Below are 55,522 nucleotides of genomic sequence, written 5' to 3' on the forward strand. Positions count from 1 at the left end.
ACGCATGGGCATGGGCAGGGGTATGGGCAGGGTCAAGGGTATGGGCAGTGGGCTCCGCAACCCGGTTCGTGGCCGCAACCGATGGTGCCCGGCCATGTTCCTGCTGTGGTTCCCGTCGCGGCTGCTGTCGTTCAGCCGAATCATCGACCGCCGTCGCAGCCGATGTCGGCGGCAGACCTCGGCGATTTGTTGCTCATCAGGTCTGCAACTGTCGCTCCGGTGGCCGGGTGGCGTCGTGCGCTGTATCTGGTGTCCGGTGGTCGGATCGATGTGGGGAACAGTCCGGCGCAACAGCGACGCCTCGAATTGACCGCGCAGGTCGATCGACCATTGGTGGGGTGCTACCGCGTCGCGGTGCTCTCGTTGAAGGGTGGGGTCGGAAAGACGACGACAACGGCCACGTTGGGCTCGACGTTCGCAGACATCCGCGGTGACCGCGTGATTGCGATCGACGCGAACCCCGACCGCGGAACGCTGGGGCAGAAAGTACCGTCGGAAACGACGGCGACGGTCCGAAATCTGTTGCGAGACATGGATTCCTTGGAGCGCTACAGCGACGTTCGGGCCTACACCTCACAGAACGTCCATCGGCTGGAGGTGCTGGCCTCCGATTCGGACCCGGCGGCGTCCGAGGCATTCAGCGGTGACGACTACGACCGAACGGTGACACTGCTCGAGAAGTTCTACAGCATCGTCATCACCGACTGCGGCACCGGATTGATGCATTCGGCGATGGAAAGCATTCTCGAGGGCGCGGACACTCTGGTCGTCGTCAGCTCAGGGTCTGTGGACGGGGCGCGGAGCGCGTCGGCGACATTGGATTGGCTGGATGCTCATGGCTATCGAGAATTGGTGGCCACGTCGGTGGCGGTGGTCAACGCGGTAAGACCGAGGGCGGGAAAAGTCGACTTGCAGAAGGTGGTCGAACATTTCGAGCAGCGATGCGCTCAGGTTCGGACGATTCCGTTCGACCCGCATCTGGAGGAGGGGGCTGAGATCGAACTGGGCAGGCTTCGTGGACGCACGCGAAAGGCACTCCTCGAAGTAGCTGCGGCGGTGGCAGCAGGCTTTCCGGCCTCGCCCACTACTTCTCGCCGCAGCTGACCGGAAACTTTATTCGCCGACTTCAGTGCCGGCGTCGGTCCCGTCCTTGCCTCCGCGACGAGCGTCCCGGTTGATTTTCCAGAGAAATTCCGGATCGTCATCGGGCCCGACAGTCCGCGGGGGTTCAGGTTGCGTGCTGGGTCCGAATGCCTTCCACAGCAGCACAATCACTGCCACCAAACCGATCAACGCCAATAGATAGATCACGACGCACCTCCTACTACGAGGGTAGCCGTCATGCAACGACCTCCGCACCCGTCGAGCGTCGAAGATTCCTGAGAATGTTCGATGAGTTCGTACGGGTGCGGAGGTCGTTGCCGAAACTGCGCCGAATGGCCTGTCTCAGTGCTGTACGCCGGCTTCGGTCGTCAGAGAAGTCAGCAGCTGCATGACCTCGGTTTCGCGGAAGCGACGGTGTCCGCCGGGAGTGCGGAGCGATCCAAGACGTCCGGCGTGCGCCCAGCGAGTCACGGTCTTGGGGTCGACGTGAAAAAGCGCTGCTACCTGACCCGGTGTGAGAAGTGAGTCCTGAGCTTTGTGGAACGTGGGTGCGCTCATCTGTCGTGTCCTCCTACGGTGCGGTTCTGTGCATTTGCGTCGAACCGGAGATATCGGTCTGCGGTGTTGTGAGCCCCATGGTTGCACTCGGACCCCTAGGTACTCGACTGATACAAGGTTGGTAAAGGGGAGGTAATGGACAAATCGGTCACGCCAGGGGTGGGTGGGAAGCCCTGGCGTGACCGGTAACCTTGAGCTCGTGAGCGATGCGACGAATGCCGACCGAAGCGACCCGACCAGCGGAAACCCCACGCCCGGCCGTTCTGCGAAGAAGTCCCTTGCCGTCAATCTCGCCGTGTACACGTTTGCGCGTCTGGCGCTCGTCATCGTCATCGCCGCGATCATCATCGGTGTCGGTTTACTCTTCGGCATCGAGGTTCCGATCCTCGTCGCGGCGATCTTCGGCGTCCTCATCTCGCTGCCGTTGTCCCTGCTTCTGTTCAAGCAGATGCGCATCCGCGTCAACGAGTCCATCGCTGCGGTCGACGAACACCGACGCACCGCTCGCGCGGACCTGCAGTCCAAGCTGCGCGGTGAAGACGGCCGCAAGTGACCGCATCGGTGGACCGCTCCGGATCGCGTGAGTGGGTCGACAACGCAGTCCGGTTGATCGAAGCCGATTCTCAGCGCAGTGCCGACACACACCTGCTGAGCTATCCACTGCCTGCCGCATGGGGAATCTCGCTGTACCTCAAGGACGAATCCACTCACATCACCGGCAGCCTCAAACACCGGCTGGCGCGATCGCTGTTTCTGTACGCGATCTGCAACGGCTGGGTCACCGCGCGAACCACGGTCGTCGAGGCGTCGTCCGGCTCCACGGCGGTCAGTGAGGCATATTTCGCCGGCCTGCTGGGATTGAAGTTCGTCGCAGTCATGCCCAGAAGTACAAGTCCCGCCAAGATCGCCCTCATCGAATCGCACGGTGGGCGCTGCCACTTCGTCGACCACCCGGGTGAGATGTACACCGAGGCGCACCGGCTCGCAGCCGAACCCGACTGCCATTACATGGACCAGTTCACCCACGCCGAACGGGCCACCGATTGGCGGGGGAACAACAACATCGCCGAGTCCATCTACGATCAGCTCCGGCTCGAGAAATGTCCCATCCCCGATTGGGTGGTCGTAGGCGCGGGAACAGGCGGAACGAGCGCCACCATCGGTCGCTACATCCGATACCGCAGACACGCAACGCGTTTGGCCGTGGTGGACCCAGAGAATTCGGCCTTCATCGGAGGCTACGAAACCGGTGACGCGAGTTTCGAGACCGGTAAGTCCTCACGTATCGAAGGCATCGGGCGACCGCGGGTGGAACCGTCCTTCGTCGGCCAAGTGATCGATCGAATGATCGCGGTGCCCGACGCTGCGTCGGTGGCGGCCGCGAGATTCACTTCGGCTGCGATCGGTAAACGAGTGGGAGGATCCACCGGCACCAACATCTGGGGTGCCTTCGGATTGATCTCCGAGATGATTGCCGCGGGGCGCACCGGCAGTGTGGTGACGTTGTTGTGCGACGGCGGAGACCGTTACTCGCAAACCTATTTCGACGACACCTGGGTCGCGGGCCAGGGGATGGATCTCGACGAACCGACCGCCGCGCTCGAGCAGTTCATCCGTACCGGGGTGTTCTGAGCAGATCTACCAGGTCACGACCATCGACGTCACCGCAGTGACAGCGGCGACCGTCCCGACGGCCGGCCACGCACCGATCTTCTTCGCGAGCGGATGCGACGCACCGAACGCCACGAGGTACGTCCCGAGCAGTGCGCCGGCACGAGCCGAGCCCGAGGATTTCTGCCATTGCGTGGTGCAGGCGACGCCGACTGCAGCGAGCACTGCTCCGCCGAGTTGGCGATTGTGCGACCGGCGAGCAACAGCGAAGCCGCCGAGCAAGCCGCCTGCGGCGAGAGCGGACGTGGCGAACGAACGTCGAGCATCATGGTCGGACATGATCGTCACCCTAGCCGAGCCTGCACGCGCAAACTCCGGGCCAGGTGATCTCTCTGCTCGATCACCAAGCGCCGCAACGCAGCCGGTGCCCACTCGTGCTCGGCGAGCCACACGTCTGCACTGTCGGTCGACGATTGCTGAGGAAAGAGGCGAACAACTATCCTCCGTGCGATCTCGATGCTGCGTGAGGTCCACAACGAGGAGATGGACTCGAAATACCGGTCCTCGTACGGTTGAGTGAGGTCCGGTCGGTGACCCGCCCCGAACCCGGTGATGTAGGCGTCGAGAACATCGTTGGACACGTCGTCGCGCTCGGTGATGGAAGTCCACGCGCTCGCTTTGACTGTGGCGTCAGGGATCGCCGTCGCCGCCGCTGTGTGGGCAGTGCGCCCCGAAAGTGTGTCGTCCGAACCGAGTTCGGCATCCAGCTCTGCGATAGTTGCGTGTCCGGTGGCGGCGAGTGCCAGCCAGAATGCCCAGCGCTGATCGGGGTCCAGCCTCAGCCCGGCAATGGTCGCGGTGCCATCGAGCAGGGAGCGTAGATCGTCGGCCAGGAAGTCGTCGAGTTGCGCAGCCGATGCGACCGCCCGCGCCCACACCAACTGCGCGTCGCTTCCGGGTTCGCTCGATTGCAGCTGCCGCCACGACGCTTCGAGCCAATGCCGGGTGGGCTCGTCCCGTCGGTCTTCGGGGAGGTAGTGCGCGAGTGTGTACGTGACGTTGGCCGTGACTGCGGAGAGCAACCCGATCTTGGGTTCGGTCGGCGCGAATCTGGTTGCGATGTCCAGGTATTCGATCGCAGAGAGCTCGGCGTCCCGGGTGGAGTTCCACAGTGCCGACCACACCAGCCCTCGTGCAAGGGGATCGACGATGCGATCGAGGGAGGTCCGCACTGTGGCGGTGGAGCGCTCGTCGAATCGGATCTTGGCGTAGGTCAGATCGTCGTCGTTGAGCAGAACCAGTGCAGAATCGGGGAAGTCGACGGGCGTTCGCGAGTCGGTGATGTCGAGTTCGTAGCGGTGGGTCCTCGTGAGATTTCCGGCCTCGTCCGGATCGTAGAGCCCGACCGCGATGCGGTGCGGACGCGGATCCGACTGCTCGACGGCGTCGCCGGTATAAGTCAGTGTGGACACGCCGGTGGTCTGCAGCCACGCGCCCGCCCAGGTCTCGAGGTCTCGCCCGCTGGCGGTGGACATCTCGCTCAAGAGATCCGTCAGGGTCGTATTACCGAAGGCATGCTTACGAAAGTAGTTGCGGGACGCTGCGAAAAAGGCGTCGGCACCGACGAACGCCCCCAACTGTTTGAGCACGCTTGCGCCCTTGGCGTAGGTGATGCCATCGAAGTTGAGCTTGGCTGCCTCGAGGTCGGTGATGTCGGCGACGATCGGGTGAGTGGTGGGAAGCTGATCCTGCAAATAGGCCCACGCCTTTCGGCGGTTCGCGAAACTGACCCAGGCATCGGTGAACCGGGTGGCTTCGGCCGACGCGTACGCACCCATGTAGTCGGCGAACGACTCCTTGAGCCACAGATCGTCCCACCATTGCATCGTGACGAGGTCGCCGAACCACATGTGCGCCATCTCGTGCAGAATCGTGTTCGCCCGAGCCTCGTACTGGGCTTCGGTTGCTGCCGAACGGAATACGTACGATTCGGTGAACGTGACGAGCCCGGGGTTCTCCATCGCACCGAGGTTGTATTCGGGGACGAAAATCTGGTCGTACTTACCGAACGGGTACGCATAGTCGAACTTGTCGTGGAAGAAGTCGAGGCCACGCTCGGTGATGTCGAAGATGTCCTCGGCGTCGAAATACTCGGCGAGGGATGCGCGGCAGTACGCGCCGAGCGGGACAGTCAGATCGCCTCGGGTCCAGGACGATTCGACGCCGTGGTACGGCCCGGCCGCAACCGCGGTGATGTACGTCGATATGGGCAGCGTCGGGGCGAACGTGGTGACTGTGCCGTCGGTGACTCCCGCGCGGTTGGACAGGACCGTCCATGCCGGGGGTGCTGTGACCCTCAGCGTGAACGAGGCCTTCAGATCGGGTTGCTCGAAATTCGCGAACACCCGTCGAGCATCGGCAGGTTCGTACTGGGTGTACAGGTAGACGTTGTCGTCGACGGGGTCGACGAAGCGGTGGAGTCCTTCACCCGACCTGCTGTACCGCCCGCGTGCACGTATCCGAACAACGTTGTGGTCGGCGAGTCCGACCAGTTGAATGCGAGCTCCGTCGTAATCGACCTGCGCAGCGGTGCCGTTGACGGTGACCTCGTCCACGGACGCACCGATGAAATCGACCCATGTCGCCGCCGTCGTCGCATCGAATTCGATGGTCGTCACCGACTCGAAGGTGTCGACGTCCGTGTCCTCGGCGCGCAGGAGGTTCAGATCGACGAGATACTTCACCCCGTCTATGTGGCGCGATCGCCTGCGAGTTTCGGTTCGGGTCAGATTCGCGGTGCTCACCGAACCAACCCTAGGTGATTGTTTTTCACAGGGCGGGTGGGGTGAAGTAGTGACGTCCGAGTGGATCGACGATATGCAGCACTCCATCCGGAAGCAGTTCGGTGCGCCAAAGTTTGCGCGTTTTGAGGTTGTGGTGGAGCCGACAGCGCGGACCGATGTTCGTGAGGATGGTCCAGCCGCCCTTCTCGGGGCGGTGTCGGTCGAATTCGACGATGTGGTCGAGGTCGCATCGTTCCGAGGGCACGTTGCAGCCAGGATGCAGGCAGTACGGGTTCTCGGCTCGAACCTTCGCCGCGAGAGCTCGACTGGGCGTATAGCTCAGCGCGCCTGGCGGCGGGAGTTTCATGCCCCCATGGCCGTCGGGGTACAAGGCGTGGATCCCGATGGGGTCGTCCCCGACGATGGCACGCCACCGTTCGATCAGCGTTCCTCCACCCGGTCGCGATCGGGTAGCTCTGGTATTCACAGAGCCGGGCGTGGGAAGCCTGGGTGGCGGTGCATCCGGTGGGATCGTGTTCGATGATTGGCTCGTCGGCGGCTCGTCCCCCGGTGCAGCGGACGTGGAACTGCCGCTGCTTGTTCCGTCGGTTGCGGCGCAGTCGGTGTCCGATGGTTCGTTGTCCGCTGTGTCCGGATCATCGTGCTCGGGGGCCCTGTCGCTGTCGCGTGGCGTCAGGCATGTCGCGCACTCGCACAGCAGTGTCTCCCCGCGCATCAAGGCGGTCTGAGCGTCGGCCCGTCGTTGGTCGTCCGACCGCGGATCCTCCGGGTGCAGGCGTATGACCTCGGCGTCGATCCGCGAAAGTTGTTCGTCGGCTTCGCCGTCGGTCATCAGTGTGGTCAGGCTCGACAGTCCTCGTGCCCGGCGACGAAGGCGGATTCGCTTCTCGGTGCGTGCGGCACGCTTGCGTACCGCACGGTCCCAGTCGGCGTCGGCCTCGATGAGCAGTCGATCGATTTCGCGGCCCAGAGCTCCCGGTGCCATCTCCCGGGCGGCCTTGAGAATCTCGGTCTCCAGGGCAACGGCCGTCTCCGGACGGGCATGAAGTAGATGATCGTGGATCGTTCTGACTCGCTCCAGATCGAGGGCACCGTCGATGAAGCCCTGACGCACGAGAGGGCGCAGTTGACGCCACATCTGCACCTTGTTATTGATGGCGGCAAACGTGGACGACAGAGCCGCCGCCAGTTCACAGACTGCCGAGTTGAACAGATCCTTCTCGTTGACCCCGGTGTCCCACGGTGCCGCGCTGGCCGTTCGGCTGCGGACATAATCGTCCAGCAGAGCAAGTTCCGAAGCGACGGCAGCGTTGATCGTCCGTCGCGCGCCCAGAACGTCGGCGAGCGGAGAATGGTCCCCCGTCACCCACACCGCTTTCCGTAGCCCCATGTCACCCCCCAGCGACTGAAGATCGAACACGTATTCGATCCACTGCGGCAAGTGTAGAACAGGGCACCGACACATTCTTCGGCGCTGGCAGGAGGCGTCAGACCGCGCTGACGGCTCGGGTCACATCGAGTTCGAGTAGGTAGTGATTGATGGCGATTGCAGCCTTCGATCCTGCTGCTGCCGAATTGATGAGCTGGGCGGGGGAATCCGAGACGTTCCCCGCAGCCCACAGGCCGTCGACGCTGGTGAGCCCGGTCGGGTCGGTGGCCACCCAGCCGTTGTCGAGGCGAGTGCATCCGATCGATCGCAGGAGCGCGTCGTTCGGAACGAACGTCGGCCCGACGAACACGACTGTTCGAGGAACGACGGTCCCGTTCGTCAGCTCGATGGCTATGACGCGACCGTCCTGCACAACGATTCGAGCAACCGGTACGTCGACGATTCCGACGGACCGCGCGTCGAGTCGAAGGCGTTCGTTTTCACTCAGTTCGATGCCGTTGGTGAAGAAGACGACGTCGTCCGACCATTGGCGAATCAGCGACGTCTGGTGGATCGTGAACGGTCGGTTGGATCCGCCGACCACGGCTATCGGCTGATCCCGAACTTCGTAGCCGTGGCAGTACGGACAATGCAGTACTCCCGAGCCCCACTGGTCGTGAACGCCGGGGATATCGGGCAGTTCGTCTCGAAGCCCGGTGGCCACCAAGACCGACCGCGAGTGCCGGGACTCGCCGCCCTCGAGGCGGACCTCGAATCCCTCGTCGAGTCCAATTACTTTGCCGCGCAGAATTTCTCCACCGTATCGGAGGACTTCCTCGCATCCAGCCCGATGCAACTCCTCGGGTGTGGAACCATCGCGCGAGAGGAAGTTGTGAACATGGTCGGCAGGCGCGTTGCGTGGTTCTTCGGCATCGACAACGATCACCTTTCGGCGGGCGCGAGCCAGAAGTGTCGCGGCACTGAGTCCGGCTGGGCCGCCACCGATTACCACGGTGTCGTACGTCAAGATGCCTCCTCGGTGGTGCGATATGTTGTGAACGTAGCAGAACTGTCAACTAGTTAACAATATTGGTGGTGCCGATGACCGATGCCTCGCTTCGTGAGCTGACCTGTGCACGGTGGGCCGAGTTCAACCCGGAGCTGGACACCTCGCCGATGCAGGTGGTGGCCGAGATCAAGCGCATCGTCGCGCTGCTCGACGTGGCCGTCGAACCGATATACGCCGCGGCCGATGTATCCGTCGCCGAGGTGGAATTGATGGTGCCCCTGCGTTACGCGATCGAACCGGTGACGGCAGCGCGGTTGGCGGAGCTGCTCGGCATGACCCGCGCAGGTGTGAGCAAGACGCTCGGAAAGCTCGAACGTCGCGGCTTTCTGCAGCGCGTGCCCAGCGCCGAAGACCGACGGTCTGCGTCGATCACCCTGACCGATCAGGGGAGGCGCATCGTGGATGATGTATTTCCCCGAGAGCTCGAAGCGCACGGACGATTGTTCGATGCGTTGGGTGCACGTCGAAACCGTGTTCTCGAGGCCCTGACTACGCTCGCCGAGTCGATGGAGTCCGGTCTGCCGTCTCAGTGACGTTCCTGTCGGCCTGTGTCACGGCTACGCTCGCCAACACGTGCGGGGCGATTCGTAAGGCGGACACGATGAACACATTTCAGAAGTCGGCGGCAGGGTTCAACAAGGTCTTCATGGTCGTGATGAAGGCACCGGTGCTCGACAGGGTGCTCGGACGCTCGATGGGCATTTTGACCTACACCGGCCGGAAGTCCGGCAAGAGGATCGCATTGCCGGTTGCGATCAGCCGGAAGGGTGAGCACCTGAAGGTCAGGGTGGCGATGCCGGACAAGAAGAACTGGTGGCGAAATTTCGTGGACGGCGGCGGTCGTGTCGATGTCGACCTCGGCGGTGTCCGGTACTCCGGGCTCGCGACGGCGACCCGTGACGACCGTGGGCGGGTCTCTGTCGATATCGCTGTGGACCACTGACTTGTGTGTCAATAAAGGTTGACAACCCCCTTTCTGTCAACCTAAATTGACATACATGACAGAAGCCACTGCATTGGCCGCCGCGGCCGCCAGTTCCGATCCGGGGGAGGGGTTGCGTGCCGTAGCCGCACTTCGCCGTCTGCTCGAACGTCTGGAAGCCGTCCAGGTTCGCAATGCGCGGAATCAGGGATGGGCGTGGCAGGCGATAGCGGATTCGCTGGGTGTCAGCAGACAGGCGGTCCACAAGAAGCACGGCGGAAAGGGAAGGTAGACAATCATGTTCGAGCGATTCACCACTCAGGCCAGGGCGGTCGTCATCAGTGCCCGGCTGCACGCCCGGGCGTTGCACTCGGAGCGGATCGAACCCATTCATGTCTTCCTCGGTGCGCTCGACAAGGCCGACGAACCGCTTGGGTCTGCGCTGGCCGAGGCGGGGTTCACCCTCGACAACGCGCTCGAGGACGTGCTGTCGAGGGACGCCCGGGCCCTACGGTCCATCGGCATCGACCTTCACGACGTGATCGACACCGTCGAGTGTGCGGTGGGGTTCGGCGACGTCGACCATTCGAACGATTCTCACCTGCCGTTCGCGCCGTCGGCCAAGGAAGCGCTGAAGCTGGCCTTGAAGGAGGCCGTCCGATTGCGGGACAGGGAGATCGGCGTCGAGCACATGCTTCTCGGTGTGATCGCAGGTGCCGATCCATCGTTCACCGAGCTCGTGAGTGTTCGCGGCAGCCTGGACGATCTGCGCGACGCCGTCCTGCTGGTGCGCACGTCATAGCTCCGAGCGGGCCCGAACTCTACGATGGGCGCCATGAACTTTCTGATTCGGCTCGTGATCAATGCCGTCGCCATCTGGGTTGCGAAGGAATTCGTGGACGGCATCACCGTGACCAGCTCGGGCCGCGGTGACGGGTGGGACATCGTGGTCCTGCTCGGTATTGCGGCCGTGTTGACGATCGTCAACGCGTTCATCAGGCCGATGGTGAAGCTGTTGTCACTGCCGCTGCTGATTCTCACCCTCGGGCTGTTCACTCTCGTGATCAACGCGTTGATGCTGATGTTGACGGGGTGGCTGTCGTCGCAGACCGGTTACGGCCTCGAGATCGTCGGTTTCGCGGCCGCGTTCTGGGGCGCGATCATCATCTCGATCGTGAACTTTCTGCTGGGCGCATTCGTCCCCGAGAAGCGTTAGGCGAACGCCAGCGCCACACCGGTAGCGGCACCCCAGACGAGCATTGCCAATCCCGAATCACGCAGCGCAGGAATCAACTCGAAGCCGTGAGCACCGCCGCGAACCGGCGAGTTGGCGCGCGCAGCGAGGGGTAGCGCGAGCAGAGCGACCAGGGCCCATGGGGTTCGGGCGATCAGCGCGACCGTCATGGCGAACGGGACGACCAGCAGTGCCAGGTGTAGATAGCGTGTGCGGGTATCGCCCAATCGCACTGCGAGCGTCCGTTTTCCGGATTCGGTATCGGTGGGGATGTCCCGAAGATTGTTCGCGACGAGTACGGCACTGGAGAAGGACCCGACGGCTACCGCGGCCAGCACGCCCGCCCAGTCGATCTGCTCGGCCTGCACGTATTGGGTGCCGAGCACGGCGACGAGTCCGAAGAACACGAACACGGCAATCTCGCCGAATCCGCTGTAGCCGTAAGGCTTCGAGCCGCCTGTGTAGTACCAGGCACCGGCTATGCAGATCAGGCCGACGATCACCAACCACCAAGCGCTCGTGGCGGCCAGGACAAGACCTGCGACGGCACCGACCGCGAAGCAGCCGATGGCGGCCCGTTTGACGGCTCCTGCCGAGGCGGCCTTGGAACCGACGAGTCGAAGTGGGCCGACTCGGTCGTCGTCCGTGCCACGGATTCCGTCGGAGTAGTCGTTGGCGAAGTTGACGCCCACGATGAGCGCCAACGAGACGATCAGTGCCAGTAGAGCCTTCCACCACACGCCTGCGTCCAGGGACACGGCTGCACCGGTGCCGACGAGGACGGGGGCGATAGCGTTGGGGAGCGTTCGGGGTCGCGCCCCTTCGATCCATTGTGCTGTGGTGGCCATGAGCGACGATCTTTCCGTATCTGCCGGAAGGGTGCGGACGCGGCCGGTCAGAACGGCAGGCGCGGCAGTACCGGCAGCGGGATGACAGGCATCTGGACACCGGGAATCTGTGGTAGCGGCACCGTCGGAGCGGGCGGCGGTGGCGGCGGGTTGTAGTGCGGTTGATACTGCACGTACGGCGCGCTGTCGGCGGCTGGAGGTGGTGCAGCGGACGTCGGCGGCGGGGCCGGGATGTCCGGGGTCGGTGACGGTGTGGCGGTGGTGGTCCGTGCAGCCGAGGGTGTCGTGGTCTGCCGGATGCCCTCGTCCACGCTGGCAGGGGTGCTCAGCGGTTGGTCTTCGCTCTCGGAACTCAGGCCCGAGAACAGTCCGACGGCGGCGATGACGCCCACGATCGGTAGCGCGATCAATCCGAGCCGCGCCAGCGCCGGTCGGTGCGAGACGACCGGTGCAATGCGATCGACGTCGACGCGCGCAGCGTGCACGGCCGCCCCACCTGCAACGACGAGTTCTGGTTGCTCGGGGACGATGATCGGCAGCTGCAGAAACCGTTCGAGTGTCGTGCGGACCAGAGGGACATTGCTCGTACCGCCGATGGCGATGACGGCGTCGGGATAGAACTCGGCTTCGAGCCCCAGTTGGCGGACCGTGGTGGCCGCCTGTTCGGTGGCCCGGGCGATCGACAGCTCGAAGATGTGGCGCTCGAGAAGAATGTGTTCGCCGTCGGGCGTGCTGGTGGTCTCGTGCGTGGACAGTGCCTCTTTGATGCCACGGCAGAATGCCGTCAGAGCAGTGTCCTCGTCGTGTGTGTGCGGCTCCCGCACGATGCCGAGGCCCAGTATGTGTTCCCGAACCACCGCGTCGAACGAGGCTCCGCTGATTGCTGTCGTACGAGTCGAGCCGTAGGAGCGGCCGGATTCGACGTCGACGATGTCTATGTCGACACCGGTCTCGCCTGCGTCGAACAGGGCGATGGTGCGGTGCTGGCTGGCCAGGCCGGGACGGAGGTACTCGAGGGCAGCGTCGGTCTCGTCGATCAGATGTACGTCCGAGACGTATTCCTCGGCCAGAGCCTTCGTGATGCGATCACGCTCGTCGGTGGTCCGGTATGCAATGCCCAGTGATTGCGGCGCGTCCGGGCGGTCGACGATTCCGCGAACGACCCGCGCGACGTCCTCGGGGGAGGGGGAGAGCTGCCAGTCGTCGAAGGGAGCGGCGTCTGTCCACGTGCCGTCTTCGGTCGTCCGAGACGTGCGGATTCCGCACGTTCCCAGGGACACACCTACCGACGAACGCATCTCCAACCGGCCTCTCCTGTACGGCGACGTGGACACTGTACCGTCTCGAGGTTTGATTAGAGGTCCAAAACAATCCGAACGTCAGGTCGAGGGTGTTCGACGGGCGGCCTCCGACCCCAAATGCGACGGACCTCACGACCGGCGACTCGGTGGTGTCAGAGGGGCAGCGATGTCTCTGTCAGTCCGACCCCGCCGGTGCCCCGCAGTTTGCGGAACCATTCGAGACCGAACGCAGTGGTCAGTTGTTCGATCGGCATTGCGAGAAACGGCCCGAAATCGCCGACCTGCGTTTCGTGCGCTTCCATCGCGGCCCGCTTGGCCGCGATGACGCTCGACACGTCCACGACAGTGGTGATTTCGGTTTCCGGCAGTCCGAACGACTCCATGTCCGGTGGTGACGCCTCTTCGCTCCAGTGGGGATTGGCTTCCATCAACCTGCGCATGTGGTCACGGTTGGTGGTCGTCTCGTACACGTACGGCGTCTCGGCGATCTCGGCGGCGCGCTTACCGACAACGTGCACCTGAATGTGGTCGGGGTGGCCGTATCCACCGTTCGGGTCGTAGATGGTGACGACGTCGGCCTGCTCCTCGCGCAACACGTCGGCCAATCGCCCAGCCGCGGTGTCGACGTCGACATTGCAGAACGCCTCCGGGTTGCCGTTCTCCGGCGTGCCGGCCATTCCGGAATCGGCATAGTGCAGGCGAACGACGCGCGCGACGCCCAGGACGGCAGCCGAACGGTCCAATTCGATGTGTCGGCGCGCGGCCAACGTCTCCCCGTCGGCGAGGATGCCGTCGGGATATTCGCCGACGGCACCGTCGGTGGCCGTCACGAGTACGACGCGGTGGCCGGCGTCGGCCGCGAGCCGCATGACGCCGCCCGTGCCGAACACTTCGTCGTCGGGATGCGCGTGGAAGCAGACCAGAACACTCATGGCGTGAATGCTTGCACGTCGAAGTGGGTGCGGCCCAGTCGGCGGGCCAATACGATCTATGGGTGACCACACGGCGGTCGGCCTCGATACGTTCGTATTGGCGGGATTCGCGAGCGGATCGGTACTGTCGCGCACTACATCCGGTGGGGATCGTCTTCGCTCTGGTGTTCTTCGCGCTGTCGATGACTCCGTCTCTGCTACCTCGTGTGTGGTACCTGCAGGCGGTGGCCACGGGGATCAGCGTCGCGATCGGGTACGGCGTGGGGTGCCTCGTTGCCTGGGTGGTCCGGCGCTGCGGAGTGTCACCGGACTGGTCGGAGCAGTGGCGTCGACGTGGGTGGTGGGCGTTGGCCGCGGCTGCGGTGGTGGTGATTCCGCTCTTCCTGATCCTCGGTTCGTGGTGGCAGCAGATCGTGCGCAAGCTGGTCGGCGTGGAGGATCCTGGCCGGCCGCTCTACGTCGCGGTGCTGGTGCTCTCGCTGGTGGTAGCGGTGGCGGTGATTGCTCTCGGCCGCCTGCTGCGCAGAGCGACTCGGGCACTGACGCGATGGGGCAAGCAGTACGTGCCGAGGCCGGTGGCGAGGATCGCCAGCGTGATCGTCGTTGCCCTGCTGGTGGTGTTCGCCGTCAACGGTGCCCTGATCCGGGGGATCGTGGCCGTCGCGGAGAAGTCGGCGTCGACCGCCGACCGCGGCAACCACGAGGGTGTGGAAAAGCCTGATGCAGCAGAACTGTCGGGGTCCGATGCGTCGAACGAGGACTGGGATTCGCTGGGTCAGGAGGGGCGACGCTTCGTGGTCTCCGGGGCATCGCCCGACGAGATCAGTGACTTCACCGGAAGGCCTGCAGTGCAACCGATCCGCGTGTACGCCGGTGTCGAATCGGCCGAAACGGTCGAGGGTGTGGCAGAGCGGGTGGTGGCCGAACTCGAACGTACCGGCGCATTCTCACGGGCCGTGCTCGGTGTCGCGACCACCACCGGACGTGGCTGGGTCAACGAATCCGTCGCCGGCCCTCTCGAGTATCTGTACGACGGAAATTCGGCGATTGCGTCGATGCAGTACTCGTTCCTGCCGAGCCCGATGGCATTTCTCGCCGATCGGCAGACCCCGCAGGATGCCGGACGAGCCCTGTTCGAGGCGATCTACGCGGTGTGGAGCGAACTCCCGGAAGATTCACGACCCAAATTGGTGTTGTTCGGCGAGAGCCTCGGTGCCTACGGCGGGCAGGATGCATTCAGCGGTGCGCAGGACATGATCGCGCGCATCGACGGTGCTCTGTGGGTCGGCAACCCCAATTTCACGCCTCAGTGGGCGCGTATCACGAGCGGACGCGACGCCGGTTCCCGCGAGATCCTGCCTGTCATCGACGGCGGAGAGCACGTGCGATTCGCGAGTTCGTCCGGGGATCTCGACATCGGTGGTCCGTGGGAAGAGCCGCGAATCGTGTACTGGCAGCACGCATCCGACCCGATCGTGTGGTGGTCACCCGATCTGATCCTCGGCAGGCCCGACTGGCTGCGGGAACCCCGCGGCACCGACGTCGATCCGGGAGTGCAGTGGTTCCCGTTCGTGACGTTCTGGCAATTGACCTTCGACCAGGTGTTCTCCACCGACGTCGACGACGGGCACGGCCACAGCTACGGAGCCGACGCAGTGCGCATGTGGGCCGACATCCTCGAACCGGCGGGATGGTCCGACGCCGACGTCGAGCGGCTGTACCTCGAAATGGCGGGTTGACATCGGTGCCGGAGAACGACGAGGTCGGCCAGGTGTTGGAGCTGGAGCGGCAGTTGCAGCGGGCCGAGACCCGGCGTGACAGAAGCAGACTCGTGGCGCTGCTCGCGGACGATTTCGTCGAGATCGGAGCGTCGGGGGTGGTGTGGACCAAGCCGTCGATACTCGAGCTGTTGGGCGGAGAAAGTGCGGACGACGGCATCATCGAGGTCCACGATCTCTCCGGACGGATACTGGGCGTGGGTGTCGTTCTGGTGCAGTGGACGTCACGACGGTCGGGACGTAGAGCCCGCCGATCGTCGATTTGGCGACGCACCTCCGATGGATGGGAACTGGTGCATCACCAAGGCACACCTGTGGTCGACGGTCCGCCGGATCGGACGGGGTAGCCGAACCCGGGGACGCAGAGTGGATTTCTGCGTCCCCGGGTTGCAGGGTCAGGCAGTCACGACGACGAATTCGTTGGGCGTGACATCGAGTTGCTTGCTCTCGGTGACGTTTCCGGTGGTGAGGTCGACGGCGTGGATGCTGTTGCCGGCCGGTTCGGTGACGTAGGCGGTGTCACCCGCGATGGAGATGCCGGGGTGGGCGTCCTGGTATTTCGCGGGACCTTCCCAGGCGTCGATGACGGGGTACGAGGCGGTGAATGTCTTTGTCGTCGGATCGAATACGTGGACTGCGCCGTCCGATCCGATGATGTAGGCCAGGTCGCCGGGGCCTCGGGCGACTCCGCGCCAGGTGTATTCGGCACCGTCGGGGAGCTTCACGACGTCGAGGGTCTTGGCCGCGGGGTCGATGACGGTGACCGCGTGCAGGAGTGAGCCCTCTGCGTCCGGGTCGTCCTTGTAGTCTCCGACGATGAGGGGGCTGGTCTCGCTCACGTACGCGTTGCCCGTCCGCCCGTAGGGCTGGTCCGGAGCGTCGAGCTTGGTTATCTGGCCCTTGTCGTAGATCAGAGCGCCGTTCTCGCAACCGAAGACGACGATCTCGCCTTCCGCTGTTCCCTCTCCGTGGACGCCGGGGCACTGATCGTTTTTGGCGACGACCGCGCCCGATGCGTCACGAACCTCGATGCCGGTGCGGCCGTTCGAGTTCCCGACCGTGGTGAGAAACGTGCCGTCTTCGAGGACGATCGAGACGCCGTGGTGCGCGTCGACACCAGGGATGCTCTCGGTCTCCGGGAGCCCGTCTGCGGATTCGAGCGCTGCGGTGTCGAAGATCGTGGTGTCGCTGGTGCCGTCGGCGTACAGAATGGTCTTGCCGCCGTGTCGTACGACGTGACCGGGCTTCTCGGCTTCGAAGACGGTGTCGGTCAGTTGCGGTTGCTCGGTCGTCCCGGCCGCGGTGTCGAGCACACGGAAGCCCTCGCTCGTGGTGACCATGACGTTGCGGTCGTCGCCGGCGAGGTTGAGGCGCGTGTACTCCTCGGAGTCGAAATCAGCGACGGTCTCGAACGTGTCGGCGTCGAGCACCCGAAGGCCGCCTTCGTAGGACACCGCGACCCGTGGCCCGGCCGCAATCGCTGTGGATTCGGCGGCGGGGGTGGTGCCGGATGAGCACGCCGCCAGGGTCGCTACCGCACCGAGTGCGAGCGCGGTGACGCTCACCCTTCGTAAATGGTTGACACGCATGATTGTTCCTTTTCTGTGTGACGAATCGGTCAGCTGGTGAGTCCATCGGAGATGCGCTCGGTGTTGACGCGCATCATGGTGAGGTAGTCGGGGGCACCGCCGTCGGGTGCGGTGAGGGATTCGGTGAACAGTTCGATCACAGTGACGCGAATGTCGGCCTCACTCGCCAAGGCCTGGACGAGACGATCCGGAGAAGACGATTCCGCGAATATGGCGGGAACACCGGTCTTCTCGATGGCTCCGACGAGTTCGGCCAGATCGGAAGCAGACGGTGCCGCCAGGGTGGTGCCGCCGGGAATGGCTGCCCCGATCACCGTGAAATCGAAACGGTCTGCGAAATAACCGAATACATGGTGATTGGTGACGAGTGCGCGGCGCTGATCCGGGATCGCAGCGAAGGTGGCGCTCATGTCGTCGTCGAGCCCCTTCAACTGCAGCCGGTAACCTGCTGTGCGGTCGGTGATTTCGGCAGAATCGACACCGTCCAGCCCGGCGAGCGCCGGCTCGAGGGCATCGACGACGGCTGTCATGCGCGCGGGATCGGTCCAGAAGTGCGAATCGGGACTGCCTGCGGCGTCCCCTTCCGTGTACTCGAGGACGTCGATGGCGTCGCCCGCGACGAAGGTGGGCACGTTCTCCGCCGCTGCCTCGTCGAGATGTTGCTGTAGACCTTCTTCGAGGCCGAGACCATTGGAGACGATCAGGTCTGCCGTGCGTAGGCGGGCACCTTCCTGCGCCGAGATCTCGAAGGAATGCGGGTCGGCGTTCGGCTTCATCAGCGTCACCACGTCTGCCTCGTCGCCGACGAGCTGCTGCACGACGTCGCCGAGGATGTTCGTGGACACGATCACCACCGGGCGGTCGTCACCGTCGGCGGAGCAGCCGCTCAGGCACAGTCCGATTGCTGCGGCTATCGCCACTGCCGATGAGAAACGGCCGACGCGTCCGCTCGTCATCGTCCGGTCTCCGCGGTGAAGGCCGGTTCGGTCGCGGTGTCGAAGGTCCGCGCTATGCGGGCACCGTCGGCGTAGTCGATCTCGTACAGCCGTCGTTCGGTCGGGGCGCTGAGATAGGCGCGCTGATCGTCGGCGACGAGGGTCGGGGACGCGCCGGCCTCGAGTGATTCGGCCACCAGCGGTTCGGTTTCGGCCAGGATTGCTCCGTTGTTGCCGTCCAATACCAGGACTCGGCCATCCTCGGTGAGGGCCAGCACGTGCTCGTCCGCATCGTCCACGGCGGTGACGTGCACCAGGGGTGCCGGTGCCGGGAGTAGGGACCACGACCGTTCGCGGGTATCCAGCATCCAAATGCCCTCTGCTCCGGCAGAACCTGCGACCGTGGGGCGGCCCTCGCGGTTGTCGAACGACGGCGCTGCCGCGGCGGTAGCGCCGGCCGGGTAGGGGATTCTCTCGACCGCCAACTCGTCACCGGTGGCCGAGGCGAGCAGTGCGCCGTCTGCGCACCCGATCACCGCACCGACCCTGGTGGTGATCGTGCCGCGGGCCTGCGGGCACGGTTCGACCGGCCCGGTGCGTTCGCCGTCGGCGGTGTATCCGACGACCGAGGTCGACGGACCGGAGCCCTCGGTCACGAGCGCGAAAGTGCCGACGGGAACGACCGTTCCGGCACCGGGCGTGGTGACCTTTCGGAATCGTTCCACGACTGTGCCTTTCGACAGGGCCTCGGTGTCGAGCAGCACAGCGTCGCCGGAGTCGGGAAAGAACAGTCCAGTACTTCCCGAGGTCGAAAGGTTGGACGTGGCAACGGTTGCCGTGCCTGAGCCGCCAACCGTGCCGAGTAGTCGAGGCTCGCTGCGGTAGTAGTGAAAATGGTCGACGTGGTCCCAGGTCCAGACCCCGCTGTCGACGATCTCGACGCCCGCGTCGGTCTGCACGAACAGGTAGCGGCCGTCGGTGTGCAGAGCCTGCGGGGCTCCGATGGTCCCGAGATCGGTGACGGCGTCGTCGAGCAGATCGAGATGGGACACCCGCCCGGTCGGGTCCACGGACGTGAGCCCGAGCCGCGGTTCGGCGAGTTCGGCGGCACCGGCTACTGCCCCGTGGCCTCCGCCTGTGGGTTCGTCTGTGCGCGGCACGTTCGTCTCCGAGGAACAGGCCGTCGATGCGAGAACGAGGGCACCGACGGCGATTGTGGTGGTCAGGATGCGGGGGCGCACGTGTTCCTTTCGGGTGAAGTGGGGCGATGACGGGTGGCGGTGACGGCACTGCGTATCGCGTACGACAGGCCGGACACCGCGATCGCGGTCGCCGCCACGGAGGCACCGGCGGCGGTGGCCGCGTGCCAGGAGATCAGTAGGCCGCCGAACACGGACAGCATGCCGAGGACGGCCGCCACCAGCATTCGAGTGGGAATGCGGGTGGTCCACTGCCCGGCGGCGACGGCAGGGGCGAGCAGCAGTCCGACGACCAGCAGCGAGCCGACGGCTTGGTACGACGCGACGACTGCCAGCGTCACGAGTGCGACGAGAACTGCTTGGGCCGAGCGCGGCCCGAGTCCGAGCACCGAAGCAATTCGGGGGTCCAGCGCAACGGCGACCAGCGGTCGATGAAACAGCGCCGCGACGGCGACTCCGAGTGCGGCCGCTCCTGCCAGGAGATAGAGGTCCGTGTGCGTGATGGCAAGAATGTCGCCGAACAGTATGGACGTGGCGTCGGTGGCGAAGCTCCCCGAGTGGGAGATGACGATGACGCCGAGCGCCAACATGGACACGAACAACATCCCGATGCTCGTGTCGTAGGACAGTGTTCCGCGGCGTTGCAGCGCGGTGATCCCGAGGCTCATGGCGACCGCGCTCAGTGCGCCGCCGATCATCACCGGGACTCCGAGAACGGTCGCGAGAGCGACACCGGGCAGCATTCCGTGTGCGAGCGCCTCACCCAGAAATGCCATGCCGCGGATCACCACCCACGTTCCGACCACCCCGCACAGCACGGCGACCAGGGCTCCGCCGAACAGGGCGCGTTGGACGAAACCGAGGTCGAACGGCTCGAACAGCGCGTCGATTGTCTGAAATGGCACATTCCGGAGCTTAATGAGAGTGATAACGATATTCAAAATCGTATAGTGGCAATGTGAACACCTCAGCTGTCAGCGCGTCGTCCGAGTTCGCTCGCCTCCGGGGCGTCCGCGTCGAGTTCTCCGGCCACACGGCACTCGCAGGCGTCGATCTGGACCTGCTACCCGGTCGGCTCACGGCCATCGCAGGGCCGAACGGTGCCGGCAAGTCCACGTTGCTCGAGGTGGTCGCCGGCACCCGGCCACTGACGGGCGGGACCCGAAGCGCAACTCGCGCAATTGCATTCGTTCCGCAGCGCGCTGCTGTGCCGGATCGGTTGCCGTTGACCGTATGGGACGTCGTGGCAGTGGGTGCGTGGGGACGCCTCGGCCGGTGGCGTCCGATGAACACCGAGGCTCGGGCATCGGTGCGCGACGCCCTCGGGCGCCTCGACATCGCGGAACTGACCGGCATGCCGTTCGCCGACCTGTCCGGAGGGCAGCGTCAGCGCACCCTACTGGCTCAGGGTGTGGCCCGCCGGGCCGATCTCCTGTTGCTCGACGAACCCACGACAGGTCTCGACGCCGCTAGTGGACAACGGATTCGAGCCGTCATGCGTGAGGAGACGATGCGCGGAGTTGCCGTTGCGTGTGTGTCTCACGATCCCGAGGTGTTGGCTGCGGCCGACCGAGTCGTGCGACTCGAGGACGGTCGAATCGTGTCCTGACGGATACGCGCGTCGGGTGCTCTCACCGCGCTGCCAACGCGGCTCGCAATCCCGCGCGGTCCAGTTTGCCCGGGCCTCGGGTCGGCAGTGCGTCGACGAGGAACAGCTCCCGCGGTGCAGCGGTGGCATCGAGCGACTGCTCGACGTGAGAGCGCAACTCCGCCAACGTCACCGGCGCAGAGGCAACCACTGCTACCACCACCTTCTGGCCGAGGCGCTCATCCGGCAATCCGACGACAGCGCACTCGCGGACAGCGGGATGCGTTGCCAGCGCGGCTTCGACCACCTGCGGTACGACGGTCAAGCCGCCCGTCGAGATGGCCTCGTCGAGTCGACCAGTGATGCTCAGCACCCCGTCGATCATCGTGCCTGCGTCGTCCGTGCGGAACCATCCCGGCTCGGCGAACGCCGGGTGATCGGGTAATCCGCGATAGCCCGAGGCCAGAGTCCGCCCGCCCAGAACCACTCGTCCGTCGTCGATCCGAACGACGGTGCTGTGCAACGGAACTCCGTCGTACACACAGCCGCCCGCGGTTTCGCTCATGCCGTAGGTGCGTACCAATCGAACGCCCGCGGCAATCGCTTTCTCGCGCAACGGAATCGGCGTGGCAGCGCCGCCGAGCAACACGGCGTCCAGCGATGCCAGTGCAGCAGTGGCCTCGGGGTTCTCGAGTGCTTTGACCAACTGGCCGGGCACCAGGGAGGTGTAGCGTAGCGGACCCGGCATCCGTCCCACGGCCTCGATCAACGCGGCCGGGTCGAAGCCGGCAGATACGTCCATGATCACCGGCGACGTGCCGGCGAGCACGCTGCGCAGCAACACCTGCATCCCGGCGATGTGGTGTGCGGGCAGAGCCAGCAGCCACGAGCCGGGGCCGCCGAGGCGCTCCTCTGTTGCCGTCGCCGACGCGACCAGTGCGGACGCAGACAGCATGGCACCCTTGGGAATTCCCGTCGTCCCCGATGTCGCGACGACCAATGCGACGTCGTCGTCGATGGGGGTTCCGGGGGCCAACGCGTCGTGCAGGCGTCGGATCTCGCGTGGATCGTCGGCGGGGACGGGGAGGACGGCCGGGCCGTCGCCGGCCAGCAGACGGCTCAGCCGCGGCAGGATGTCTGCCGCGGCCGAGCCTGCTGGAATGGGAACGCTCTCGAGCACACTGGCGAGATTAGTCCTTGCGCCGGATCGTGAACGGGTCGGCCAGAGGCCAACCCCCGGCGGCGAGGTTCGCGCGCACCCGATTGACGTCCTCTTCTCGGGGCAGCTCGTTGGTGACCTTGGTGATGGTGACGGAAATTCCTGCCTTGTCGGCAGGTAGCTGGCCGTCGGCGATGAGGGCATCCATCACCGACTGCACTTCGTCGTCGGACAGTCGCCGATTCAGAAGGGCAAGGAGGGGAACGTAATCCGCTTCGGGTACCCCGTCGGGATACCCGCCGCGGAGCCACTCGACGATCGAGTGGAGGAACGACGGGACCGCCATGGTCTTACAGGGCAGCCGGATCCGCGAGCGGCCAGCCACCGGCGGCCAGTCGTGCCGAGACACGGGAGATGTCCTCGGCCGTCGGCTCGGCGTCGATCTGGTCGCGGATGTACGTTGCGATCTCCTCGGTCGAAATGGCACCGTCGTCGAGTGCGCCGGTGGCGGGAGAGACGAGTTCGAGAACGATCTCCTGCACCTGAGCGTCGGTGAGTGCGGCGCGGCGCAGAAGGGCGACGAGCGGGAATCGGTCCTTGGGCGGAACGCCCTCGGGGTATCCGGCTCGGAGCCATTCGAGCACCGAGGCCGGGAATGCGGTCTTGGTGGAGTCGGTCATGAGAGCTGTACCCCTTCTCGGGTGTGTCAGAAGACGGAGATGCCGAATGTGCTGTCGAGGAAGTTCTTCATGATGAAGAGAATTCCGGCCACGATGGCGACGACGACCACTGCGAAACAGAGGACGGCCGCGGCGGTGGCGACTGCGGGTCGGGCCACGCGTGTGGTGCCCGAGGCCGTGGCCTCGTCCGAGGGCTCACCGACCGAGAGTGCCTTGAGTCCGAAAGCGAAGATCGCGGGCAGTCCGGCACCGAGCAGCAGGCCGACGAGAACGACCTGCCAGAGCGAATCGAGTGTGTGCTTGAGGGTTTCCATGATGTTCAGACCTTCGCGGGGGAGTCGGTTTCGGCGGCGGCAGGAACGAGTCCGCCGTCCCATACGGCGTTCACGTTGTCCGGATCGACGGGTTCGCGGCGCGAGCGGATGTACATGACGGTGGCCAGGCCGACGAGGATGGCGAAGACCACGAGGATGCCGGGCAGACCGCCGATCGTGTGGGCGAGCAGCCAGCATGCGGCGCCGACCACGCCGGCGAGCGGCAAGGTGATGACCCAGGCGACGGCCATGCGTCCTGCGACGTTCCAGCGCACGGCGGCACCGGGCTTTCCGAGTCCCGATCCGAGGATCGAGCCGGTCGCGACCTGCGTGGTCGAGAGCGGGAGGCCGAGGTGGCTCGACGTCAGAATGATTGCGGCAGACGAGGACTCGGCTGCCATGCCCTGCGGGGATGCGATCTCGACGAGGCCCTTACCGAGGGTGCGGATGACGCGCCAGCCGCCGAGGTAGGTGCCCAACGCGATGGCGAGGGCGCACGTGACCTTGACCCACAGGGGCATCTCGGCGTCCGGCGAGACGGTCCCGTAGGCGACGAGAGCCAGGAAGATCACGCCCATCGTCTTCTGGGCGTCGTTGGTGCCGTGGGCGAGCGAGACGAGTGAGGCCGAACCGATCTGGCCCCAACGGAATCCGCGCTCCTTGGACTTCTCGGGAACTGCGTTGGTGATGCGGTAGATGATCCAGGTGCCGACGGTGGCGACGAGGCCGGCGACGATGGGGGCCAGCACGGCGGGCAACACGATCTTGCTCCACACCCCGTCCCACACGACGCCGCTGGTTCCCAGGCCCGCCATGGTGGCACCGATGAGGCCGCCGAACAGTGCGTGCGAGCTGCTCGACGGGATGCCGAGCAGCCAGGTGGCGAGGTTCCACAGGATGCCGCCGACGAGGCCGGCGAAGATGATGGTCAGCAGGGCCTGGCCGCCGGTGTCGCCGAGATTGACGATCCCCTTCGCGACGGTGGCTGCGACCTCTACGGACAGGAAGGCGCCGACCAGGTTGAGGACGGCAGACAGGGTGACCGCGACCTTGGGCTTCAATGCCCCCGTTGCGATCGACGTCGCCATGGCGTTGGCGGTGTCGTGGAAACCGTTGGTGAAGTCGAAGGCCAGGGCCGTCACGACCACCACGAGAAGTACGAGAAATTCAGCGCTCACGGTGGAAAGTGTGGGACACGAACGGCCATTCGCGGAAATTTCTTGCGAAGTGTTCTTCTCGGGTGCCGCGAAGTCGTCTCCAGTTCACCTTCAGTTCACCTTTTTGCCTTATATGTCCACTTCGTCTGTGGCGTAGCGCACGGCGGTGGTCTCCTCCGGTCGAAGCATTGTGGAACAGTGGACGACGTGAAGGGATCCGGTATGGATGATGCGGTGTCGGCCGCCCTGTCGTACTTCGATTCCGTCGATCCGGCTCTTGCTGCCGACGCCCGGCTCGGGTGGGACGGACTGGCCGCGGTGTCGCCGCCTGCGGGGCCGACACAGCATTCCGTACAGACATTTCTGTGGATCTATCTGCGCCACGCGGCCGAGGGCCCCGATCGGGCCGTCGACATCGCCCGAGCGCTCGGGGATCTGCTCGAGCGGCTGGGACGCGTCGCGTATGCGGAGATCGCGCGCAGCGGCGTGACGGACGAGCTCGTACGTGCCACCGACGATGCGATCTGGCTGCAGCAGTATCGCGCCGCCACCGAGCAATCCGGTATCGGAGCAGTCGACACCGAGTTGGTGACGTGGCAGGACGCTCCGACCGGGGTCGAGCGGGCCATCGTCGAAAAGATCGGTGAGACACTCGAAGTGGCGACCATCGCCGGTGAGTTCGAGCCGTCGAAGCCCGGTGGCCGACCACTGGGAGTCACCGCACGGGCGACGCGTCGTCGCGGCGTGACCGACGCGGTGCTGACCTCGGATCAGGGCAAGAACGGCACCGACGACGTTCTGCTCGAACAACTTCTCGACCACCGCATCGAACTGTGGAGCAGTTACAGCGCTCCACGAGCCGAGCTCTACCTGGGGTTGCGCGAGGCGCTGCACGAGGCGGTCGAGCCGGTGTACGGGTGCGTGCGCAGACTCGAGAGCTTCATCGGCTGCATCGGCGACGGCGTGGCGCTGACCGATGCCGGGTATCTGCCGGACGATCTGGTGGCGCGTATCGCTCGCACTGTCTTTCCGGTAGCCGAGCGTCCGCAGTTCGTCGGACGCGAACTCGATACCGACAAGGTCCTCGCCCTCCGGCGTCTGGTGATGCGACTTCGGTTGATGCGTCGATCCGCAGGCAGGCTGGTTCCGACGACGCGCACCCGGCAGCTGAGCTCGGACGGATTGTGGCGCGTGCTCACCGGGGGAATCGTCGGCAGTGACTACCACCCCGACTCGATCGCTGCTGAGGTTCTCCTGGCCCGGATGATCCTGGGCAACGACATCGCCGACGCGCAGGCGACGGCCGACGATTCGGCGCGACTGTTGCGTGCGGAGGGATGGACCCACGCGGGGGAGGAGCCGGAGTCGGAGCACGCCGAGACTCTGGCTGACACGTTGATCGCAGAACTCGACGCTCTCGGAGCGTTCCGCTCGGCCGACAACCGCGTCGCAACCGACGAAGGCGCACGGGTGGCTGCGGCTGTGTTGCGTCATCGGCTCCTGCACACGCGCTTCCCGGCATTGTGACGAGCTCGAGATGGGGTTTGCCTGCGGTCTGCTGTTCGTGCACGGTTAAACTCGGTTCCACCCGGGTCGAGAGCGTGCCCGGATGTCGGCTGCGAGGAGATGCTGGTGGACGGTGAGGTGCACGACACCGCACGCTCCCAGTCCCGGCGGCAGAGCGACTCGGCTCGCCGCTACCTCGATCTGGAAGCAACCACACCCGCGTTGCGCTCCACCGTCGAATTCGCGGCACGCAGTGTCGGATTCGCCATCGCCCAGCTGAACGTGTTGGACGAGGACACCCAGTACACATTGGTCAACATCGGTGGTCCACCGATGTCCACCGTGGTGCGGGCCGACACCCTGTGCGACGACGTGGTGCGCACGGGAGTGCCTGCGGTCGTCGCCCACGGCCGGGTCGATGCGACCACCCGGCAACGCGCGCTGCTCGACGAGAACGGCATCGAGTCCTATGCCTCGGTTCCGCTTCGCGGACGAGAAGGTCTGGTGATCGGCACTCTGTGTCTGCTCGACCGCACTTCGAGGCCCCTCTCCAACGACCAGATGCAGGAGCTCGAACAGTTCGCGTCCGTCCTCGAAGAGCAGCTCGATCTGCATCGGCGGGTCGGCTCGGGATCCACCCGACTCGGCAGCGACAACGACATCGCCGACTCCCTCGCCGACGGTCACATCGTCCCGTGGTTCCAGTCGATCGTGGACCTACGGACAGAGGAGATAGTCGGCTTCGAGGCATTGGCGCGCTGGCACCATCCCACTCGGGGTCTGGTGGTGCCCGCGGACTTCGTGCCGTTCGCCGAGGCGAGTGAACTGATCATCGACGTGGATCTGAGCGTGCTCGCGCAGGCAGCCGCGGAGATGAAGAAGTGGCACGTACACCGACCGGACCTGCGGCTGACCGTCAACATTTCCGGACGTCATCTGGCGCATCCGGACGGCGTCGGCCAACTCGAACGCGCGATCGCGTCGACCGAGGTGTCGCCGAAATCCATTTCGCTCGAACTCACCGAGACCTCGTCGGTGACGCCAGGGCCGTTGTTGCGCAAGCACATCGACGACGTGCACCGGTTGGGTTTCCGCGTCCTGCTCGACGACTTCGGCTCCGGCTGGTCGTCTCTCGAACGCTTGGTGACGTTGCAACCGGACGGCATCAAGATCGACGGACATCTGACGCGGTTCATCGACACCGTGGCCGGTCGGGCGATGATCAAGTCGTTGGCCTCGGTCGCCAAGGATCTGGAGTTGACGATGATCGTCGAGGGGATCGAGAGTCGAGCTCAGGCCGACGCCGCTCTCGATCTCGGATGCACTCTGGCGCAGGGATATCTGTGGTCGAGGCCGCAATCGGCGTCGGCGGTACTGCGAACCGTCTCGGGTGGCTAGCGAGTATCCCGGCGGAGTGGGTGGTCCTGCGGAATCTGCACCAGCACGATGGGAATTCCATCGGGATCCTCGATCCACATCTCGATGAGTCCCCAGGGTTCGGTGGTCGCAGCCCGCACGATCGCAATGCCGGCCTGTTCCAATTCTGCTGTGGCAGAATCGATGTCGCGAACCTGCAGCCACAGTGCCCCGGAGAACGATCCCGGCTCCTCGGTGCCGCCGTGCGCTGCGATCTCGATCAACCCTTGGCCTGCGAACAACACCGTGCCGCCGGGATATTCACGGCACACCGCAAGAGACAGGCCGTCTCGATAGAACTCGAGGGTCTTCCGGTAGTCGACCGGGCGCAGGATGGTACGTGCAGCGAGGATGTCCACCACGCATGGATATCACGCAACCGACCATCACTGCCGCAGGATGGTCACAGCGAGAGTGGAGCCTGCGGAACGACCCGGATCAGTGGCGTCACAGCACCGTCGTGACGATCCGGTTTCCGCCGGCTGCCTTGGCCTCGTACATCATCGAGTCCGCCACCCGCATCGCCCGCGTCACGAGGTCGAGGTTCTGCTCCCACAGGGGTGAACTCGCGTGCAGGATGGCTGCCCCCACACTGACCGTCACGGCGACGCCGTCGTCGGGATCGCGCATGGCTCGTCGAACACCGTGGATCAACGCATCGATGTGCAGGCGCGACGTCGAGACCACGGCGAGGTATTCCTCGCCGCCGGTGCGCGCGATCACGCCGTATCTACCCATGTGTACGCCCAGACGCTCGGCGACGCGAACGATGACGGCGTCTCCCTCCTCGTGCCCGTAGTCGTCGTTGACGGCTTTGAAGCGATCGATGTCCACCACCACGACGGCCGAGCAGCGATCCTCCTCGCGGCCGAGCAACCAGACATCGTGGATCACCGATTCGAGTCCGCGCCGATTCAGCAACCCGGTGAGCGGGTCGAGCAACGAACTACGGGCGTCGTCGGTCAACACGGTGACCAACAGATGCGAGGTGAGCGGCACCCCGGCGATCGCGAGCAACACCACGTCGGTCCGGAAGATCAGTGACGCGACGTCCACGTCGCCGGTGCGGTATGTCGCCGCCGCGGCAGCGACGGTGCACGCCACCGAGAAGATCAGGTGAGCCACCAGCCACCGTGGGCTGACGAAGAACGTGCAGAAGGTGCCGATGACGGCGAACAGCGCGCACGTCAGGATCGCGTCGGCGATCGGGTTGACGAGGATCGACGACGCGGTGCCCAGATCGGCGAACACCGCGAATGCCACCACCCCGAGACGACCCGGGAACGGCTTGACGATCCACGCGGCCGCGACCGCCACCGCCATGACGACCAGGAATGCCTTCCAGCCGATCGCCGCGGCGTTCCGCGTGGCACCGTCGGAGAAGAGGGCCACCACCGCCAGAGCGCCGTAGTTCAGCGTCAGGATCGCCATCACCCATCGGATGAGCTTTCCGGTGGGCCGCGAGTTCTGGAAGTCCGCCATCCAGCGGTAGTCGTACGGCTGCGTGAACCAGGCCCACAGAGCACCCACGGCAGTACCGCGATCGCGGTGATGCGAGTTCGGGGTCACGAAGCGTCAGAAATATCGGGGGAACGGCGACCAGTCGGGCTCGCGCTTCTCCAGGAACGCATCGCGTCCCTCGACGGCCTCGTCGGTCATGTACGCCAGCCGGGTGGCTTCACCGGCGAACAACTGCTGGCCGACGAGACCGTCGTCCTGCAGGTTGAACGCGTACTTGAGCATCCGCTGCGCCTGCGGCGACTTGGCGTTGATCTTTGCGGCCCACTCGATGGCGGTGTTCTCGAGTTCGGCGTGATCGACCACCTTGTTCACCGCGCCCATGCGGTGCATTTCCTCGGCCGAGTACGTCTCGCCGAGGAAGAAGATCTCACGGGCGAATTTCTGCCCGACCATCTTGGCCAGGTACGCACTGCCGTAACCACCGTCGAAGCTGCCCACGTCGGCGTCGGTCTGCTTGAAGCGAGCGTGTTCGCGGCTCGCGAGCGTCAGATCGCACACCACGTGTAAGCTGTGCCCGCCACCCGCTGCCCACCCGTTGACGAGGCAGATGACGACCTTGGGCATGAAGCGGATCAGCCGCTGCACCTCGAGAATGTGCAGGCGGCCCGCGCGAGCCTTGTCGACCGTCTCGGCCGTTTCACCGTCCGCATACTGGTAGCCACTTCGTCCGCGAATGCGCTGATCGCCGCCGGAACAGAACGCCCAGCCGCCGTCCTTGCTGCTCGGCCCGTTTCCGGTGAGCAGCACCGTTCCCACGTCCGAACTCACGCGTGCGTGTTCGAGCGCGCGGTAGAGCTCGTCGACGGTGTGCGGCCGAAAAGCGTTGCGAATCTCGGGACGATCGAACGCCACCCGCACGGTCGCGTCGGACACGTGGCGGTGATAGGTGATGTCGGTCAGATCTTCGAAGCCGGGAACGGGACGCCACAGTGCTGGAGTGAAGGTCACGTGGGCCAGCTTAACGGTGGCGAGGGCTGAATCCGCTGCGGCCGGGCGATGCAGCTAGCGTGCAGGTCATGACCGATCCGATGCAGCTCGACCGCAGTTCCGACCCCGATTACGACCACCACGGCGGCTTCCCTCGTTTCGTTCCGGCGAAGGTGGGGCCGGAATACGGACAGTTGCTCGAGGCACTGCGCACGGTCCAGGATCTCGCGGTGTCCACGTCGTTGCCCGCAGACGTCACCGAAGCAGCCGCGAGCAAGACTCGGGAACTGATCGAGTTGTTGGAGCCGCACGTGGTCGCCGAAGGCAAGCAGACCGCGGGGCGGGTACCTGCTCTGCCGGGCCGTGGTTCGCTGCTGCTGCCGCCGTGGATCATCGAGAAATTCGCAGCCGACGGCGTCCGCAGCCGTGGCATGTTCCGTCGCTTCCACCTCGGTGGCAACGCCGCCGCGCACGGCGGCACTCTTCCGCTGCTGTTCGACGACCTCTTCGGCCTGATCCAGCATGCCTACGGTCGGCCGATCAGCCGGACCGCATATCTGCACATCAACTACCGCAAGGTGACCCCCCTGAACACCGAGTTGGTCGTCGAGGGTGCCGTGGACAAGGTGGAGGGTCGTAAGACGTTCATCAGCGCGAGGCTGACGGATCTGGACGGCAACCTGCTCGCCGACTGCGAGGCACTGATGGTGCAGTTGCTCCCGGGGCAGCAATGATTCCCCCGATCGACGATCTGCTCGACGGTGCGCACGTGCTCTCGATGCCGATGCGGACGAAGTTCCGTGGGATCACCACCCGTGAGGTGATGTTGATTCGTGGTCCCGGTGGGTGGGGTGAATTCTCGCCGTTCCCCGAGTACGACGACGTCGAGTCCGCCCCGTGGTTGGCGTCGGCGATCGAGGCCGCGTGGGAGGGCCCGCCGAATGCAGTGCGTCGACGCATCGCGGTCAACGCGACCGTGCCCGCGGTCGACGCCTCCGATGTGGCGGGCGTGCTGAGCCGCTCACCCGGGGCCGAAACGGCGAAGGTGAAAGTGGCCGAGAAGGGGCAGAGCCTGGCCGACGACGTGGCTCGCGTTCGTGCGGTGCGCGAGCTGGTGCCGCGGGTGCGGATCGACGCCAACGGGGGCTGGACCGTCGACGAGGCAGTCACTGCGTTGGCTGCTCTCACTGCGGACGGGCCACTCGAATACGCGGAGCAGCCGTGCGCCACGGTTGCCGAGCTCGTCGAGCTGCGCCGCCGGGCTCCGGGAGTTCGGGTGGCCGCGGACGAGAGCATCCGTCGGGCCGAGGACCCGATGAAGGTCGTGCGGGCCGGCGGCGCGGACATCGCGGTACTCAAGGTCGCTCCGCTCGGTGGCATGCGCGCACTGCTCGAACTGGCCGGCGAACTGGGGGAGTACGGCGTGCCGGTGGTCGTGTCGAGTGCACTCGATTCGGCTGTGGGCATCGCCTCGGGGCTCGCCGCTGCCGCCGCGCTGCCGCATCTCGAATTCGCCTGCGGACTGGGGACGGGCAGCCTGTTCGTTCGCGACGTTGCACCGGCACCCGAGGTGGTTGACGGAACGTATCCGGTCCAGAGCGTCGAACCGGATCCGCACGCGTTGATCGAACTCGGTGCCGACGCCGAGCGCACCCAGTGGTGGATCGAGCGAGTGCGGCGCTGCCACGCACTGCTGCGGTAGTGTTGCGCCCGGTCCGCGTGGGGCCGCCGACACATCTGGGAGGAAGTTCGAAGTGGTTGCTGCACTGAAGGATTCGCTGCTCGACGAGTCGAAGGCCGACGCTCTGCGCGTCGACGTGCTGGCATTGATCGACGCCGAGGTAGCCGACAAGAAGGGCGCCAGTGGCCTCGCGGTCAAGGGGGGCTACGGCGCAGTGAAGAAGGTCGGTCCGTCCTACATCGACAATGCGGTCTCGGCTCTGTGGCCCGATTTCGTCGACAAGCTCGATCCGTTCTGGCAGTCGTACAACGCCGCCCCGCAGGGCACGTTCGGTGAGTATCTCGCCGCCAACGGAGATGCCGCGTCCGACGCTCTGCTCTCGGTCACCGATGCGCGCATCGAGGAGACGGACAAGTCCGTCGTCAAGAAGTTCTACGGCAGCCTGCGTGGCTCGGCGAAGAAGAACGTCACCGAGGCACTGCCGCGCGTCGGCGATCTGGTCGCCAAGCACGCCTGAGCGGCTTCGCCGCATGTGAGTGGAAATTCGTAGCAGGGTACGAGTTTCCACTCACATGCGCGTAGCGCTCAATCGCTCCCAATCGGCCTCGGTTTGGTCGGCGTAGAGCCGCGCGAATCGGCACAGTGCGACGTCGAGTTCATCGGAATCGCCCGTGTATCCCGAGATCATCGACGCGCCGCTGGTGCGAGCGTGTCCCTTCGCGAGTAGTCGACCCACCACCCGCGCGTAGTCCACCAGCGCGGGTGCATCGATCGACGAGAGATCGATCGTCCCCTTCATGTTGCGGAACTGCCGCACGTAGTACTGCCGTCCGGCGATCGTGCACCACCCCAGCAGTGGATCGCTGACCGTCTGCAGATCCTGCTGGTACTCCACCACGCGTTGTCCCTGATGGTCGTGCCAGGCCGATTCGCCGTGCACGTACGGGGCAAGCACCGACCGTCTGGCCTGCTTGAGCTGCAGGAACACGACGTCGTCCGCGCTGGTGCCTTCGAGCAGTGCCACGTACGCCCGGAGCCCGACACTGCCGACTCCGACGACGCGATGCGCGACGTCGATCAACGTGTATCCCCCCAGCACCCGACGCCAATGCGGGGTGAGGGTGAGCAGGTATTCGTCCAGTCCGACGGCCAGCAATTCCTCGTCCTCGGCCGAGATTCGGGTGGTGATCGGCGGCTCCTCGACGATCCTGCGAGTGCCCTCGTGTTCCTCGGTGAATCGCGGCAGGACGCGGTCACTGGTGCGTCGACGCGCTTTCTTGGTGGCGCGTTTGATCTCCTTGCGCAACGATCCCGCAGTGGCATCCCGTTGCAGTTTCTCGGCCGTCAACCGTTGGAACGACCGCGACATCAGCGGTTCGTCGGCGAGGCGCGCGACCTCGATTCGATACGCGGACACGCAGGCGGCGACGGCATCGCGGCACCGATCCTCGCTGCGTCCGTTCTGTCGGCCGGCCACCCAGATGCTCGCGGCGAGGCGTCGTAGATCCCATTCCCAGGCACCCGGGTGCGCTTCGTCGAAGTCGTTGAGGTCGATGACGAGGTCGCGTTCGGGGGAGGCGTAGAACCCGAAGTTTCCGAGGTGGGCGTCGCCGCTGATCACCGGATTGATACCGGTCGACGGCAGCATCGCTACATCCCGAGCCATGACGATGGCCGTGCCGCGCAGGAAGCCGTACGGGGATTCGACCATGCGCTCGAGGCGCGTGGGTATGAGCCATTCGATCCGGCCCTGGTGCGAGTACTCGATCTGCTGCACCGGGTCCGGGCGATCCGGCGGCGGTGTCCAGTCGCCCAGCGATGCGATCGGGACCTTGTCGCGCAGGCGTCGACCCAGCTCGTATCGTTCCGCTCGGGGGAGTGGCCGCGCACGCAACGACGCGTACGGCGCGCTGTCGACTGCTGCCGAGTCGGTGACGACGGTATGACCTTTTCCGGAGCCGGGCATGTGAAGTCACACTAATCGAGGGCTACGGGGCGGCTTTACCGAACTTCCAGTATCCGGTGAAGCAGATCCGAGACTTGGGTACGGAACGCTCGTTCACCAGGTATCTACGCAGGCCCGTCGCCAACCCCTGTTCCCCGGCCACGTAGACGAAAGGATCGCCGTCCGGAAGCTCGGCTTTCTGCACCGCGGCCAACGCGGCCTCGCCCGGCTTGGCCAGCGGGTTGGGGCGCACGATCCATTCGATGTCGACGCCTGCGTGCACGTCCTGCTTCTGGATGTCGGCCTCGGTGGGCACTTCGACGAAGGCCTTGACCCGAACGTCGGCCGGCAACGACCGCAGAATGCCGAGAATCGCCGGGGCAGCACTCTCGTCGCCGACGAGCAACTGCCAGCTCGATTGTCCCTCGAACGTGTAGATGCGGCCTTCGTCGAAGATCGCGACGCGATCGCCTGGGACCGCCCTGGTAGCCCACGATGACGCCGGACCACTGTGACCACCGGTTCCGCCGCCACCATCTACTTCGCCGTGTACCACGAAGTCCACATCCAGCGCCGGGCCGTCGCCGTACGTGCCCTCTCCCGCAGCGCGGTATCGGCTGACCGTGTAGTTGCGGACCGCCGGCTTGGTGTCTTTGGAGAACGTCAGATACTGGGCGTACCAGAGCATCGAGGTGGCGCTGGGGATGCGCGGCTCGTCCTGGCCCGCCTGCGGCAGGAACAGGCGAAACCAGTGGTCGTAGCCCATGTAGCGGAAGTTCGACAACGAATCGCCGCCGAGGGTCACCCGGATGAAGCTGGGGCTGATTCGCTCGCTCCCGAGCACGGTCAGGCGGTAGAACGCGGGGTTCTCCGGTTTGAGGTACTTACCCATGCCGCACAGGTTAGCCGACCCTAAGCTGTGATGGGTTTCCGTCGATCTCTCACTCGGGCCGACCGCGCCGGTAGCGCTGGACCACCTTGGCTCCGACGGGTACTGCGAACAGCATCATGAACACGCGGATCACCTGGGCGGCCACGACGAAGGTGACGTTCGCCCCGGTCGACGCGGCGATGGCCAGCACCGCGTACACTCCGCCGGGAGTGGTTGCGAGGTAGCCCTCGTAGCCGCTCGTCCCCGTCGCGGACGCCAGCCACAGGCCGAGCATCGCGCAGCAGACGGTGACGGCGATGATCAACATCAGCGATGCGGGCAGGACCCGCGAGATCGACTTCAAGCTGGCGACGGTGAACCGCAGTCCGGCCTGCCAGCCGATGACGATGTACGCCGCCCACAGCAACAGCGTCGGGACGGACGCGTCGAACGAGACGCCGAGCACGTCGGCGAGCGTGGCGATCATCAGCGGGCCGAGCAGGGCGGGGGCGGGCAGCCGGATCACCTTGGCCAGCATTACCCCGATGACGCCGCAGATCAGGACGAACGCAAGATCGATCCACAGCGCCTCGTGCACGTCGGCGGTGACCGAAGATTGTCCGGGTTGGGCGTCGAACACCAGGGTTGCGACCAGCGGCAGCGTTGTGGTCACCAGTACCACGCGCAGGTATTGCACCACCGCGACCACGCGTTCGTCGCCGCCCAACTCCTGGGTGATCGCCACCAGTCCCGAGGCTCCGCCTGCGACCAGCGCCAAGGAGCCGGTCAGTGAATCGATGTCTTTACGAAGCCCCAACAGCGCGCCGGCCGCGATCGACAGCAACAGGGTGCCGATGCATGCCAGCAGTACCGGCAGCCAGGTATCGCCCAGCGAGCTCAGAGTGTCGCTCTGCACGAGCGTGCCGATTTCGACGCCGAGGATTGCCTGCGCCGCCATGCCGAGTCTGCGGGGGAGCGGCGCTCGCTCGGTTCCGGTCGTCGGAGCCCATCCGGCGAGCGCGAACACGATCGCCACCAACAGTGCAACGAACAACGCAGCCGACGGCACGCCGAGCGCATCGGCCCCGACGGTCAGTGCGACCGTGACGAGAACCAGCAGCAGCCAGCGAATCAAGAAGGTCGCTCGATCTCGCGAACCTCGGGCGGCAGTCCCCACTCGGTACGGCCGAGTCGACTGAGCGGAGCGATGGTCTCGAACTCGGGCAGGCCGTCCTCGGCGAGAAATTCGGGTCGAACCGACACCGCGACGACGCTGCCCATGACGACGAAGCAGTTTCCCACCTCGACGACGCGGTGCAGGGTGGCTTCGATGGCGATCGGGGCCGCGGCTACCCGCGGCGGCGTGACGATCGCACTGGGTTCGCTCTCGATGCCGACGGCCTCGAACTCGCTGACGCCGTGCTCGAAGCTCGCCGAGCTGCCGTTGACCTGATCGACCAACGGTGCCGTGGCCAGGTTGACGACGAACTCGCCGGTGGCCTCGATGTTGCGCAGACTGTCCTTGCGGGTCACGGACGTGAACTGGACGACCGGCGGTTCCACGGACGAGACGGTGAAGAAGCTGTAGGGCGCGAGGTTCGCCACACCGTCGGCCGAGACCGTGGAGATCCAGGCGATGGGCCTGGGGACCACCGACGCGGTCAGTAGCTGGTAGAAGCGGCGGGAGGAGACCTCGTCGGGCCGGAAGACTGTACGCACGCCTCAATACTGTCAAAGCCCGGTTGCGGCGGCCGACCGGAGCATCTGACACTCTGGAAACTGTGAATCCGTCCACCGCTCAGGCCACTGCAGTCGTCGACGAACTGGCGCGCAGCGGGATCGAAGACGTCGTGCTCTGTCCCGGCTCGCGCAACGCCCCGTTGGCCTTCGCTCTGCAGGAAGCCGACGCGGCCGGCCGGCTACGACTGCACATGCGGATCGACGAGCGGACCGCCGGATTCCTGGCCATCGGACTGAGCCTGGGCAGCGGCCAACCTGTCCCGGTGGTGATGACGTCGGGAACAGCGGTGGCGAACCTCGGGCCCGCAGTGCTCGAAGCGAACTACGCCCGGATCCCGCTGATCGTCATCAGTGCCAACCGGCCGTACGAGATGCTCGGCACCGGTGCCAACCAGACCATCGAGCAGTTGGGCCTGTTCGGTTCGCAGGTCCGCGCAACGATCAGCCTCGGGCTCGCCGAGGAAGGACCCAAGCAGAACAGTCAGTGGCGAAGCGCGGTCTCGCGAGTCATCGCCGCTGCGCGCGGTGCGCGCTCGGGCAACGCCGGACCGGTGCACTTCGACATTCCACTGCGTGAACCGTTGGTCCCCGCCCTCGGCGATCCGGGGGCCCGGCCCGAAGGACGTCCCGACGGGATGCCGTGGACCTCGACCACCCAGGCGACCCTCGACGTGCCGGTCGAACTCGATCTGTCGGTCGACACCGTCGTCGTGTCCGGGCACGGCGGAGCCGTTCGTCCTGAGCTCGCCGGGCTGCCGACCGTTGCCGAGCCGACAGCGCCACTGCACGGAATTGCGTTGCATCCCTTGGCTCTTGCGCAGTTGAAGCCGCGTCAAGCCGTCATCACCGGTCGTCCGACCCTGCACCGTCAGGTGTCGGCGCTGCTCGCGGATCCGGCGGTGGACGTCATCGCGCTCACCACCGGCCCGCGTTGGCCCGACGTCTCGGGCAACGTGCTGGCCACCGGCACGCGTGCCGTGACCACCGGCGCACCCGATCCCGCGTGGATCGCCCGTTGCGCCGCGCTGTCCGAGAGAGCCGAAAAGGCTGTGCACCAACAACTTCGAGAGCACCCCAAGCCGACGGGTCTGCACGTTGCCGACGCGGTGATGTCGGCATTGCAGCCCGGAGATCAGCTGGTGCTCGGAGCCTCCAACCCCGTGCGCGACGCGGCCCTGGTCTCGACTCCGATCCCGGGCGTGAAGGTTCTGTCCAATCGTGGCGTGGCCGGCATCGACGGCACCGTCTCGACGGCCATCGGTGCGGCGATGGCCGGAAAGCGCCGCACGGTGGCGCTTCTCGGTGATCTGACGTTCCTGCACGACGCGGCCGGTCTGCTCATCGGCACCGGCGAGCCGAGTCCGGACGACCTGACGATCGTCGTCGCCAACGACGACGGCGGCGGCATCTTCGAGCTTCTCGAACAGGGCGACCCGCAGTACGCGGGTGTGTTCGAGCGGGTGTTCGGAACACCGCACGGAATGGACCTGGGAGCGTTGTGCGGGGCCTACCGCGTGGAGCACCACCTGGTCGACTTGGCCGATCTGGCAACCGAACTCACCGGCCATGCCACGGGAATCAGGGTGCTGGAAGTGACCACGGAGCGCTCCGGGCTGCGCGACCTACACGCAGCGATCCGGGCCCGTCTCTAATTCTGTTGCGCAGCAACCCATTCGAGTGTTTCGCCGGTTTCCTGATCGATCATGTCCTTGATCATCTTGTTGATCAGGTCTTCGATCTTGCCGCCGACGAGCGGAATCTTGACGGTCGACTCACCCTTGACGACCAGTTTCGCTCCGGTGCCGTCGGGGCGAAGCGAGAGGGTGCCGTTCACTTTCGCGGGGAGACCCGTGGTGCCGCCGACCAGCGTGCCCTCGGCGTGGTCGCCTTCGAGCGGACCCCAGTGGTCGGTACGCGAGACGATCAGCTTGCCCTTGATGACTTTCGTGACGAACCCGGGCAGTTCGGACGTGCCGACCTCCTCCGTGATGTCCACGGTCAAGCCGCCGTCGTCGTGCTTGGTCATCTCGTACCCGTCCGTCTTCTTCGCCTTGGCGAAGCGAGCGGCCCACTGGTCTTCACTGGTGAGTGCGGCATGCACGTCAGCGGGCGGATTGGACGATTCGACGGTGAACTCGAAGCTGCGCGACATGAGCACAGAGGCTACCGGAGCGGAGGCGAACCGGCCGCGAAGTAACCTGAATGCTGTGACCGACACCGAGAGGGGCAGCCGAACTCTGCACAGAATCCGGCTGGTCGTGCTCGTGGTCGCGGTTGCCATCTCGGTTCTGTCGGTCCTTTTGGTGGTCGGTGCCTGGCGAAACGACGTCACCATCGACTCCGACAAGGGCGTCGCGACGGCCGAGGTGCTGTCGGCGGGCAAATTGCGTTCGGCGGTCAGTTTCATCACCCCCGACGGCGTGACCCACAATCCCAGACTCGGCGTGCTGTACCCCACCAATCTCGTCGTGGGTCAGCGCATCGAGGTCGAGTACTACAAGGCGGACTCCGACGACAACGACAGCGACAGCGACCTGCTGGTGCGGGTAGCCGGCCGTGACGCCACCGTGGCCATCGTCCCCGCTGGATCGGTCATCGTCGTCACCTGGCTGATCGCCCTGCCGGCCCTGTTCTGGTTACGTCGCAAGGAGACCCAGCGTATGGGGGCCAAGCGCATGGAGGTACAGGATGCGTAATGCCAGGCAGTGGGTCATCGCTGCTGTCGCCGCGGTGGCCGGGTTCGCGTTGGTGAACTTCGGCAACGTCGCGTCCTCGATCGTGATCATGGTGCTCGTGGTGGTGTTCCTGCTCGTCCTGACGACTCCGGTGCTGTATCCCCGTTCTCTGTCCGACGACGCGTCTCGAGTGGCTGCGACCGAAAAATCGGTGCCGCTGATCTACTGGCGTCCCGGTTGCATCTTCTGCCTTCGGCTACGGGTTGCGCTGTTGCTCCGCGGAAAGAAGGCCGTGTGGACGAACATCCGCGCAGATGCAGCTGCCGCAGCGCGGGTTCGGTCGGTGAACGACGGGAACGAGACGGTTCCGACGGTGTTCGTGGGTACCGGACACCGCACCAACCCGAGTCCGTCGTGGGTCGCCCAGCAATTCGTGTGACGTTGGCCCACACGTAACGTCGTCCATGCCTGGGCGACTGCGTGGCCACCCACACTGAGGACCGTGCGAGTAGCCATCGTTGCGGAATCGTTCTTACCCAACATGAACGGCGTCACCCACTCGGTGATCCGTGTCCTCGAACATCTCGAGAAGACCGGGCACGACGCCATCGTCGTCGCCCCCGACAACCCGTCGGGACCGCGAGCGGCGACCTGGCACAACGGCGTCCCGGTCCACCGAGTGCCGTCCGTGATGGTGCCGAAGGTCAGCTCCCTACCCGTCGGTGTTCCTGGCCTCGGGATGGTCTCTGCGCTAAGGACCTTCGCGCCCGACGTCGTGCATCTGGCGTCCCCGTTCCTGCTCGGAGCGGGTGGTCTGGCCGCCGCGAACCGCCTCGACGTGCCTGCCGTCGCCGTCTACCAGACCGATGTCGCAGGATTCGCCGCGAGCTACGGCCTCGGCTTGACCTCGAAGGCCGCGTGGCGTTGGACCAGGAGACTGCACCGCGGAGCGGCCCGCACTCTGGCACCGTCCACCTCGGCCGTCGACGCTCTCGAGCAGCACGGCATCCCGCGCGTACACCGGTGGGCCAGGGGAGTGGACGCGGTTCGGTTCGCGCCCTCGGCCGCGTCGGCCACCCTTCGCGGCCGATGGGGAGCAGGTGAAAAGCTGATCGTCGGGTTCGTCGGCAGGCTCGCGCCGGAGAAGCACGTCGAGCGGCTCGCCGTGCTGGCCGCAGATCCGTCGGTTCAGCTGGTGATCGTCGGCGGCGGACCCGATACGGCAACACTGCAGGCGTTGATGCCGAATGCGATCTTCACCGGGCAACTCGGCGGAGACGAACTCGCGCAGGCCTACGCCAGCTTCGACATCTTCGTCCACCCCGGCGAACACGAAACCTTCTGTCAGGCAGTCCAAGAAGCCCTCGCCAGCGGAGTACCCGTCATCGGGCCCGACGCCGGCGGACCCCGCGATCTGGTCTCGCACTGCCGCAACGGCTACCTACTGCCGGTCGACAAGTTCACCGAGCTGCTGCCCAGTGCAGTCGGCGCCCTCGCCGAACCCACCACCCGCGCCCGCTTCGGCAACGCCGCCCGCCGATCGGTTCTGCACCGCACCTGGCCTGCCATCTGCGACGAGCTGATCTCCCACTACTACGACGTGCAAGGCATCACAGCGCCACGGGTGACCGAAGCAGCCTGAGTAAGCTGGAGTTCGTGGCCACGACATCGCGCGCAACCCTGGAAAAAGAGCCCCACGAGGTGGCGTCGATGTTCGACGGCGTCGCCCGCCGCTACGACATCACCAACACCGTTCTGTCGTTCGGCCAGGACCGCAGCTGGCGCAAGCTGACCCGCCGAGCACTCGACCTGAAGCCGGGCGAGCGGGTCCTCGATCTCGCCGCCGGCACCGGCGTCTCCACGGTCGAACTCGGACGCAGCGGGGCCTGGTGCGTCGCCACCGACTTCTCCAAGGGCATGCTCCGAGCCGGACTCTCCCGCGGAGTGCCGATGGTCGCCGGTGACGCGATGGCGCTTCCGTACGCCGACGCCAGTTTCGACGCCGCCACCATCTCGTTCGGTCTTCGCAATGTCTCCGACTTCGATGCCGGTCTGCGCGAAATTGCCCGAGTCACCAAACCCGGTGGGCGTCTTGTGGTGTCGGAATTCTCCACCCCGGTCTTCGGCCCGTTCCGCACGGCATACATGGAGTACCTGATGAAGGCGCTCCCCAAAGTCGCTCGCGCAGTGAGCAGCAACCCCGACGCCTACGTCTATCTCGCCGAGTCCATTCGCGCGTGGCCAACCCAGGAGCAGTTGGCTCAGCGCATCGCCGACGCCGGCTGGACCGACGTGCAGTGGCGCAACCTCACCGGCGGAATCGTGGCTCTGCACAAGGCAATTCGGCCCTGAGTCCGCGCGCGGCTACGAAAACGGCGGCCGCGAATCGATTTTCAATGACGTGGTTCCCGCGGTTCGCCACGTACGAGCGACGAGGTCGCTGTCGGCCTCGGTGACCAGATTGCCCATGCACCGGACGGCAACTTTCATCAGTGCCCGCGAGCGCATGCCCACCGGGCCCGCTGCGGGCAGGAACCTCGGCACGGTCAGCAGTCCGGCGAGGCGTCGAGCAATGGAGAAGGCTTGACCGTAGTGCTCACGCAGCACAGTCGGCCAGGCGTCGGTCAGGTCGGCGTGATCGAGAAGGTCGACGACCATGCGGCCGCCTTCGAGTCCGTAGTCGATGCCCTCACCGTTGAGTGGGTTCACGCACGCTGCGGCGTCGCCGATGATCGCCCAGTTCACCCCCGCGACGCCGGAGACCGCCCCGCCCATCGGCAGCAGCGCCGAAGCGACCGACCGCAGCTCGCCGGTCAATTCCCATTCCGACCGCCGCTGCTGGGTGTAGAGGTCCAGCAGGGGACGCAGGGCTCCCGGTGCGGGCCGGGTGGCGGTGGCCAGCGTGCCGACGCCGATGTTGATGTTGCCGTCGTTCAGGGGGAAGACCCATCCGTAGCCGGGCTGCAGCGTGCCTGCGCCGTCGCGCAGTTCGAGGTGTGAGCTGATCCATTCGTCGTCGCTGCGCGCAGACGTGATGTACGCGCGGGCGGCGACGCCGAACGCGGTGTCGCGGTGCCACTGGCGTCCGAGTTGCTTGCCCAGCGTGGACCGGACTCCGTCGGCGACGATCAGAGTGCGGCACGCGACCTCGTGGCTGCCTTCGCCGGTCTGCAGCGTCACCGTTCGGACCGCATTTCCGTCGCGGGTGACGGACACCGCTTTGGCACCCTCGGCCATCACAGCCCCGGCCTCGACGGCGACGCGGCGAATACGGTCGTCCAATTCGGTTCGCGGGACGGCGCTGCCCACCGCCGGGAAAGATCTGCTCGGCCATTCGAGCTCGAGTTCCTGGCCGAACCCACTCAGGCGCAACCCGCGATTGCGCGCGGTACCGCGAACCCATTCACCCAGGCCCAACCGATCGAGTTCGGCGACCGCGCGCGGAGTCAGCCCGTCGCCGCACGTCTTGTCCCGGGGAAAGACGGCCGCGTCGGCGAGTACGACGTCGCGGCCGGAACGCGCTGCCCACGCTGCCGCGGACGATCCTGCGGGGCCCGCGCCCACGACCAACACATCGGTCGAGGAGGGCAGGGCCGGGTTGGATGAGGTCACAGATCCCAGTATCCCGATTGCCGCGGTGCTGCGCCGTCAGGGCCTTCGGTCGACCGTTGTCGAGGCCCTGCTCATCGGGGGTGTTCACCGTCGGAGCGGTGACGTCGTTCACTCATTGGCCCTGCAGGCCGCGTCGGGAAGCGACTCGGGCTCGGTTCGGTGAGGGAATAGTCACCTGTGGTGGGCGGCACCGTCGTGCGAGTGTGCACACTAGGTTCACTACGGTAGTACCCGAGCAGCAGTTTCCGTCATCCATCGCCGCTCGACGCCGACGACAGGACAGGGATCAACATCGTGAGTACAGACGACGCGACCGCAGTAACGGTCGTTGCCGGAGTCGACCTGGGTGACCCGGAGCTCGCTCGATCCGTCGCCGACGGTCTCGCGCGCGTCGAAGAGCTGATGATCAGTGAACTGTCCGACGGCGAAGAGTTCCTCACCGAGGCTGCTCTGCATCTGGCGAAGGCCGGCGGCAAGCGATTCCGACCCCTGTTCACCGTGCTGACCGGCCAGCTGGGGCCGTCGCCGACAGATCCGGCGATCGTCACCGCCGCCACCGTGGTCGAGCTGGTGCACTTGGCGACGCTCTATCACGACGACGTCATGGACGAGGCGTCGATGCGCCGCGGAGCCGAGAGCGCGAACTCTCGCTGGGGCAACAGTGTGGCGATTCTCGCGGGCGACTACCTCTTCGCACATGCGTCGCGTCTGGTGTCCACCCTCGGACCCGACGCCGTCCGCATCATCGCCGAGACCTTCGCCGAGTTGGTCACCGGGCAGATGCGCGAAACGATCGGGGCCAAGAGCACCGACGATCCCATCGCGCACTACTTGAAGGTCGTGTGGGAGAAGACCGGGTCGCTCATCGCCTCCTGTGGGCGCTTCGGCGGCACGTTCAGTGGCGGCGATGCCGAGCACGTGGGACGCCTCGAGCGCCTCGGTGACGCTGTCGGCACCGCGTTCCAGATCTCCGACGACATCATCGACATCTCCTCGGCCACCGAGCAGTCGGGTAAGACTCCCGGCACCGACCTGCGGGAAGGCGTGCACACCCTGCCGGTGCTGTTCGCGCTCCGCGAGGAAGGTGCCGACGGCGACCGCCTGCGCGAGATCCTGGCCGGCCCGGTCACCGAGGATGCGCTGGTCACCGAGGCCCTGGAGCTGTTGCAGCGATCACCCGGCATGGTCGCGGCCAAGAAGACCCTCGGCGAGTACGCCGACCGCGCCCACGCCGAGCTCGCACTGCTGCCGCAGGGACCGGCCAACGACGCCCTGGGCCGACTGGTGAACTACACCGTCGAACGCGTGGGGTAGTCGCCCACTCGGTGGTCGGGAACTGCACGTCGGGGTGCCGTCGTTGAATCGGGTAGGAACACCCGGTACGAGGAGGCACCCGTCACGATGAACAGTTACGCCAACGGTGCGAAGACATTCGGCCTGCTGGTCGGGATGTCTGCGCTGATCGTCTTCATCGGTTCGTTGTTCGGTAACTCGATGATTCTGATCGGGTCGATCGTGCTGGCCGTCGGCGTCAACGGCTACGCGTACTTCAACAGCGCGAAGATGGCTCTGAAGTCGATGCACGCGGTGCCGGTGAGTGAGCTCGAACAGCCGGCGATGTACCGGATCGTGCGGGAACTGGCGACAACGGCGCATCAGCCGATGCCGGCGCTGTACGTGAGCCCGACCAACAATCCCAACGCGTTCGCCACCGGGCGGAACCCGCGCAACGCAGCCGTGTGCTGCACCGAGGGCATTCTTCGGATCCTCGACGAGCGGGAACTTCGAGCGGTGCTCGGACACGAACTCTCGCACGTCTACAACCGCGACATCCTGATCTCGTCGGTGGCCGGTGCCATGGCGGCGGTCATCTCGGGCCTGGCGAACCTGGCCTTCTTCGCCAACGTCTTCGGTGGCCGCGGCAACGGGGGAGCCAATCCGCTCGCTCTGCTGTTGGTGTCGATGCTGGGGCCCATCGCGGCCACGTTGGTGCGGCTCGCGGTCTCTCGTTCTCGGGAGTATCAGGCCGATCAGTCCGGTGCCGAGCTGACCGGTGATCCGCTGGCGCTGGCGTCGGCACTGCGCAAACTCGAGCAGGGGGTGCAGCTGGCACCGCTGCCGCCCGAGCCGCGGCTGGCCGCGGAGTCGCATCTGATGATCGCCAATCCGTTCCGCATCGGCGACAAGGCGGGCGCGCTCTTCGCCACCCACCCGCCGATGGCCGACCGAATCGAACGGCTCGAGCGGATGGCCGGCCACCGGCCCTACTGAGCGGAGCCTGCGGCATGTGAGTGGAACTTCGTAGTCTGCTACGAGGTTCCACTCACATGCGGCGCTCTACCGGTAGTTGACGAACTGCAGGGCGATGCCGAAGTCCTCGTTCTTGAGCAACTGTTGGATTGCCTGCAGGTCGTCGCGCTTCTTGCTGCTCACGCGCAGCTCGTCGCCCTGGATCTGCGCTTTGACGCCCTTGGGGCCGTCGTCGCGGATCTTCTTGGAGATCTTCTTGGCGTTCTCGGTGCTGATGCCTTGCACGAGTTTGCCGGTGACCTTGTAGACCTTGCCGGACGCGGCCGGGTCGTTGGTCTCGAAAGCCTTGAGCGATACGTCGCGTCGGATCAGTTTCTCCTTGAAGACGTCCAGAGCTGCCTTGACCTTCTCCTCGGATTCGGACGTGATGACGATGGTCTCGGACTCGCCACTGCCGGACCACTCGATGCTGGTGTCCGATCCTCGGAAGTCGAAGCGGGTCGCCAGCTCCTTCGCGGCCTGTCCGAGAGCGTTGTCCACTTCCTGCCGGTCGACTTTGCTCACTACGTCGAAGGACGAATCAGCCACTTCTCACACTCTCCAGTCGAATCGAAAATTTGTTTCTGCGGTGGTGTCGGTCCACATCCCGCTGGGACTTTATCGGCCCGCTACCGACCGTATCCACCCGGTTTGCGTTCCGGGGGGACGTTCGTTGTATTCTTCTCACCGCGCCGAAGACCAGCACGGACTTCGATCGCAGCACGGCAGATTGCCCGAGCGGCCAATGGGAGCGGACTGTAAATCCGTCGGCTTATGCCTACGTAGGTTCGAATCCTACATCTGCCACACCTGGAACCCCGGCGAGAAATTTTCTCGCTGGGGTTTCCATGTGAAGAGGACATATCAGGGCCGCTGACCTCGCAATTTGGCAGTCGGTGCTCGGAATGTGTAACCTCTTGAAGGCTTCAGCGCACGGCTTGTTCGTGTTCTGAGGTGGAGCCTGCGGAACGAGAGTTCCCGTAGTCACCCGCCCCCTTAGCTCAGTCGGTAGAGCGTTTCCATGGTAAGGAAAAGGTCAACGGTTCGATTCCGTTAGGGGGCTCGCTGGATTGGATGGCTCGACGTCGCGCTCCCGTTCGTGGGATGGTGGACGATGAGCACCTGAGGCGGTGTAGCTCAGTTGGTAGAGCAAACGACTCATAATCGTTGCGTCGCCGGTTCAAGTCCGGTCACCGCTACACAGTAGGCAAGCACGGCAAGTAGCACGCATGAACAGTCCTGATTGACCCAGATCAGATTTACCCGAAAGTAGGCGTCCAGTGGCCTCCTCCACCGATGTGCGGCCCAAGATCACCTTGGCCTGCGAGGTTTGCAAGCACCGCAACTACATCACCAAGAAGAACCGTCGGAACGATCCCGACCGCATCGAGCTGAAGAAGTTCTGCTCCAACTGCGGAACGCACCGGGCTCACCGCGAATCTCGCTAGATTGCACGGCTCGCTGGTTCGCAGTTCCGATCTCTAGTCGGCGCCCGGCGTTAGGTCACTTTTTCTCCCCCTAACGGCTCTTGCGTCCAGGGTAGAAAAGGTTTTCCGTGTCACAAGCTCCACACGATGTCCCGACCATGGATGCATCCGCACACGCGGCGTCCATGGTCGGTTCTCATTTCCGCGTCGACGACTTCTACGAGGTCGGCCGCGAGAAGGTTCGTGAATACGCGCGTGCCGTCCAGGATTTTCATCCCGCGCATCACGACGAGGACGCAGCGAAGGGCCTCGGTTACGACGGTCTCCTCGCGCCCTTGACCTTCGTTTCCCTGCTCGGGATCATGTCGCAGACCCGGATGCTGCAAGAGGTCATCACCGGTTACGACCCGAGCCAGATTCTGCAGACCGACCAACGACTGGAATTCCATCGCCCGATTCAGGTCGGCGATCGAATCTTCTGCGACGTGTACCTCGAGTCCTTCCGGCAGATGAGCGGCAGCGACATCATGACCACGAAGAACATCATCACCGACCAGAACGGTGATCTCGTACAGACCACGTGGACGACCATCGTGGCGCGGACCGGCGGGGAGATCGACGAGAACATCGCCCATGCGGTCAAGGAAGTGATCAGGCATGGCGCTTCGTAGTTTCGACGACGTGTCCGTCGGCGAGGAGCTGCCCGAGCGAGTCGTGTCCTTGACCCGCGGCGACCTGGTGAACTACGCCGGTGTGTCCGGCGATCCCAACCCGATCCACTGGAGTGACGAAGTTGTCGCGCTGGCCGGATTGGACAACGTGATCGCGCACGGAATGCTGACGATGGGCCTCGGTGCCGGCTTCGTCACGTCATGGCTCGGCGATCCGGGTGCGGTCACCGAGTACAACGTGCGCTTCACCAGCTCGGTGTTCGTCCCGGCGGATTCGGCGGCGCAGGTCGAGTTCACCGGCAAGATCAAGACGATGGACGTCGAGGAGCGAACTGCCGTGATTGCCATCGTGGCGAAGTTCGAGGGCAAGAAGATTTTCGGGCGAGCTACCGCAACGGTACGTTTGGCCTGAGCATGTCGATCCGGCAGAAGTAGTTCGTGGCCGGGACGACGGGATTTATCTGTTCCGAAGAGTGTGCAGTACACTGAGATTTCTGGGGTAATCCGGCGCTCTGCGCTGCCCGCGTCCTCTTTCCGAGGTGACGTGGGCTCGAGCGTGTGAGTCGGATCGACACCAGAGCGGCCGAGAAGTTTCGGCCGAAGGGGCGTAGCTCAATTGGTAGAGCAACGGTCTCCAAAACCGTAGGTTGCAGGTTCAAGTCCTGTCGCCCCTGCCCAAGGTGTCAGCAACTGAGAGGAACGACGTGAGCGAGGAGCGCGGTAAGCGCGACGGTCGATCGGGGGAGTTCGAGGACTCTTCGGCCCCAGACGACGTCGTACCTGGCTCCGAGGGCCGTCTCTCCGATGCTGATACGTCTGCCGGTGGATCTTCTGCGGAGGCTGTCGTACCCACCGGTAAGCGATCGTCGAGCAGGGCACGCAGCACCGGTGCTGCCTCGGTGTCGATGACGAAGACTGCGACCGCGTCCACGAAAGCCACGTCCGGCAAGGGACGTTCGGGCAAGGCCAAAGCAGACAAGCGGCCCAACGTTTTTCTGCGGCTGCTGCAGTTCTTCCGCGAGGTTGTTGCCGAACTGCGCAAGGTCATCTGGCCGAACAAGAAGCAGATGGTCACCTACACCACCGTCGTGCTCGTCTTCCTGACGTTCATGGTCGCGTACATCAGCGGTCTCGACGTGTTGTTCATCAAAGGCGTCGGCTGGCTGTTCGGCTGACCGAGACGGCCGACTTTTCGACGATCGAACCGAGCAGGAAACTAGAGAAAGGGTGCTGACGTGAGCACGCCGCACAACGACGCCACCGAAGTGGCCGCATTCGACGCCGATGTCGAGGCGACCAAGCAGGGCCTCGAAGCGGAGCAGGCCGCTCAGGACCGCGAGACCGACGAAGCAATCAAGGCCGACGTGGCCGCTGCCGCCGGGGACGACGTTGCCGCCGAAGGCGACGAGGCCGCTGACGCCGACGTCACGGCAGAGCCCGAGGATCCCGTCGCCGAGATGAAGGCGGCTCTGCGTCGCGCTCCCGGCGACTGGTACGTCATCCACTCGTACGCCGGATACGAGAACAAGGTCAAGGCCAACCTCGAGACCCGTGTGCAGAACCTCGACGTCGGCGACTACATCTTCCAGGTGGAAGTTCCCACCGAAGAGGTCACCGAGATCAAGAACGGCCAGCGCAAGCAGGTCAACCGCAAGGTTCTGCCCGGCTACATCCTGGTCCGCATGGAACTCAACGACGAGTCCTGGGGCGCAGTGCGCAACACCCCCGGCGTCACCGGATTCGTCGGTGCGACGTCGCGTCCGTCACCGTTGACCATCAACGAGGTCGTCAAGTTCCTCATGCCGCAGGAAGGCGCCAAGAAGGACGCGAAAGCGACCGCAGGCGCAAGCGACCAGAGCGGCGACACCACGTCGAAGCCGACCATCGAGGTCGACTTCGAGGTCGGCGAGTCGGTCACCGTCATGGACGGCCCGTTCGCGACTCTCCCCGCCAGCATCAGCGAGGTCAACGCAGAGCAGCAGAAGCTCAAGGTGTTGGTATCGATCTTCGGCCGTGAAACCCCGGTCGAGCTCGGCTTCACCCAGGTCTCCAAGATCTAGAAGCCGCGCGCACAGACTTGCAGTAGCAACCGCAAGAAACCCGAGCGAATACAAGGAAAAAGAAATGCCCCCGAAGAAGAAGAAGCTAGCCGGGATCATCAAGCTTCAGATCCAGGCCGGTGCCGCCAACCCGGCACCGCCCGTCGGCCCCGCATTGGGCCAGCACGGCGTCAACATCATGGAGTTCTGCAAGGCGTACAACGCCGCGACCGAGTCGCAGCGCGGCAACGTCGTGCCGGTCGAGATCTCGGTCTACGAAGACCGCACGTTCGACTTCAAGCTCAAGACTCCTCCCGCTGCCAAGCTGCTGCTCAAGGCTGCAGGCGTGGCAAAGGGCTCCGGCGAGCCGCACAAGACCAAGGTCGCCAAGGTGACCATGGATCAGGTGCGCGAGATCGCCAAGACCAAGCAGGAAGACCTCAACGCCAACGACATCGATCAGGCCGCGAAGATCATCGCCGGCACTGCTCGCTCGATGGGCATCACGGTCGAAGGCTGATTACCAGCTCTCTGCAGTAACCGAAGTACACGTGGGAGAGCCGGCCAGGCTCGTCAACCACACTGAACTCGAACGAAGGACAGCAAGACATGGCAAAGCGCAGCAAGGCCTACCTCGAGCAGGCCGCAAAGATCGACCAGGACAACCTCTACTCGCCTCTCGAAGCCGCCAAGTTGGCCAAGGAGACCGCGTCGAGCAAGTTCGACCCCACCGTCGAGGTTGCAGTGCGACTCGGCGTCGATCCCCGCAAGGCGGATCAGATGGTGCGCGGCACCGTCAACCTTCCCCACGGCACCGGCAAGACCGCTCGGGTTATTGTTTTCGCCGCTGGTGAGAAGGCTGCAGAGGCCGAGGCAGCAGGAGCCGACGTCGTCGGAGCAGAAGATCTGATCGAGCGCATCCAGGGCGGATTCCTGGACTTCGACGCCGCGATCGCCACCCCCGATCAGATGGCCAAGGTCGGCCGCATCGCCCGTGTCCTCGGACCGCGTGGCCTGATGCCGAACCCGAAGACGGGCACGGTCACCAACGATGTGACCAAGGCCGTCAACGACATCAAGGGCGGCAAGATCAACTTCCGCGTCGACAAGCAGGCCAACCTGCACTTCGTCATCGGTAAGGCCTCGTTCGACGAGACCAAGCTGGTGGAGAACTACGGCGCTGCGCTGGACGAGATCCTGCGTGCGAAGCCGTCGTCGGCCAAGGGTCGTTACGTCAAGAAGGTCACCGTCTCGACCACCACCGGACCCGGCGTCCAGGTCGATCCGAACCGCACGCGCAACCTCCTCGAGGACGACGCGAACGCGTAATTTCGTAACTGCGAACGAAGGCCGGTCTCCCCAGGGAGGCCGGCCTTCGTCGTAGGGTCTTGCCGAGGATCTAGGCCGCGTTCGCGCGAGCGAAGTTGGCCAGGACGATGCCGCTGATGCGGTCGAGCAACGCGGCGGGTAGGTCGTGGGCCATGCCGTCGATCAGCGTCAGCTCGGCACCGGGAACGGCGCGGGCGATGGCCTTGCCGCACGAGGGTCGGACCAGTCTGTCGGCGGTCCCGTGAATGACGGTGGTCGGCGCGGTGATCTTCTTCGCGTACGGCCGCAGGCTGCCGGTGCCGGTGATCGCAGCCATCTGCCGCACGACGCCCGAGGGGTTGTAGTTCCGCTCGTACATCACCTGCGCAATCTCCAGTTGTTCCTCGAGCGGAGTGCGGAAGCCGGGAGAGTCGATGGTGGACAACGTCTTTGCCGAATGCGCGATGATTTCCTCTTTCGTGGCGTCCTTCCCGACGCCACCGAGCAGGGGCAGCAGGGCGCGTGGGTCCGGCGGAGGTAGGAACGGCTCGTTGGTGCTCGAGAAGAGAATGCCCACCGATTCGGTTCGTTCGGGGTAACTACCGGCGAAGACTTGAGTGATCATGCCGCCCATCGATGCACCGACGACGTGCACGGTGTCGACCCCGAGGTGATCGAGTACTCCTACGGCGTCGGCGGCCATGTCGACGATCGTGTAGGGCACGTCGGAAGACATCCCGAGCTCGTGTCGGATCATCCGGAGGATCTGGGATCCCCGCACCTTCTGCCCGGTCATCTTCGTGGACAATCCGATGTCGCGGTTGTCGATGCGGATCACTCGGTATCCCGCATCGACGAGGCGGGTACAGAAATCCATGGGCCACAACGTCAATTGCGCGGACAGGCCCATGATCAGCAGGACCGCAGGGTCATCGACCGAACCCATGTCCTCGTACGCGATCTCGACGGAGTTCGCCGGCGCGATGCCTTGTTCGATTCTCATGGTGTCGTTCCTACCAGCCCGGCTCACCGAGTATGGGCACCACCAGGTAGCTCGGGCTTTCCGGGTCGATGCTGATGTCCTGTTTGCGTAGTCGAGTGCGCAGTAGGTCCGGCAAGATCGGGATGAACCGTGGTGTGTCGGTGGCGAATACGTCGACCCGGAGTCGGTGGCCAGTGGCGATGACGGCCTCGGTGGTGAGAATGTCGATATCGAGAACGATGGGTTCGCCGATGGGTACCGGAAGCAGCGCCGCTTCGGTGAGCGGGTGGTAGGGCCGGGTGTAGTCGCCGTTCGGCGCGAACAAGGAACGTTCGTCGTCCACGGCTCGACGCGAGGCCAGAAGAGCGCCGTTGCTGAGCACCGTCGAGGTTCCGTCGGGAGCGACGTCGCAGATCATGATGGCCCACAACGCTTCCCGTGCGTGGCAGATCACCCGAAGATGCAGATTCATCGGACCGGACAGGACGGCGTCCGACTCGGCAGCATCGGTGGTGAAGGTGACTGCGGCGCCCTCGGCGAATCGGTTGTCGTAGGTGAATCCACCACCGAACACGGCCGTCACCCCGGCCAGCACCTGCGTGGTGTCACGCGAGACGACGGCCCGCAACGAGGGCCGCACCGTCAGGACGTCGCGGGCTGTGGCAGGTTCGGTGGTGAGGCTGCCGTCGGCGACGGCATGGGCCGCGGTGCCCGAGGACGCTGCCGACAGGTACAGCCTTCGTGGCTGGGCCCGAGGTGCCGGAAAGCGGCCGTGCGCAGTCCAATTCCCGCCCTGTTGCCGCAGTGTGACGGGACCGTAGTTCTCTATTCCGTTGTCGACGTCGCGCAGCCACTTGTCGAACCAGGCCCGCTCGAGTACGTCGAGGCGCGGTGGAAATCCTGGTTCGCCGAATCCGATACCGGGGTTGCCGTGGTAGCCGTCGCCGACGAGCAACTGCTTCGATCCACGTTCGAGGGGGAGCCGGTTGTAGATGTCGGGAGCGGATCCGCCGAAGATGTCGTGCCAGCACCCGTACAGAAAGGTCGGTACCGCGATGTCCTCGATGACGGCGTCGATGGTGTCGTAGTACTCGTTGTCGTAGATTCGCGGATCTCGGCCTGTGACAAAGCCTTTGGCCAGATCGAGCAAATTGGTGGCGGGGGATCGCACGCGATCGCGGAGCCAGGTGAACGTATCGACTCCGCCGACGGCCGGTGCCCACTTCAACCCGTTGACGGCGGCGAGCCACAGCGGGATGAACGCCGATGTCGCGCCTCCGGTCGCGAAGATTTCGCGGACGATGTCCACCGAGCCCTCGACGGCGAAGATGGCGTCGAGCCCGGCGGGTTGCTTGGCCGCGGCCTGCAGCGAATTGATCGCGGAATACGAAATTCCGGCCATTCCCACCCTGCCGTTGCACCAGTACTGGCGTCGGGCCCACTCGATCACCTCGAGCGAATCGAGTTGTTCCCTGGGTCCCAGCACATCCCAGGTGCCCGAGGAACTACCGGTGCCGCGGACGTCGACGATCATCTGTACGTACCCACTGCGCACGAGGTGACGGTTCACCGAGAAAAGGTCCGCCGCCCCGCCTGCCACCACACGGGTGATTTCGGTGATGCCGTCGAATGCCGTTCCGGTGAGATCGAAGGCGGCCGAGAAGGCTCTGACAGCACGGCCGAGAACCGGCGTTTCGAGGATCGTGTCGATCCCCTTGATGAGCAGTTTGTTGTAGGGCGTGAGATTGAGGACGGTGGGAAAACTGCCCTCCACCGCGTGACCCGCTGCGTCCGCGGGGCGGATGACGTACGCGCGCAGCGCCGTGCCGTCGCTCATCGGGATACGAACGTTCGCCGAGACGGAGACCCTCGGAAAGCGCGGTTGTTCGCGCACGATTTCCGCCCACGCCGCTGCTGCGTCGCCGCCGCTGGGATCGCGTACGGGTTGCAGGAGGGGGTGGGGCTGCACGGCAGTCATGAACGTCGACTAGACCGTCGAACGACCCTGTTTGTCCCGAGGTGTCAACTTCAGAAGACGGCTGCACTCTTTGCAGGCGTTTCGAGGGTGAGTGCACGTGTCTTCTGACATTCTGATGTCAGAAGTGCGGTGCACGGTCGCACGTTCGGCTCTCGGTGACAGGGAGGCTTGTGGTGGACCCCGACAAGCTCGACGTCGTGGAGACCGGTGTGCTGACAGCGTCGGGGGAGCGGTGGTCCCAGGCCGAGGCCCGTTTCGCTGTCCTGGCTCCCTTGCTGGAGATGCATTCGGTGCGTTCGGAAGCGGTCGACGATGCCGCGCAACGGTTGGGATTGTCCAGGCGGCAGGTCTACACGTTGGTCGGCAGGCTCAGGAACGGGACGGGGACAGTCACCGATCTTCTGACGAAGGTCTCGTCGGGAGGGCGTGGCCGCAGCCGAGTAGCGGCTGAGGTCGAGGAAGTGATCGGCGATCATCTCACCCGCTATTTTCTTCACCGCCAGAAGCTGAGTGTCGCTGCGCTGCACCGACGTATAGCACTGGCGTGTCATCGCGCGGGTTTGCCGGTGCCGGCCAGAAATACCGTCACTGCGCGTATCGCCGCGCTCCCTCCGGCATCGGTGGCCAGGTCAGGCGGGGGACCCGATGCCGCCCGCCCACGTCAGTCCGCCGGCGACGTTCCACCGACGGTTTCGGGGATTCTCGATCAGGTCCAGATCGACCACACCGTCGTCGATCTGATGGTCGTTGATGAGTAAGAGCGGTAACCGATCGGCCGCCCCTACCTGACGATCGCCGTTGATGTCTTCAGCCGTTCCGTACTCGGGTTCGTCGTCACTCTGGAGCCGCCGTCGTCGATATCGGTCGGGTTGTGCCTGGGCCGCGTGTGCTGCGGGAAGCAGACGTGGCTGGAGGCATGCGAGCTGGCGGAGCAGGTGCAGTGGCCGATGGCGGGGAAGCCGAAGCAGTTGTATCTCGACAACGCCTCCGAGTTCAAAAGCGAAGCGCTGCGCCGCGGATGCGCCCAGCACGCCATCACCCTCGAGTACCGTCCTCCGGGCCGACCGCACTACGGCGGGATCGTCGAACGCATCATCGGAACGGCGATGACGGCTGTGCACGAGCTGCCTGGGACCACCTTCTCGAACCCAGCGGACCGAGGAAGTTACGACTCGGACAAGCACGCGGCGTTGACATTGCGTGAGTTGGAGCGTTGGCTGGTCCTGGCTATAGCCTCGTATCACGCGAGCGTTCACGCAGGGATTGGGAACACTCCGGCTGCCGTGTGGGCCGGTGGGGTCGCCGCAGTTGGTCATGCCCCTCGTGTGGTGCTCGGCGAAACCGCGTTCTTGGTGGACTTTCTTCCCGTCATCCGGCGACGTCTGACGCGCACGGGCTTCGTTCTCGATCACGTGCACTACTTCTCGAACGCGCTCAAGCCGTGGGTTGCGCGGCGAGAGGATTTGGGGCGGTTCGTGATACGACGTGACCCACGCGATTTGAGCAGAATCTGGGTCCTCGAACCAGACGGTGCCGGCTATGTCGAGGTGCCGTACCGGACGATGTCACATCCCGCGGTGACACTGTGGGAGCACAGAGCTGCTATCTCCCGTCTCCGCGAACAAGGTCGGTCGAACGTCGATGAGAGCGCACTGTTTTCGATGATCGAGCAGATGCGCGAGGTCACCGACCGCTCGCAGAAAGCCACCCGCAAAGCCCGGCGCAACCGTGCCCGCCGCACGCATCTCACCGGCGACGCCGCGTGTGCACCGATCCCGGCGATCCACCCGCCGGTGGAGCCTCGAGCGGACGGCGGCACCGCAACGCCTGTCTTCAGCGACATCGAGGAATGGTGAGGCGATGACCTCATCGACAGGAAGCAGCGACGAACCCACCGAGTCGTCCAGCGAGGATTTGGGGCACCTTCGGGAGTCGGTTCGACCGCTCACCGCACTCGACGACGCGGAGCGGATCCGGTCGATCCGGTCGGAGAGGTGGATCGGGTATCCGCAGGCCCGTACGGTCATCGACCATCTGGAGTCGTTGCTGTCGTGGCCGGACCGGCAGCGTATGCCGAACTTACTGTTGCTCGGTCCGACGAACAACGGCAAGTCGATGATCATCGAAAAGTTCCGGCGCACTCATCCGCCGATCAGCTTGTCCGACCGCGAGCAGATACCGGTGTTGTGCATGCAGATGCCCCCGGACCCGTCACCCGGCCGGTTCTACCTCGCACTGCTCACAGCGTTGGGAACACCGACCAGGCCCCGCAATCGGGTCCACGAACTCGAACAGCAAGCATTGATGCTGCTCCGCGCCACCGGCGTACGGATGTTGATCATCGACGAGCTCCACAATGTTCTCGCCGGCCGCGACAACGTCCGCCGCGAATTCTTGAACGTGCTGCGGTTTTTGGGCAACGAACTACGCATTCCTCTTGTCGCTGTCGGAACCCGCGACGCCTACCTCGCCATCCGAACCGATCCCCAGCTGGAGAACCGATTCCACCCCATGACTTTGCCTGTCTGGACCAACACTGCCGACACCAGATCACTGCTGGCCAGCTTCACCACGAGCTTCCCCCTCCGCAAACCCTCGCACCTGACATCACCGGAGATGACCGACTACCTCCTCACTCGCTCCGAGGGCACCATCGGTGAACTGACAACGCTGCTCACTGCCGCCGCAGTGACCGCCGTCGACAGCGGAGAGGAAGCGATCACCTCATCGGTGCTCACACGCACTCCGTACCTCGGCCCCACGGAGCGACGCCGCCAGTTCGA

The 55,522-nt window shown here is 65.0% G+C and carries 63 protein-coding genes and 4 tRNA genes (1 of these 67 only partly in view); 37 read left to right on the forward strand and 30 right to left on the reverse strand.

All coding sequences use genetic code 11. The features are described from left to right. Positions 1 to 1,104 carry the 3' portion of a MinD/ParA family ATP-binding protein gene (locus VF34_RS01155; protein ID WP_082079113.1) on the forward strand. 159 nt of this gene lie to the left of the window's left edge, so only the last 1,104 of its 1,263 coding nucleotides appear in the window; the start codon falls outside the window, past its left edge; its stop codon occupies positions 1,102 to 1,104. Positions 1,105 to 1,113: 9 nt separating this feature from the next. Here the strand turns inward: VF34_RS01155 and VF34_RS25400 are convergent, their stop codons facing one another. Together VF34_RS25400 and VF34_RS01165 are read right to left on the reverse strand one after the other, a co-directional pair. Beyond that, entirely contained in the window at positions 1,114 to 1,311 is a 198-nt protein-coding gene (locus VF34_RS25400) for a membrane protein (protein WP_027498326.1), read from the reverse strand. A gap of 135 nt (positions 1,312 to 1,446) precedes the next feature. Beyond that, on the reverse strand, positions 1,447 to 1,662 hold the full coding sequence (locus VF34_RS01165) for a BldC family transcriptional regulator (RefSeq protein ID WP_027498325.1): 216 nt from the start codon (positions 1,660 to 1,662) through the stop codon (positions 1,447 to 1,449). Positions 1,663 to 1,861: 199 nt separating this feature from the next. Between VF34_RS01165 and VF34_RS01170 the strand changes: the two genes are divergently transcribed. After that, on the forward strand, positions 1,862 to 2,215 hold the full coding sequence (locus tag VF34_RS01170) for a DUF4229 domain-containing protein (protein ID WP_027498324.1): 354 nt from the start codon (positions 1,862 to 1,864) through the stop codon (positions 2,213 to 2,215). Further along, positions 2,212 to 3,294: an L-cysteine desulfhydrase Cds1 gene (locus VF34_RS01175; protein ID WP_032390602.1), complete on the forward strand. Its 1,083-nt coding sequence runs from the start codon at positions 2,212 to 2,214 to the stop codon at positions 3,292 to 3,294. The genes VF34_RS01170 and VF34_RS01175 overlap by 4 nt, the downstream gene beginning before the upstream one ends. Before the next feature lie 6 nt (positions 3,295 to 3,300). Here the strand turns inward: VF34_RS01175 and VF34_RS01180 are convergent, their stop codons facing one another. The 4 genes from VF34_RS01180 to VF34_RS01195 all read right to left on the reverse strand — a co-directional run bounded on the left by VF34_RS01180 (position 3,301) and on the right by VF34_RS01195 (position 8,473). After that, positions 3,301 to 3,612, reverse strand: a complete 312-nt coding sequence (locus tag VF34_RS01180) for a hypothetical protein (RefSeq protein WP_032369908.1) — start codon at positions 3,610 to 3,612, stop codon at positions 3,301 to 3,303. A 5-nt stretch (positions 3,613 to 3,617) separates the two neighbouring features. Then, positions 3,618 to 6,077 (reverse strand): aminopeptidase N, encoded by a 2,460-nt coding sequence (pepN, locus tag VF34_RS01185; protein ID WP_045840655.1) that lies wholly within the window; start codon positions 6,075 to 6,077, stop codon positions 3,618 to 3,620. A 25-nt stretch (positions 6,078 to 6,102) separates the two neighbouring features. Further along, positions 6,103 to 7,497 (reverse strand): HNH endonuclease signature motif containing protein, encoded by a 1,395-nt coding sequence (locus tag VF34_RS01190; protein WP_045840656.1) that lies wholly within the window; start codon positions 7,495 to 7,497, stop codon positions 6,103 to 6,105. Between the two features lie 67 nt (positions 7,498 to 7,564). Next, positions 7,565 to 8,473, reverse strand: coding sequence for an NAD(P)/FAD-dependent oxidoreductase (locus tag VF34_RS01195; protein ID WP_045840657.1), 909 nt, complete (start codon positions 8,471 to 8,473; stop codon positions 7,565 to 7,567). A 74-nt stretch (positions 8,474 to 8,547) separates the two neighbouring features. Between VF34_RS01195 and VF34_RS01200 the strand changes: the two genes are divergently transcribed. From VF34_RS01200 to VF34_RS01220, 5 genes are all read left to right on the forward strand, one after another. Continuing rightward, a complete protein-coding gene (locus tag VF34_RS01200) occupies positions 8,548 to 9,048 on the forward strand; it encodes a MarR family winged helix-turn-helix transcriptional regulator (protein ID WP_045840678.1) in 501 nt (166 codons plus the stop codon). A 68-nt stretch (positions 9,049 to 9,116) separates the two neighbouring features. After that, positions 9,117 to 9,458, forward strand: a complete 342-nt coding sequence (locus VF34_RS01205; protein ID WP_032375598.1) for a PNPOx family protein — start codon at positions 9,117 to 9,119, stop codon at positions 9,456 to 9,458. A 55-nt stretch (positions 9,459 to 9,513) separates the two neighbouring features. Then, positions 9,514 to 9,729 (forward strand): hypothetical protein, encoded by a 216-nt coding sequence (locus VF34_RS01210; protein ID WP_032365231.1) that lies wholly within the window; start codon positions 9,514 to 9,516, stop codon positions 9,727 to 9,729. Positions 9,730 to 9,735: 6 nt separating this feature from the next. Then, a complete protein-coding gene (locus tag VF34_RS01215) occupies positions 9,736 to 10,239 on the forward strand; it encodes a Clp protease N-terminal domain-containing protein (RefSeq protein WP_045840658.1) in 504 nt (167 codons plus the stop codon). A 33-nt stretch (positions 10,240 to 10,272) separates the two neighbouring features. Continuing rightward, the gene (locus tag VF34_RS01220; protein WP_032365232.1) at positions 10,273 to 10,653 is read left to right on the forward strand and encodes a phage holin family protein; all 381 of its coding nucleotides are present in this window, start codon (positions 10,273 to 10,275) and stop codon (positions 10,651 to 10,653) included. Here VF34_RS01220 and VF34_RS01225 read toward each other — a convergent pair. The 3 genes from VF34_RS01225 to VF34_RS01235 form a co-directional block, all read right to left on the reverse strand. Beyond that, complete coding sequence (locus VF34_RS01225) at positions 10,650 to 11,519, reverse strand: 1,4-dihydroxy-2-naphthoate polyprenyltransferase (RefSeq protein ID WP_032375571.1); 870 nt, start codon at positions 11,517 to 11,519, stop codon at positions 10,650 to 10,652. The two genes, VF34_RS01220 and VF34_RS01225, sit on opposite strands and share 4 nt — an antisense overlap. 47 nt (positions 11,520 to 11,566) lie before the next feature. Next, positions 11,567 to 12,817 (reverse strand): DUF7159 family protein, encoded by a 1,251-nt coding sequence (locus VF34_RS01230; RefSeq protein ID WP_032375572.1) that lies wholly within the window; start codon positions 12,815 to 12,817, stop codon positions 11,567 to 11,569. Between the two features lie 155 nt (positions 12,818 to 12,972). Next, a complete protein-coding gene (locus VF34_RS01235) occupies positions 12,973 to 13,752 on the reverse strand; it encodes a PIG-L family deacetylase (RefSeq protein ID WP_027498315.1) in 780 nt (259 codons plus the stop codon). A gap of 182 nt (positions 13,753 to 13,934) precedes the next feature. On the opposite strand from VF34_RS01235, the gene VF34_RS01240 reads away from it, so the two are divergent. Together VF34_RS01240 and VF34_RS01245 are read left to right on the forward strand one after the other, a co-directional pair. Continuing rightward, a complete protein-coding gene (locus tag VF34_RS01240) occupies positions 13,935 to 15,491 on the forward strand; it encodes an alpha/beta hydrolase (RefSeq protein WP_032375600.1) in 1,557 nt (518 codons plus the stop codon). Positions 15,492 to 15,496: 5 nt separating this feature from the next. Next, the gene (locus tag VF34_RS01245) at positions 15,497 to 15,877 is read left to right on the forward strand and encodes a nuclear transport factor 2 family protein (RefSeq protein ID WP_052063185.1); all 381 of its coding nucleotides are present in this window, start codon (positions 15,497 to 15,499) and stop codon (positions 15,875 to 15,877) included. Between the two features lie 48 nt (positions 15,878 to 15,925). Here the strand turns inward: VF34_RS01245 and aztD are convergent, their stop codons facing one another. From aztD to aztB, 4 genes are read right to left on the reverse strand one after another with little or no spacing between them, the layout of a single operon-like run. After that, positions 15,926 to 17,119: a zinc metallochaperone AztD gene (gene aztD / locus VF34_RS01250; protein WP_032375573.1), complete on the reverse strand. Its 1,194-nt coding sequence runs from the start codon at positions 17,117 to 17,119 to the stop codon at positions 15,926 to 15,928. A 29-nt stretch (positions 17,120 to 17,148) separates the two neighbouring features. Further along, positions 17,149 to 18,075 (reverse strand): zinc ABC transporter substrate-binding protein AztC, encoded by a 927-nt coding sequence (gene aztC / locus VF34_RS01255; RefSeq protein ID WP_032375574.1) that lies wholly within the window; start codon positions 18,073 to 18,075, stop codon positions 17,149 to 17,151. Then, on the reverse strand, positions 18,072 to 19,295 hold the full coding sequence (locus tag VF34_RS01260; protein ID WP_032375575.1) for a hypothetical protein: 1,224 nt from the start codon (positions 19,293 to 19,295) through the stop codon (positions 18,072 to 18,074). Before VF34_RS01260 ends, aztC begins: the two co-directional genes overlap by 4 nt. Further along, entirely contained in the window at positions 19,277 to 20,158 is an 882-nt protein-coding gene (gene aztB / locus VF34_RS01265) for a zinc ABC transporter permease AztB (RefSeq protein WP_230595428.1), read from the reverse strand. The genes VF34_RS01260 and aztB overlap by 19 nt, the downstream gene beginning before the upstream one ends. A 53-nt stretch (positions 20,159 to 20,211) precedes the next feature. On the opposite strand from aztB, the gene aztA reads away from it, so the two are divergent. Further along, positions 20,212 to 20,862, forward strand: a complete 651-nt coding sequence (gene aztA, locus VF34_RS01270; protein ID WP_032375576.1) for a zinc ABC transporter ATP-binding protein AztA — start codon at positions 20,212 to 20,214, stop codon at positions 20,860 to 20,862. Positions 20,863 to 20,884: 22 nt separating this feature from the next. Here the strand turns inward: aztA and menE are convergent, their stop codons facing one another. Genes menE through VF34_RS01295 form a run of 5 tightly spaced genes read right to left on the reverse strand, consistent with a single transcriptional unit; the run spans position 20,885 to position 24,172 of the window. Continuing rightward, entirely contained in the window at positions 20,885 to 22,021 is a 1,137-nt protein-coding gene (gene menE / locus VF34_RS01275; RefSeq protein WP_032375577.1) for an o-succinylbenzoate--CoA ligase, read from the reverse strand. Positions 22,022 to 22,031: 10 nt separating this feature from the next. Continuing rightward, positions 22,032 to 22,346 carry a DUF3349 domain-containing protein gene (locus VF34_RS01280; RefSeq protein WP_027498307.1) on the reverse strand — a complete coding sequence of 105 codons (315 nt, stop codon included), beginning with the start codon at positions 22,344 to 22,346 and terminating at the stop codon, positions 22,032 to 22,034. Positions 22,347 to 22,350: 4 nt separating this feature from the next. Beyond that, positions 22,351 to 22,680, reverse strand: a complete 330-nt coding sequence (locus VF34_RS01285) for a DUF3349 domain-containing protein (RefSeq protein ID WP_027498306.1) — start codon at positions 22,678 to 22,680, stop codon at positions 22,351 to 22,353. 26 nt (positions 22,681 to 22,706) lie between these two features. Beyond that, positions 22,707 to 22,994: a hypothetical protein gene (locus VF34_RS01290; RefSeq protein ID WP_027498305.1), complete on the reverse strand. Its 288-nt coding sequence runs from the start codon at positions 22,992 to 22,994 to the stop codon at positions 22,707 to 22,709. 5 nt (positions 22,995 to 22,999) lie between these two features. Next, on the reverse strand, positions 23,000 to 24,172 hold the full coding sequence (locus VF34_RS01295) for an inorganic phosphate transporter (RefSeq protein WP_032375578.1): 1,173 nt from the start codon (positions 24,170 to 24,172) through the stop codon (positions 23,000 to 23,002). 177 nt (positions 24,173 to 24,349) lie between these two features. On the opposite strand from VF34_RS01295, the gene VF34_RS01300 reads away from it, so the two are divergent. Together VF34_RS01300 and VF34_RS01305 are read left to right on the forward strand one after the other, a co-directional pair. Then, on the forward strand, positions 24,350 to 25,678 hold the full coding sequence (locus tag VF34_RS01300; RefSeq protein WP_230591124.1) for a hypothetical protein: 1,329 nt from the start codon (positions 24,350 to 24,352) through the stop codon (positions 25,676 to 25,678). A 105-nt stretch (positions 25,679 to 25,783) separates the two neighbouring features. Beyond that, on the forward strand, positions 25,784 to 27,055 hold the full coding sequence (locus tag VF34_RS01305) for a sensor domain-containing phosphodiesterase (protein ID WP_027498302.1): 1,272 nt from the start codon (positions 25,784 to 25,786) through the stop codon (positions 27,053 to 27,055). Here the strand turns inward: VF34_RS01305 and VF34_RS01310 are convergent. The 3 genes from VF34_RS01310 to VF34_RS01320 form a co-directional block, all read right to left on the reverse strand. Next, positions 27,052 to 27,432 (reverse strand): VOC family protein, encoded by a 381-nt coding sequence (locus VF34_RS01310; RefSeq protein WP_027498301.1) that lies wholly within the window; start codon positions 27,430 to 27,432, stop codon positions 27,052 to 27,054. The genes VF34_RS01305 and VF34_RS01310 overlap by 4 nt on opposite strands. Positions 27,433 to 27,520: 88 nt before the next feature. Further along, the gene (locus VF34_RS01315; RefSeq protein ID WP_230595429.1) at positions 27,521 to 28,642 is read right to left on the reverse strand and encodes a GGDEF domain-containing protein; all 1,122 of its coding nucleotides are present in this window, start codon (positions 28,640 to 28,642) and stop codon (positions 27,521 to 27,523) included. A 6-nt stretch (positions 28,643 to 28,648) separates the two neighbouring features. After that, positions 28,649 to 29,542, reverse strand: coding sequence for a 1,4-dihydroxy-2-naphthoyl-CoA synthase (locus VF34_RS01320; protein ID WP_027498299.1), 894 nt, complete (start codon positions 29,540 to 29,542; stop codon positions 28,649 to 28,651). Between the two features lie 68 nt (positions 29,543 to 29,610). Between VF34_RS01320 and VF34_RS01325 the strand changes: the two genes are divergently transcribed. Genes VF34_RS01325 through VF34_RS01335 form a run of 3 tightly spaced genes read left to right on the forward strand, consistent with a single transcriptional unit; the run spans position 29,611 to position 31,719 of the window. After that, complete coding sequence (locus tag VF34_RS01325) at positions 29,611 to 30,255, forward strand: PaaI family thioesterase (protein WP_027498298.1); 645 nt, start codon at positions 29,611 to 29,613, stop codon at positions 30,253 to 30,255. Beyond that, entirely contained in the window at positions 30,252 to 31,223 is a 972-nt protein-coding gene (locus tag VF34_RS01330; RefSeq protein WP_032375579.1) for an o-succinylbenzoate synthase, read from the forward strand. The genes VF34_RS01325 and VF34_RS01330 overlap by 4 nt, the downstream gene beginning before the upstream one ends. A gap of 52 nt (positions 31,224 to 31,275) precedes the next feature. Then, positions 31,276 to 31,719: a DUF6918 family protein gene (locus tag VF34_RS01335; RefSeq protein WP_027498296.1), complete on the forward strand. Its 444-nt coding sequence runs from the start codon at positions 31,276 to 31,278 to the stop codon at positions 31,717 to 31,719. A 51-nt stretch (positions 31,720 to 31,770) separates the two neighbouring features. Here VF34_RS01335 and VF34_RS01340 read toward each other — a convergent pair whose 3' ends face one another. Genes VF34_RS01340 through VF34_RS01355 form a run of 4 tightly spaced genes read right to left on the reverse strand, consistent with a single transcriptional unit; the run spans position 31,771 to position 35,737 of the window. After that, complete coding sequence (locus VF34_RS01340; RefSeq protein ID WP_027498295.1) at positions 31,771 to 33,168, reverse strand: DUF2252 domain-containing protein; 1,398 nt, start codon at positions 33,166 to 33,168, stop codon at positions 31,771 to 31,773. Positions 33,169 to 33,190: 22 nt separating this feature from the next. Next, a complete protein-coding gene (locus VF34_RS01345; RefSeq protein WP_032375580.1) occupies positions 33,191 to 34,039 on the reverse strand; it encodes a siderophore-interacting protein in 849 nt (282 codons plus the stop codon). Positions 34,040 to 34,088: 49 nt separating this feature from the next. Beyond that, positions 34,089 to 35,153 (reverse strand): AbrB family transcriptional regulator, encoded by a 1,065-nt coding sequence (locus VF34_RS01350; protein WP_032375604.1) that lies wholly within the window; start codon positions 35,151 to 35,153, stop codon positions 34,089 to 34,091. Then, positions 35,150 to 35,737 (reverse strand): flavin reductase family protein, encoded by a 588-nt coding sequence (locus tag VF34_RS01355; RefSeq protein WP_032365245.1) that lies wholly within the window; start codon positions 35,735 to 35,737, stop codon positions 35,150 to 35,152. The genes VF34_RS01350 and VF34_RS01355 overlap by 4 nt, the downstream gene beginning before the upstream one ends. Before the next feature lie 62 nt (positions 35,738 to 35,799). Between VF34_RS01355 and menD the strand changes: the two genes are divergently transcribed. Further along, positions 35,800 to 37,410: a 2-succinyl-5-enolpyruvyl-6-hydroxy-3-cyclohexene-1-carboxylic-acid synthase gene (gene menD / locus VF34_RS01360; RefSeq protein WP_032375581.1), complete on the forward strand. Its 1,611-nt coding sequence runs from the start codon at positions 35,800 to 35,802 to the stop codon at positions 37,408 to 37,410. On the opposite strand, the gene VF34_RS01365 is transcribed toward menD, so the two are convergent. Further along, positions 37,407 to 37,910 carry a DUF2505 domain-containing protein gene (locus VF34_RS01365; protein WP_027498290.1) on the reverse strand — a complete coding sequence of 168 codons (504 nt, stop codon included), beginning with the start codon at positions 37,908 to 37,910 and terminating at the stop codon, positions 37,407 to 37,409. The two genes, menD and VF34_RS01365, sit on opposite strands and share 4 nt — an antisense overlap. A 55-nt stretch (positions 37,911 to 37,965) precedes the next feature. Here VF34_RS01365 and VF34_RS01370 point away from each other — a divergent pair, with 55 nt between their 5' ends. The 4 genes from VF34_RS01370 to VF34_RS01385 all read left to right on the forward strand — a co-directional run bounded on the left by VF34_RS01370 (position 37,966) and on the right by VF34_RS01385 (position 40,785). Next, on the forward strand, positions 37,966 to 38,454 hold the full coding sequence (locus VF34_RS01370) for a hypothetical protein (RefSeq protein ID WP_045840680.1): 489 nt from the start codon (positions 37,966 to 37,968) through the stop codon (positions 38,452 to 38,454). After that, a complete protein-coding gene (locus tag VF34_RS01375; protein ID WP_032375582.1) occupies positions 38,447 to 38,872 on the forward strand; it encodes a glutaredoxin domain-containing protein in 426 nt (141 codons plus the stop codon). The genes VF34_RS01370 and VF34_RS01375 overlap by 8 nt, the downstream gene beginning before the upstream one ends. Positions 38,873 to 38,935: 63 nt before the next feature. Further along, on the forward strand, positions 38,936 to 40,075 hold the full coding sequence (locus VF34_RS01380) for a glycosyltransferase family 4 protein (protein WP_197077412.1): 1,140 nt from the start codon (positions 38,936 to 38,938) through the stop codon (positions 40,073 to 40,075). Positions 40,076 to 40,089: 14 nt separating this feature from the next. After that, positions 40,090 to 40,785 (forward strand): demethylmenaquinone methyltransferase, encoded by a 696-nt coding sequence (locus VF34_RS01385; protein ID WP_027498286.1) that lies wholly within the window; start codon positions 40,090 to 40,092, stop codon positions 40,783 to 40,785. A gap of 12 nt (positions 40,786 to 40,797) precedes the next feature. Here VF34_RS01385 and VF34_RS01390 read toward each other — a convergent pair whose 3' ends face one another. Continuing rightward, positions 40,798 to 42,045, reverse strand: a complete 1,248-nt coding sequence (locus VF34_RS01390) for a geranylgeranyl reductase family protein (protein WP_032375584.1) — start codon at positions 42,043 to 42,045, stop codon at positions 40,798 to 40,800. 294 nt (positions 42,046 to 42,339) lie between these two features. On the opposite strand from VF34_RS01390, the gene VF34_RS01395 reads away from it, so the two are divergent. Next, positions 42,340 to 43,359: a polyprenyl synthetase family protein gene (locus tag VF34_RS01395; protein ID WP_032365250.1), complete on the forward strand. Its 1,020-nt coding sequence runs from the start codon at positions 42,340 to 42,342 to the stop codon at positions 43,357 to 43,359. A gap of 87 nt (positions 43,360 to 43,446) precedes the next feature. Further along, a complete protein-coding gene (gene htpX / locus VF34_RS01400; RefSeq protein WP_032375585.1) occupies positions 43,447 to 44,316 on the forward strand; it encodes a zinc metalloprotease HtpX in 870 nt (289 codons plus the stop codon). Between the two features lie 66 nt (positions 44,317 to 44,382). Here the strand turns inward: htpX and VF34_RS01405 are convergent, their stop codons facing one another. Beyond that, positions 44,383 to 44,883, reverse strand: coding sequence for a YajQ family cyclic di-GMP-binding protein (locus VF34_RS01405; RefSeq protein WP_027498282.1), 501 nt, complete (start codon positions 44,881 to 44,883; stop codon positions 44,383 to 44,385). A gap of 175 nt (positions 44,884 to 45,058) precedes the next feature. On the opposite strand from VF34_RS01405, the gene VF34_RS01410 reads away from it, so the two are divergent. The 11 genes from VF34_RS01410 (at position 45,059) to rplA (ending at position 49,800) form a co-directional block, all read left to right on the forward strand. After that, a tRNA-Tyr gene (locus tag VF34_RS01410) sits at positions 45,059 to 45,141 on the forward strand. Positions 45,142 to 45,324: 183 nt separating this feature from the next. After that, positions 45,325 to 45,397, forward strand: a tRNA-Thr gene (locus VF34_RS01415). A gap of 63 nt (positions 45,398 to 45,460) precedes the next feature. Next, positions 45,461 to 45,533 (forward strand) — tRNA-Met (locus VF34_RS01420). Between the two features lie 81 nt (positions 45,534 to 45,614). Next, entirely contained in the window at positions 45,615 to 45,782 is a 168-nt protein-coding gene (gene rpmG, locus VF34_RS01425; protein WP_027498281.1) for a 50S ribosomal protein L33, read from the forward strand. Positions 45,783 to 45,919: 137 nt separating this feature from the next. Beyond that, positions 45,920 to 46,432, forward strand: a complete 513-nt coding sequence (hadA, locus tag VF34_RS01430; protein ID WP_045840660.1) for a (3R)-hydroxyacyl-ACP dehydratase subunit HadA — start codon at positions 45,920 to 45,922, stop codon at positions 46,430 to 46,432. Next, on the forward strand, positions 46,419 to 46,844 hold the full coding sequence (gene hadB, locus VF34_RS01435) for a (3R)-hydroxyacyl-ACP dehydratase subunit HadB (RefSeq protein WP_027498279.1): 426 nt from the start codon (positions 46,419 to 46,421) through the stop codon (positions 46,842 to 46,844). The genes hadA and hadB overlap by 14 nt, the downstream gene beginning before the upstream one ends. Positions 46,845 to 47,033: 189 nt before the next feature. Continuing rightward, positions 47,034 to 47,106 (forward strand) — tRNA-Trp (locus VF34_RS01440). Between the two features lie 30 nt (positions 47,107 to 47,136). Next, the gene (gene secE / locus VF34_RS01445) at positions 47,137 to 47,607 is read left to right on the forward strand and encodes a preprotein translocase subunit SecE (RefSeq protein ID WP_027498278.1); all 471 of its coding nucleotides are present in this window, start codon (positions 47,137 to 47,139) and stop codon (positions 47,605 to 47,607) included. A gap of 60 nt (positions 47,608 to 47,667) precedes the next feature. After that, the gene (gene nusG / locus VF34_RS01450; RefSeq protein ID WP_027498277.1) at positions 47,668 to 48,492 is read left to right on the forward strand and encodes a transcription termination/antitermination protein NusG; all 825 of its coding nucleotides are present in this window, start codon (positions 47,668 to 47,670) and stop codon (positions 48,490 to 48,492) included. A gap of 64 nt (positions 48,493 to 48,556) precedes the next feature. Further along, positions 48,557 to 48,991 (forward strand): 50S ribosomal protein L11, encoded by a 435-nt coding sequence (gene rplK, locus VF34_RS01455; protein ID WP_008713829.1) that lies wholly within the window; start codon positions 48,557 to 48,559, stop codon positions 48,989 to 48,991. An 89-nt stretch (positions 48,992 to 49,080) separates the two neighbouring features. Further along, positions 49,081 to 49,800: a 50S ribosomal protein L1 gene (rplA, locus tag VF34_RS01460; RefSeq protein ID WP_027498276.1), complete on the forward strand. Its 720-nt coding sequence runs from the start codon at positions 49,081 to 49,083 to the stop codon at positions 49,798 to 49,800. Positions 49,801 to 49,870: 70 nt separating this feature from the next. Here rplA and VF34_RS01465 read toward each other — a convergent pair whose 3' ends face one another. Next, positions 49,871 to 50,782: an alpha/beta fold hydrolase gene (locus VF34_RS01465; protein ID WP_045840661.1), complete on the reverse strand. Its 912-nt coding sequence runs from the start codon at positions 50,780 to 50,782 to the stop codon at positions 49,871 to 49,873. Between the two features lie 10 nt (positions 50,783 to 50,792). Then, a complete protein-coding gene (locus VF34_RS01470; protein ID WP_032375587.1) occupies positions 50,793 to 52,739 on the reverse strand; it encodes a CocE/NonD family hydrolase in 1,947 nt (648 codons plus the stop codon). A gap of 173 nt (positions 52,740 to 52,912) precedes the next feature. Between VF34_RS01470 and VF34_RS25795 the strand changes: the two genes are divergently transcribed. The 3 genes from VF34_RS25795 to VF34_RS01480 form a co-directional block, all read left to right on the forward strand. Further along, positions 52,913 to 53,497 carry a hypothetical protein gene (locus tag VF34_RS25795; RefSeq protein ID WP_228139278.1) on the forward strand — a complete coding sequence of 195 codons (585 nt, stop codon included), beginning with the start codon at positions 52,913 to 52,915 and terminating at the stop codon, positions 53,495 to 53,497. 189 nt (positions 53,498 to 53,686) lie between these two features. Further along, entirely contained in the window at positions 53,687 to 54,595 is a 909-nt protein-coding gene (locus VF34_RS25800; RefSeq protein ID WP_426375495.1) for a Mu transposase C-terminal domain-containing protein, read from the forward strand. Positions 54,596 to 54,599: 4 nt separating this feature from the next. Beyond that, positions 54,600 to 55,522 (forward strand): TniB family NTP-binding protein (locus tag VF34_RS01480; protein ID WP_045840662.1); only part of this gene is annotated, 923 nt, incomplete at its 3' end.

Origin of the sequence: Rhodococcus sp. PML026 (genome assembly GCF_000963615.1) — a bacterium.
Classification (GTDB): domain Bacteria; phylum Actinomycetota; class Actinomycetes; order Mycobacteriales; family Mycobacteriaceae; genus Rhodococcoides; species Rhodococcoides fascians.

Excerpts from the sequence above, each read along its gene's own strand:
- VF34_RS01285 (WP_027498306.1), bottom strand. The coding sequence starts at position 22,680 with ATGACCGACTCCACCAAGACCGCATTCCCGGCCTCGGTGCTCGAATGG.
- VF34_RS01210 (WP_032365231.1), top strand. The coding sequence starts at position 9,514 with ATGACAGAAGCCACTGCATTGGCCGCCGCGGCCGCCAGTTCCGATCCG.
- VF34_RS01220 (WP_032365232.1), top strand. The coding sequence starts at position 10,273 with ATGAACTTTCTGATTCGGCTCGTGATCAATGCCGTCGCCATCTGGGTT.
- VF34_RS01235 (WP_027498315.1), bottom strand. The coding sequence starts at position 13,752 with ATGAGTGTTCTGGTCTGCTTCCACGCGCATCCCGACGACGAAGTGTTC.
- VF34_RS01200 (WP_045840678.1), top strand. The coding sequence starts at position 8,548 with ATGACCGATGCCTCGCTTCGTGAGCTGACCTGTGCACGGTGGGCCGAG.
- VF34_RS01465 (WP_045840661.1), bottom strand. The coding sequence starts at position 50,782 with ATGAGAATCGAACAAGGCATCGCGCCGGCGAACTCCGTCGAGATCGCG.
- VF34_RS01240 (WP_032375600.1), top strand. The coding sequence starts at position 13,935 with ATGACTCCGTCTCTGCTACCTCGTGTGTGGTACCTGCAGGCGGTGGCC.
- htpX (WP_032375585.1), top strand. The coding sequence starts at position 43,447 with ATGAACAGTTACGCCAACGGTGCGAAGACATTCGGCCTGCTGGTCGGG.
- hadB (WP_027498279.1), top strand. The coding sequence starts at position 46,419 with ATGGCGCTTCGTAGTTTCGACGACGTGTCCGTCGGCGAGGAGCTGCCC.
- VF34_RS01165 (WP_027498325.1), bottom strand. The coding sequence starts at position 1,662 with ATGAGCGCACCCACGTTCCACAAAGCTCAGGACTCACTTCTCACACCG.
- aztD (WP_032375573.1), bottom strand. The coding sequence starts at position 17,119 with ATGCGTGTCAACCATTTACGAAGGGTGAGCGTCACCGCGCTCGCACTC.
- VF34_RS01470 (WP_032375587.1), bottom strand. The coding sequence starts at position 52,739 with ATGACTGCCGTGCAGCCCCACCCCCTCCTGCAACCCGTACGCGATCCC.
- VF34_RS01180 (WP_032369908.1), bottom strand. The coding sequence starts at position 3,612 with ATGTCCGACCATGATGCTCGACGTTCGTTCGCCACGTCCGCTCTCGCC.
- VF34_RS01340 (WP_027498295.1), bottom strand. The coding sequence starts at position 33,168 with ATGCCCGGCTCCGGAAAAGGTCATACCGTCGTCACCGACTCGGCAGCA.
- VF34_RS01325 (WP_027498298.1), top strand. The coding sequence starts at position 29,611 with ATGACCGATCCGATGCAGCTCGACCGCAGTTCCGACCCCGATTACGAC.
- VF34_RS01330 (WP_032375579.1), top strand. The coding sequence starts at position 30,252 with ATGATTCCCCCGATCGACGATCTGCTCGACGGTGCGCACGTGCTCTCG.
- aztC (WP_032375574.1), bottom strand. The coding sequence starts at position 18,075 with ATGACGAGCGGACGCGTCGGCCGTTTCTCATCGGCAGTGGCGATAGCC.
- VF34_RS01290 (WP_027498305.1), bottom strand. The coding sequence starts at position 22,994 with ATGGAAACCCTCAAGCACACACTCGATTCGCTCTGGCAGGTCGTTCTC.
- hadA (WP_045840660.1), top strand. The coding sequence starts at position 45,920 with ATGGATGCATCCGCACACGCGGCGTCCATGGTCGGTTCTCATTTCCGC.
- VF34_RS25800 (WP_426375495.1), top strand. The coding sequence starts at position 53,687 with ATGGCGGGGAAGCCGAAGCAGTTGTATCTCGACAACGCCTCCGAGTTC.
- VF34_RS01365 (WP_027498290.1), bottom strand. The coding sequence starts at position 37,910 with ATGTCGCGCAGCTTCGAGTTCACCGTCGAATCGTCCAATCCGCCCGCT.
- rplA (WP_027498276.1), top strand. The coding sequence starts at position 49,081 with ATGGCAAAGCGCAGCAAGGCCTACCTCGAGCAGGCCGCAAAGATCGAC.
- VF34_RS01280 (WP_027498307.1), bottom strand. The coding sequence starts at position 22,346 with ATGGCGGTCCCGTCGTTCCTCCACTCGATCGTCGAGTGGCTCCGCGGC.
- VF34_RS01375 (WP_032375582.1), top strand. The coding sequence starts at position 38,447 with ATGCGTAATGCCAGGCAGTGGGTCATCGCTGCTGTCGCCGCGGTGGCC.
- VF34_RS01230 (WP_032375572.1), bottom strand. The coding sequence starts at position 12,817 with ATGCGTTCGTCGGTAGGTGTGTCCCTGGGAACGTGCGGAATCCGCACG.
- VF34_RS01345 (WP_032375580.1), bottom strand. The coding sequence starts at position 34,039 with ATGGGTAAGTACCTCAAACCGGAGAACCCCGCGTTCTACCGCCTGACC.
- VF34_RS01225 (WP_032375571.1), bottom strand. The coding sequence starts at position 11,519 with ATGGCCACCACAGCACAATGGATCGAAGGGGCGCGACCCCGAACGCTC.
- VF34_RS01205 (WP_032375598.1), top strand. The coding sequence starts at position 9,117 with ATGAACACATTTCAGAAGTCGGCGGCAGGGTTCAACAAGGTCTTCATG.
- rplK (WP_008713829.1), top strand. The coding sequence starts at position 48,557 with ATGCCCCCGAAGAAGAAGAAGCTAGCCGGGATCATCAAGCTTCAGATC.
- VF34_RS01215 (WP_045840658.1), top strand. The coding sequence starts at position 9,736 with ATGTTCGAGCGATTCACCACTCAGGCCAGGGCGGTCGTCATCAGTGCC.